This window comes from Sphingomonas sp. NIBR02145 (assembly GCF_027359115.1).
Classification (GTDB): Bacteria; Pseudomonadota; Alphaproteobacteria; order Sphingomonadales; family Sphingomonadaceae; genus Sphingomonas; species Sphingomonas kyeonggiensis_A.
In genome coordinates this window covers 2,759,359-2,813,909 of the sequence record NZ_CP114791.1, presented here as the reverse complement: position 1 = coordinate 2,813,909, position 54,551 = coordinate 2,759,359, and the positions used below count along the sequence as shown (strand labels likewise).

At 66.8% G+C, this 54,551-nt stretch carries 56 protein-coding genes (2 of these 56 only partly in view); 31 read left to right on the top strand and 25 right to left on the bottom strand.

Annotated elements, in window-relative coordinates:
- Window positions 1–1,202, top strand: partial view of a TonB-dependent receptor plug domain-containing protein gene (locus O3305_RS12435; RefSeq protein ID WP_269572847.1) — the end only. 1,855 nt of this gene lie to the left of the window's left edge; the window shows 1,202 of its 3,057 coding nt (coding positions 1,856–3,057); its start codon lies beyond the left edge, outside the window; its stop codon occupies window positions 1,200–1,202.
- Window positions 1,203–1,260: 58 nt separating this feature from the next.
- Here O3305_RS12435 and O3305_RS12430 read toward each other — a convergent pair whose 3' ends face one another.
- From O3305_RS12430 to O3305_RS12415, 4 genes are all read right to left on the bottom strand, one after another.
- Window positions 1,261–1,848 carry an outer membrane protein gene (locus tag O3305_RS12430; protein WP_269572846.1) on the bottom strand — a complete coding sequence of 196 codons (588 nt, stop codon included), beginning with the start codon at window positions 1,846–1,848 and terminating at the stop codon, window positions 1,261–1,263.
- Between the two features lie 172 nt (window positions 1,849–2,020).
- The gene (locus tag O3305_RS12425; RefSeq protein ID WP_269572845.1) at window positions 2,021–5,056 is read right to left on the bottom strand and encodes a TonB-dependent receptor plug domain-containing protein; all 3,036 of its coding nucleotides are present in this window, start codon (window positions 5,054–5,056) and stop codon (window positions 2,021–2,023) included.
- A gap of 290 nt (window positions 5,057–5,346) precedes the next feature.
- Entirely contained in the window at window positions 5,347–8,019 is a 2,673-nt protein-coding gene (gene acnA, locus O3305_RS12420) for an aconitate hydratase AcnA (protein WP_269572844.1), read from the bottom strand.
- Between the two features lie 199 nt (window positions 8,020–8,218).
- Complete coding sequence (locus O3305_RS12415; RefSeq protein WP_269572843.1) at window positions 8,219–9,856, bottom strand: TIGR04141 family sporadically distributed protein; 1,638 nt, start codon at window positions 9,854–9,856, stop codon at window positions 8,219–8,221.
- Between the two features lie 173 nt (window positions 9,857–10,029).
- Here O3305_RS12415 and O3305_RS12410 point away from each other — a divergent pair, with 173 nt between their 5' ends.
- Complete coding sequence (locus O3305_RS12410; RefSeq protein WP_269572842.1) at window positions 10,030–10,950, top strand: hypothetical protein; 921 nt, start codon at window positions 10,030–10,032, stop codon at window positions 10,948–10,950.
- A gap of 173 nt (window positions 10,951–11,123) precedes the next feature.
- On the opposite strand, the gene O3305_RS12405 is transcribed toward O3305_RS12410, so the two are convergent.
- The 3 genes from O3305_RS12405 to O3305_RS12395 all read right to left on the bottom strand — a co-directional run bounded on the left by O3305_RS12405 (window position 11,124) and on the right by O3305_RS12395 (window position 14,433).
- The gene (locus O3305_RS12405; protein ID WP_184169155.1) at window positions 11,124–12,137 is read right to left on the bottom strand and encodes an inorganic phosphate transporter; all 1,014 of its coding nucleotides are present in this window, start codon (window positions 12,135–12,137) and stop codon (window positions 11,124–11,126) included.
- A 15-nt stretch (window positions 12,138–12,152) separates the two neighbouring features.
- Complete coding sequence (locus O3305_RS12400; RefSeq protein ID WP_269576507.1) at window positions 12,153–13,208, bottom strand: DUF47 family protein; 1,056 nt, start codon at window positions 13,206–13,208, stop codon at window positions 12,153–12,155.
- Window positions 13,209–13,554: 346 nt separating this feature from the next.
- The gene (locus tag O3305_RS12395) at window positions 13,555–14,433 is read right to left on the bottom strand and encodes a hypothetical protein (RefSeq protein ID WP_184169154.1); all 879 of its coding nucleotides are present in this window, start codon (window positions 14,431–14,433) and stop codon (window positions 13,555–13,557) included.
- Window positions 14,434–14,717: 284 nt separating this feature from the next.
- On the opposite strand from O3305_RS12395, the gene O3305_RS12390 reads away from it, so the two are divergent.
- The 3 genes from O3305_RS12390 to O3305_RS12380 all read left to right on the top strand — a co-directional run bounded on the left by O3305_RS12390 (window position 14,718) and on the right by O3305_RS12380 (window position 16,847).
- The gene (locus O3305_RS12390) at window positions 14,718–15,779 is read left to right on the top strand and encodes a hypothetical protein (protein ID WP_269572841.1); all 1,062 of its coding nucleotides are present in this window, start codon (window positions 14,718–14,720) and stop codon (window positions 15,777–15,779) included.
- Window positions 15,780–15,870: 91 nt separating this feature from the next.
- Window positions 15,871–16,368 (top strand): superoxide dismutase family protein, encoded by a 498-nt coding sequence (locus O3305_RS12385; RefSeq protein ID WP_260396214.1) that lies wholly within the window; start codon window positions 15,871–15,873, stop codon window positions 16,366–16,368.
- Between the two features lie 17 nt (window positions 16,369–16,385).
- Window positions 16,386–16,847, top strand: coding sequence for a low molecular weight protein-tyrosine-phosphatase (locus O3305_RS12380; RefSeq protein WP_269572840.1), 462 nt, complete (start codon window positions 16,386–16,388; stop codon window positions 16,845–16,847).
- Window positions 16,848–16,850: 3 nt separating this feature from the next.
- On the opposite strand, the gene O3305_RS12375 is transcribed toward O3305_RS12380, so the two are convergent.
- Window positions 16,851–17,582, bottom strand: a complete 732-nt coding sequence (locus O3305_RS12375; RefSeq protein WP_269572839.1) for a DUF6683 family protein — start codon at window positions 17,580–17,582, stop codon at window positions 16,851–16,853.
- Between the two features lie 389 nt (window positions 17,583–17,971).
- Between O3305_RS12375 and O3305_RS12370 the strand changes: the two genes are divergently transcribed.
- Window positions 17,972–19,351, top strand: a complete 1,380-nt coding sequence (locus O3305_RS12370; protein ID WP_269572838.1) for a hypothetical protein — start codon at window positions 17,972–17,974, stop codon at window positions 19,349–19,351.
- On the opposite strand, the gene O3305_RS12365 is transcribed toward O3305_RS12370, so the two are convergent.
- On the bottom strand, window positions 19,348–20,202 hold the full coding sequence (locus tag O3305_RS12365; protein ID WP_269572837.1) for a DUF2306 domain-containing protein: 855 nt from the start codon (window positions 20,200–20,202) through the stop codon (window positions 19,348–19,350). The two genes, O3305_RS12370 and O3305_RS12365, sit on opposite strands and share 4 nt — an antisense overlap.
- Window positions 20,203–20,348: 146 nt before the next feature.
- Here O3305_RS12365 and O3305_RS12360 point away from each other — a divergent pair, with 146 nt between their 5' ends.
- On the top strand, window positions 20,349–22,652 hold the full coding sequence (locus O3305_RS12360; protein WP_269572836.1) for an ATP-binding protein: 2,304 nt from the start codon (window positions 20,349–20,351) through the stop codon (window positions 22,650–22,652).
- A 142-nt stretch (window positions 22,653–22,794) separates the two neighbouring features.
- On the opposite strand, the gene thpR is transcribed toward O3305_RS12360, so the two are convergent.
- Window positions 22,795–23,331, bottom strand: coding sequence for an RNA 2',3'-cyclic phosphodiesterase (gene thpR, locus O3305_RS12355; protein ID WP_269572835.1), 537 nt, complete (start codon window positions 23,329–23,331; stop codon window positions 22,795–22,797).
- A gap of 95 nt (window positions 23,332–23,426) precedes the next feature.
- Here thpR and O3305_RS12350 point away from each other — a divergent pair, with 95 nt between their 5' ends.
- The 7 genes from O3305_RS12350 to O3305_RS12320 all read left to right on the top strand — a co-directional run bounded on the left by O3305_RS12350 (window position 23,427) and on the right by O3305_RS12320 (window position 27,057).
- Complete coding sequence (locus O3305_RS12350; protein ID WP_269572834.1) at window positions 23,427–24,185, top strand: Bax inhibitor-1/YccA family protein; 759 nt, start codon at window positions 23,427–23,429, stop codon at window positions 24,183–24,185.
- Window positions 24,186–24,326: 141 nt separating this feature from the next.
- Window positions 24,327–24,677, top strand: a complete 351-nt coding sequence (locus O3305_RS12345) for a hypothetical protein (RefSeq protein ID WP_269572833.1) — start codon at window positions 24,327–24,329, stop codon at window positions 24,675–24,677.
- Between the two features lie 9 nt (window positions 24,678–24,686).
- A complete protein-coding gene (locus tag O3305_RS12340) occupies window positions 24,687–25,637 on the top strand; it encodes a cation diffusion facilitator family transporter (protein WP_184169144.1) in 951 nt (316 codons plus the stop codon).
- Between the two features lie 172 nt (window positions 25,638–25,809).
- Window positions 25,810–25,983, top strand: coding sequence for a hypothetical protein (locus O3305_RS12335; RefSeq protein WP_184169143.1), 174 nt, complete (start codon window positions 25,810–25,812; stop codon window positions 25,981–25,983).
- Window positions 25,980–26,264: an antitoxin Xre/MbcA/ParS toxin-binding domain-containing protein gene (locus O3305_RS12330; RefSeq protein WP_184169142.1), complete on the top strand. Its 285-nt coding sequence runs from the start codon at window positions 25,980–25,982 to the stop codon at window positions 26,262–26,264. Before O3305_RS12335 ends, O3305_RS12330 begins: the two co-directional genes overlap by 4 nt.
- Complete coding sequence (locus O3305_RS12325; RefSeq protein WP_184169141.1) at window positions 26,258–26,467, top strand: cold-shock protein; 210 nt, start codon at window positions 26,258–26,260, stop codon at window positions 26,465–26,467. Before O3305_RS12330 ends, O3305_RS12325 begins: the two co-directional genes overlap by 7 nt.
- Complete coding sequence (locus O3305_RS12320; RefSeq protein ID WP_184169140.1) at window positions 26,464–27,057, top strand: hypothetical protein; 594 nt, start codon at window positions 26,464–26,466, stop codon at window positions 27,055–27,057. The genes O3305_RS12325 and O3305_RS12320 overlap by 4 nt, the downstream gene beginning before the upstream one ends.
- Here the strand turns inward: O3305_RS12320 and O3305_RS12315 are convergent.
- Window positions 26,972–27,847, bottom strand: coding sequence for a LysR family transcriptional regulator (locus O3305_RS12315; RefSeq protein WP_184169139.1), 876 nt, complete (start codon window positions 27,845–27,847; stop codon window positions 26,972–26,974). The two genes, O3305_RS12320 and O3305_RS12315, sit on opposite strands and share 86 nt — an antisense overlap.
- 66 nt (window positions 27,848–27,913) lie before the next feature.
- Here O3305_RS12315 and O3305_RS12310 point away from each other — a divergent pair, with 66 nt between their 5' ends.
- Genes O3305_RS12310 through dmeF form a run of 4 tightly spaced genes read left to right on the top strand, consistent with a single transcriptional unit; the run spans window position 27,914 to window position 29,902 of the window.
- Window positions 27,914–28,192, top strand: coding sequence for a DUF1294 domain-containing protein (locus O3305_RS12310; RefSeq protein WP_184169138.1), 279 nt, complete (start codon window positions 27,914–27,916; stop codon window positions 28,190–28,192).
- Window positions 28,193–28,247: 55 nt separating this feature from the next.
- Window positions 28,248–28,649: a hemerythrin domain-containing protein gene (locus tag O3305_RS12305; protein ID WP_269572832.1), complete on the top strand. Its 402-nt coding sequence runs from the start codon at window positions 28,248–28,250 to the stop codon at window positions 28,647–28,649.
- A 48-nt stretch (window positions 28,650–28,697) separates the two neighbouring features.
- Window positions 28,698–28,973, top strand: a complete 276-nt coding sequence (locus O3305_RS12300) for a metal/formaldehyde-sensitive transcriptional repressor (RefSeq protein ID WP_269572831.1) — start codon at window positions 28,698–28,700, stop codon at window positions 28,971–28,973.
- A gap of 8 nt (window positions 28,974–28,981) precedes the next feature.
- On the top strand, window positions 28,982–29,902 hold the full coding sequence (dmeF, locus tag O3305_RS12295; RefSeq protein WP_269572830.1) for a CDF family Co(II)/Ni(II) efflux transporter DmeF: 921 nt from the start codon (window positions 28,982–28,984) through the stop codon (window positions 29,900–29,902).
- Between the two features lie 7 nt (window positions 29,903–29,909).
- Here the strand turns inward: dmeF and O3305_RS12290 are convergent, their stop codons facing one another.
- The 3 genes from O3305_RS12290 to O3305_RS12280 all read right to left on the bottom strand — a co-directional run bounded on the left by O3305_RS12290 (window position 29,910) and on the right by O3305_RS12280 (window position 32,297).
- Window positions 29,910–30,173 (bottom strand): DMT family transporter, encoded by a 264-nt coding sequence (locus tag O3305_RS12290; RefSeq protein ID WP_502958202.1) that lies wholly within the window; start codon window positions 30,171–30,173, stop codon window positions 29,910–29,912.
- Between the two features lie 174 nt (window positions 30,174–30,347).
- On the bottom strand, window positions 30,348–30,734 hold the full coding sequence (arr, locus tag O3305_RS12285; RefSeq protein ID WP_269572828.1) for an NAD(+)--rifampin ADP-ribosyltransferase: 387 nt from the start codon (window positions 30,732–30,734) through the stop codon (window positions 30,348–30,350).
- Window positions 30,735–30,989: 255 nt separating this feature from the next.
- Window positions 30,990–32,297 (bottom strand): amidohydrolase, encoded by a 1,308-nt coding sequence (locus O3305_RS12280; RefSeq protein WP_184169132.1) that lies wholly within the window; start codon window positions 32,295–32,297, stop codon window positions 30,990–30,992.
- A gap of 25 nt (window positions 32,298–32,322) precedes the next feature.
- Here O3305_RS12280 and O3305_RS12275 point away from each other — a divergent pair, with 25 nt between their 5' ends.
- Complete coding sequence (locus O3305_RS12275; RefSeq protein ID WP_269572827.1) at window positions 32,323–32,922, top strand: hypothetical protein; 600 nt, start codon at window positions 32,323–32,325, stop codon at window positions 32,920–32,922.
- On the opposite strand, the gene O3305_RS12270 is transcribed toward O3305_RS12275, so the two are convergent.
- From O3305_RS12270 to O3305_RS12260, 3 genes are read right to left on the bottom strand one after another with little or no spacing between them, the layout of a single operon-like run.
- Entirely contained in the window at window positions 32,919–33,548 is a 630-nt protein-coding gene (locus tag O3305_RS12270) for a DUF4893 domain-containing protein (RefSeq protein ID WP_269572826.1), read from the bottom strand. The genes O3305_RS12275 and O3305_RS12270 overlap by 4 nt on opposite strands.
- Before the next feature lie 31 nt (window positions 33,549–33,579).
- Window positions 33,580–34,365: a 3-hydroxybutyrate dehydrogenase gene (locus tag O3305_RS12265; RefSeq protein ID WP_269572825.1), complete on the bottom strand. Its 786-nt coding sequence runs from the start codon at window positions 34,363–34,365 to the stop codon at window positions 33,580–33,582.
- A 9-nt stretch (window positions 34,366–34,374) separates the two neighbouring features.
- Entirely contained in the window at window positions 34,375–35,514 is a 1,140-nt protein-coding gene (locus O3305_RS12260) for a patatin-like phospholipase family protein (RefSeq protein WP_269572824.1), read from the bottom strand.
- Between the two features lie 118 nt (window positions 35,515–35,632).
- Here O3305_RS12260 and ypfJ point away from each other — a divergent pair, with 118 nt between their 5' ends.
- From ypfJ to O3305_RS12220, 8 genes are all read left to right on the top strand, one after another.
- Window positions 35,633–36,529: a KPN_02809 family neutral zinc metallopeptidase gene (ypfJ, locus tag O3305_RS12255; protein WP_269572823.1), complete on the top strand. Its 897-nt coding sequence runs from the start codon at window positions 35,633–35,635 to the stop codon at window positions 36,527–36,529.
- A 61-nt stretch (window positions 36,530–36,590) separates the two neighbouring features.
- On the top strand, window positions 36,591–37,331 hold the full coding sequence (locus O3305_RS12250; RefSeq protein WP_269572822.1) for an alpha/beta hydrolase: 741 nt from the start codon (window positions 36,591–36,593) through the stop codon (window positions 37,329–37,331).
- Window positions 37,316–38,071: a tetratricopeptide repeat protein gene (locus O3305_RS12245; protein ID WP_269572821.1), complete on the top strand. Its 756-nt coding sequence runs from the start codon at window positions 37,316–37,318 to the stop codon at window positions 38,069–38,071. The genes O3305_RS12250 and O3305_RS12245 overlap by 16 nt, the downstream gene beginning before the upstream one ends.
- Before the next feature lie 157 nt (window positions 38,072–38,228).
- Window positions 38,229–38,684 carry a VOC family protein gene (locus O3305_RS12240; RefSeq protein ID WP_184169124.1) on the top strand — a complete coding sequence of 152 codons (456 nt, stop codon included), beginning with the start codon at window positions 38,229–38,231 and terminating at the stop codon, window positions 38,682–38,684.
- The gene (locus tag O3305_RS12235; protein ID WP_269572820.1) at window positions 38,678–39,706 is read left to right on the top strand and encodes an NAD(P)H-dependent flavin oxidoreductase; all 1,029 of its coding nucleotides are present in this window, start codon (window positions 38,678–38,680) and stop codon (window positions 39,704–39,706) included. Before O3305_RS12240 ends, O3305_RS12235 begins: the two co-directional genes overlap by 7 nt.
- 81 nt (window positions 39,707–39,787) lie before the next feature.
- The gene (gene gloB, locus O3305_RS12230) at window positions 39,788–40,513 is read left to right on the top strand and encodes a hydroxyacylglutathione hydrolase (RefSeq protein ID WP_269572819.1); all 726 of its coding nucleotides are present in this window, start codon (window positions 39,788–39,790) and stop codon (window positions 40,511–40,513) included.
- A 51-nt stretch (window positions 40,514–40,564) separates the two neighbouring features.
- Window positions 40,565–40,954 carry a hypothetical protein gene (locus tag O3305_RS12225; RefSeq protein WP_269572818.1) on the top strand — a complete coding sequence of 130 codons (390 nt, stop codon included), beginning with the start codon at window positions 40,565–40,567 and terminating at the stop codon, window positions 40,952–40,954.
- A gap of 11 nt (window positions 40,955–40,965) precedes the next feature.
- Complete coding sequence (locus tag O3305_RS12220) at window positions 40,966–41,367, top strand: DUF6491 family protein (protein WP_269572817.1); 402 nt, start codon at window positions 40,966–40,968, stop codon at window positions 41,365–41,367.
- Between the two features lie 45 nt (window positions 41,368–41,412).
- Here the strand turns inward: O3305_RS12220 and hslU are convergent, their stop codons facing one another.
- The 4 genes from hslU to O3305_RS12200 form a co-directional block, all read right to left on the bottom strand.
- Window positions 41,413–42,705, bottom strand: a complete 1,293-nt coding sequence (gene hslU / locus O3305_RS12215; RefSeq protein WP_269572816.1) for an ATP-dependent protease ATPase subunit HslU — start codon at window positions 42,703–42,705, stop codon at window positions 41,413–41,415.
- A gap of 61 nt (window positions 42,706–42,766) precedes the next feature.
- Window positions 42,767–43,558 (bottom strand): FAD-dependent oxidoreductase, encoded by a 792-nt coding sequence (locus O3305_RS12210; RefSeq protein ID WP_269572815.1) that lies wholly within the window; start codon window positions 43,556–43,558, stop codon window positions 42,767–42,769.
- Between the two features lie 57 nt (window positions 43,559–43,615).
- A complete protein-coding gene (locus O3305_RS12205; protein ID WP_269572814.1) occupies window positions 43,616–43,891 on the bottom strand; it encodes an FAD-dependent oxidoreductase in 276 nt (91 codons plus the stop codon).
- Window positions 43,892–44,161: 270 nt separating this feature from the next.
- Window positions 44,162–44,998: a 23S rRNA (adenine(2030)-N(6))-methyltransferase RlmJ gene (locus O3305_RS12200; RefSeq protein WP_269576506.1), complete on the bottom strand. Its 837-nt coding sequence runs from the start codon at window positions 44,996–44,998 to the stop codon at window positions 44,162–44,164.
- Between the two features lie 116 nt (window positions 44,999–45,114).
- Between O3305_RS12200 and O3305_RS12195 the strand changes: the two genes are divergently transcribed.
- Entirely contained in the window at window positions 45,115–45,435 is a 321-nt protein-coding gene (locus O3305_RS12195; protein WP_269572813.1) for a hypothetical protein, read from the top strand.
- Window positions 45,436–45,551: 116 nt separating this feature from the next.
- Here the strand turns inward: O3305_RS12195 and O3305_RS12190 are convergent, their stop codons facing one another.
- Window positions 45,552–45,920: a hypothetical protein gene (locus O3305_RS12190; RefSeq protein ID WP_269572812.1), complete on the bottom strand. Its 369-nt coding sequence runs from the start codon at window positions 45,918–45,920 to the stop codon at window positions 45,552–45,554.
- 19 nt (window positions 45,921–45,939) lie between these two features.
- On the bottom strand, window positions 45,940–46,491 hold the full coding sequence (hslV, locus tag O3305_RS12185) for an ATP-dependent protease subunit HslV (protein WP_269572811.1): 552 nt from the start codon (window positions 46,489–46,491) through the stop codon (window positions 45,940–45,942).
- Window positions 46,492–46,808: 317 nt separating this feature from the next.
- Between hslV and O3305_RS12180 the strand changes: the two genes are divergently transcribed.
- On the top strand, window positions 46,809–49,691 hold the full coding sequence (locus O3305_RS12180; protein ID WP_502958201.1) for a TonB-dependent receptor: 2,883 nt from the start codon (window positions 46,809–46,811) through the stop codon (window positions 49,689–49,691).
- A gap of 77 nt (window positions 49,692–49,768) precedes the next feature.
- Window positions 49,769–51,571, top strand: a complete 1,803-nt coding sequence (locus O3305_RS12175) for a family 43 glycosylhydrolase (RefSeq protein WP_269572809.1) — start codon at window positions 49,769–49,771, stop codon at window positions 51,569–51,571.
- Between the two features lie 104 nt (window positions 51,572–51,675).
- Here O3305_RS12175 and O3305_RS12170 read toward each other — a convergent pair whose 3' ends face one another.
- Together O3305_RS12170 and O3305_RS12165 are read right to left on the bottom strand one after the other, a co-directional pair.
- On the bottom strand, window positions 51,676–53,112 hold the full coding sequence (locus tag O3305_RS12170) for a glucoamylase family protein (protein WP_269572808.1): 1,437 nt from the start codon (window positions 53,110–53,112) through the stop codon (window positions 51,676–51,678).
- 170 nt (window positions 53,113–53,282) lie between these two features.
- Window positions 53,283–54,299 carry a LacI family DNA-binding transcriptional regulator gene (locus O3305_RS12165; protein ID WP_269572807.1) on the bottom strand — a complete coding sequence of 339 codons (1,017 nt, stop codon included), beginning with the start codon at window positions 54,297–54,299 and terminating at the stop codon, window positions 53,283–53,285.
- A 206-nt stretch (window positions 54,300–54,505) separates the two neighbouring features.
- On the opposite strand from O3305_RS12165, the gene O3305_RS12160 reads away from it, so the two are divergent.
- Window positions 54,506–54,551, top strand: partial view of a glycoside hydrolase family 3 N-terminal domain-containing protein gene (locus O3305_RS12160; protein ID WP_269572806.1) — the 5' portion only. The gene runs 2,240 nt beyond the window's last position; only the first 46 of its 2,286 coding nucleotides appear in the window; its start codon is at window positions 54,506–54,508; its stop codon lies off the right edge, out of view.

The window sequence follows — 54,551 nt, the reverse complement described above, 5'->3', positions numbered from 1 at the left end:
TCAACCTGTCCGGCCGCTATGACCATTATTCGGAAGGCTATGGCCGCTTCTCGCCGAAGGTGGGTATCAAGTTCACGCCGATCCGCGAGTTCGCGGTGCGCGGGACCTACTCGCAGGGCTTCCGCGCCCCGACCTTCGCCGAGGCCGGTCCCCGCAGCCAATATGCCGGCTTCGTGACGATCACGCCGCCGGGCGCGTTCTGCGCGCAGCATGGCGGCAGCAATAATTCCGGCTCGTGCGCCAACGGCGGCAACCCGTACAACTTCCAGTATTCGGTGGGCCGCGGTTTCGCCGGCAATCCGAACCTCGAGCCTGAAAAGTCGCGCAGCTTCACCGCCGGCGCGATCTTCCAGCCGGCGAAGTGGTTCAGCGCCACGGTCGACTATTACAATGTGAAGAAGACCAACCTCGTGGCGAATGGTCCGCTCGCCGGGGCCGCGATCAACGCCTATTACTCGGTTGCCGGCAACAGCTACGCATCGGCGGCCGCGGCGTCGGCTGCAGGCTGTGCCGCAGTGGCCGCGGTCGGGGCAGGCTATTCGTGTAACCTGATCGACGGCGTCGATCCGCTGTTCCCGAATGCGCTGCCGCGCGTGCTGATCGTCAACGCGCCGTTCGTGAACGTGAACTCGGACACGACTGAGGGTCTCGACTTCTCGGCGACCTTCTCGGCTCCGTTCGGCGGTGGGGTGAAGTTCACCAGCCGTGTCGAGGCGACCTATGTGCTGCGCTACGACCGCGACACGGCGGCGGGCATCCAGCGCTTTGCCGGTAGCTTCGGCCCCTACGACCTGTCGTCGGGTAACGGTACGCCGCGCATCCGCGGCAACTGGCAGAACACGCTCGACTTCGGCAACTACACGATCAGCGCGACGGCCTATTATGTCGGCCGGATCAAGGAAGTCTCGACCGACCAGGGCAACCTGTCCACGTCGTGCTCTGCGAACCTGTACAAGGTGCCGGCATCGGCGCCGGGTTATGAGAAGTTCTGCTACGTCAATAGCTTCATCAATATTGACCTGAACCAGACCTTCCGCGTCAACGACGACTTCACTTTCTTCGTGAACGTGAAGAACCTGCTCGACGCCCGTGCACCGATCGCTCCGGCGGCCTATGCGAGCGCGCCGAACTTCCTCACCACCTGGCACTATGCCGGCCTGATCGGCCGCCAGTTCCGGGCGGGCGCGACCTTCAAGTTCTGACAGCGGCTTGAAGTTCGTGAAATGGGGCGGCCTCCTTCGGGAGGCCGCCCTTTTTCGTTCAGAAGCGAATGCCGACGCCGGTAGTGACGTTGTTGCTCACCACGCCGCGGGCATAGTCGGTATAGCGATACTCGCTTTTCCAATAGGCGTTGGGGAGCAGCTTCACCTCGACGCCGGCGCCGAGCAGCACGCCATCGAGATTGTTGCGTGCGCTGCTGGTGACACCCGCGACCGTCTCGTCCTGGCGGAGCTGGAGATTGGCGTAGCCGAGCTTGCCGTAAAGCAGCGTATTGGGCGTGATCGGCGTGCCGATGCGGCCGGCGAGGGTGATCTCGCGGCGCTTGCGCAACTCGCCGCCATCGGTGGTGTCGCCATAGCTGTAGCCGGTGTCGGCAAGGTTGAGGCCGACATCGATGCCAGCGATCAGCTTGGGTGCGACCGCGACGTCATAGCCGATCGCTACCCCATAGCCGAGGTCACCCTGCTTCTCGCGACCGTCGCTGGCAGTGGCGAGGTCGAAGCGGATCTGGTCGAAGCCGATCGTCGCTTCGGCATGGGCCCCGGTGAACTGGTCCGCATCCTGCGCCAGCGCGGGCGTGGCCGCGCACGAGGTGGCGGCGATGAGGGCGATATGCAGCTTGTTCATTGTCTACTCCATGTACTGGCGCCACAGGGCCGGTGGCGCGGAGGCGGTACTGGAGGCACGGAATCGCGCCCGGGTTTCGGGCGATTGCAGCTCGATCGGATTGCGTTGCGAGGACGCAATAAAAGGGGGCGATACCGGAAGGTACCGCCCCAGAAATCACCGACGCCGGCAGTTAGAACTTGAAGTTCGCACCTGCGCGGAACGTCCGGCCGATCAGGCCAGGTGCGTGCCACGAGGTCAGCGTGTTCACCTGGCTCGGATAGGCGGTATTCGCGAACAGCGGCGCGCGCGCGTTCGTGACGTTGCCCACCAGGCCGAAGAAGCTGAACTGGTCGTTGACCTTCACCGACAGGTTCACATCCGTGTAGATGAAGCTGTTGATGTGGCAGAAGTCGGCGTTGCCGGTGGTCGGCTTGTAGATGGCGGACTTGGTGCAGGAAATATCGGCGTTCGTCCCCGAACTCGCCTGGTCGGCCGCGACGGCCTTCATGGAACCGACCAGATAGGTCGTCGTGCTCAGCGAGAACTGGTTATAAGTGAACGTGTTCTGCCAGTTGCCGCGCCAGCGCGGGGTGCCGCCGCCCGACGACAGATCCTCCGGACCCACGGTGCCGGCATAACGCTGCACGGCGCCGCCGCTGCCCGGGTGGAGATCATATTTCAGCGTCTCCTGCACATCGATGCGGCTCTCCCAGCGGAAGTCCTCGCTGAACTTGATACGCGCATCGGCGGTGAACTCGAGCCCGGCGATGATCGAATAGGCCGTGTTCACATAGGGTGCGTTGAGCACGAGCAGGCGCGGCAACGCGTTGGGCGCGAAGGGATCGGCACCGTCGATCACATTGCACGAATAGCCGGCACCGACTGCCGCGACCTTGGCGCAGCCTGCCGCCGAGGCAGCCGCAGCGCTGGCGAAGGTCTGGCCCGCGACCGAGTAGTAGGCGTTGATCGCCTCTGGCGTCTTCGGGCCGGTGACGATCAGGTTCGACTTCTTCACATTGAAATAGTCGGCGGTGAAGCTCAGCCATGAGGTCGGCTCGAAGATCGCGCCGAGCGTGAGGCTGCGCGCGGTTTCCGGCTTGATCGCGGGATTGCCGACATAGCCGCGACCCAGGCTGTAGGCAGCCGTGTAGCTCGGATTGGCGGCATGCGCGGTGAGGAAATCACCGACCGGTGTATAGCCGACAAAGCCCGAATAGGAGCTGCGCGCATCCGATTCCGCGAAGGTCGGCGCGCGGAAGCCTTCCGAATAGGTGCCGCGAAGCGCGATCTGCTTGATCGGCTGGAACTTCACGCCCGCCTTGGGCGAGAAGCGGCCGATGCCGGTCGAATAGTGATCGTAACGGCCGGACAGGTTGATATCGAGGATGTCGAGCACCGGGGCGTCGATTTCGAAGAAACCTGCCCAGACAGTGCGGTCGCCATAGGCCTGCGCGGTGGTGAGACCGGGCACGTCGAGTTTCGGGTTCAGGCTGTTGTTGGTCAGCTTCTCCTTGCGATACTGGCCGCCGACGGCGAACTTCAGGTCGCCGCCCGGCAGCGTGAAGAGGCTGCGGCTGAGCGACGCGTCCACCGTCAGCTCGCTCGAATAGGAGATCGCGGTGATCGCCGGCGCCACCATGTCGCGGACCGCCTGGGAGTTGAGGCTCGGATTGACGAAGTTATAGGCGCCGGTGTTGATCGCCTTCACCAGGCCGTTGAGATTGGCCCAGCCATATTGGGTGAAGTTGAGCCGGGCGTGCGAGTAACCCGCCTCGACGTTCCAGTCCCAGCTGTCGCCGACAGTGCCGTGCAGGCCGCCGGTGAAGCGGAACACTTCGTTGGTGCGCTTGCTGCCCGCGGGGATGTCACCGAACAGGTAATAGATGCGTGCGGCGCCCTGGCTCGGGTTTGCGGCATAGGCTGCCGCATAGGGGTTGTTCGGGTTGAGCTGGCGATCCGCCGCGGTCGCGCAGTTGACGCCCGATGCGCAGATATAGACCGGCAGTACGATGCCCGGATTGGTGGTCGAGGTCGACGGCGAGCCGCCGAATGCCTGGGTTTGGCGGATCGTGCGTGGGGCGTTGATGATATCGACCTGGCTGTTCGCGTAGCTGGCCGCAGCATAGCCCTCGATATTGTCGCCGATGCGGTAGCTCAGCCGGGCGACGGCGTCATAGCGCTGCTGCTTCGGCGTGATCTGGCCATACTCCCTGGTGAGATCGTGCTTGCAGGCGGTGCCGACGCGGGTGCCATTCTCCGAATAGGTGCCATAGGCGCAATTCGCGAGCGGCGTGAGCGAGGTGTAGAGCGCCGGCGACGTGGCGTTCGTCACTGAACCCGCCAGCGGATTGTTCAGATCGCTCTGGGTCGTGCGGGTGACGACAGCATCTGTCGTTGGCGTGCCGAGCGTGTCGTCGGCGCGGTTGTTGTCGTTGCCCCCGACGCCGCGAAGATCGAGCGTGTTGAAGGGGAAGCCGCGCGAGTCAGCCGAAATGCGGCCGCCATATTCATAATCGCCGCCGACATAGACGTTGAAGCCCTGCGTGTCATAGTCGCCGAAGCCGAAGAGGAGCTTCGCGCGGTACTTTGCGCCGTCGCCCTGCTCGGTCGCGCCACCTTCGACGGTCGCTTCGAGACCGGTCATCTGCTTGCGGGTGATGATGTTGACCACGCCGCCGATCGCGTCCGCGCCATACAGCGATGAAGCGCCGTCCTTGAGAACCTGCACCTGCTGAACATTCACCAGCGGGATGCTGTTGAGGTCGACATAGGAGTTGTGGCCGTCGTCGCTGAGCGGGAAGTTGGTCGAGCGAAGACCATCGACCAGGATCAGCGTGGACGACACGCCAAGGTTACGAAGCGAAACGGCGGCACCGCCGGCGGAGAAGCCGCTGGTGAAGCCGTTGCCGATCGAGCCGGCGCCGTCGGCGGAGGCCGAGCGGATGGCGTCCGTCACGTTGGTGATGCCGGCGCGCTCGAGATTCTCCGCGGTGATGACCGTCACCGGCGACGCGGTGTGGGTATCCGACTGGCGGAAGATCGAGCCGGTGACCACGATGGCGCCGTCGTTGGACGGGCTCTCCTGTTGCGGGGTGGCGGTGCCGGCTGTTGTCTCGGTGTTGGCGGAAGCGTCCTGTGCAAATGCGGGCGCAGCAAGGAGCGAGCCCGCCAGCGCAACGGCGGACAAGGCCGCGCTTGCGCGCAGCCGTGCGGTGGTCGTCTTCATGTATTTTTCCTCAATCTCCCCGGCTCTGCTCTCGGCAGACCGGAGACCCCCCGCACTTCCTCGCCGGCGTCCCTGCAGCAACGGCGAAGCGGAGGAGAGGATGAGAGAGTGTTTTACTCGTGTAAAGCATCTCCGCGCCGGAAAGGATTGTTGCCGGGCCGTTTCCGGACGTGTGTTTCCGAAATGCCACACCTGTGCGGCGTGGAGAGATGCCCGCCTGCCGGTGGGGTGCAGGCACAAAAAAAAGGGAGGGCGTTGCCGCCCTCCCCCGATTTTCTTCGCCTTGGCTATCAGGCGGCGAGCTTGCGCAGCACGTAGTGCAGGATGCCGCCGTTGAGGAAATATTCCAGCTCGTTGACGGTATCGATCCGGCAACGGGTGAGGAAGGTTTCCTTGGTGCCGTCCTCGCGAGTGAGCTCGACTTCCACGTCCTGGCGCGGGCGGAGGCCGGCCACGTTCTTGATCGTGAAGGTGTCGCTGCCCTTGAGCTTCAGCGTCTCGCGGGTCACGCCCTCGGCGAACTGCAGAGGCAGGATGCCCATGCCGACTAGGTTCGAGCGGTGGATGCGCTCGAAGCTCTCGGTGATGACGGCGCGGACGCCGAGCAGGTTGGTGCCCTTCGCCGCCCAGTCACGCGACGAGCCGGTGCCATATTCCTTGCCCGCGACGATCACGAGCGAAGTGCCGTCGGCCTTGTGACGCATTGCGGCGTCGTAAATCGGCATTACCTGACCACCATAGCGGGTCATGCCGCCCTCGATGCCGGGCACCATTTCATTCTTGATGCGGATATTCGCGAAAGTGCCGCGGACCATGACTTCATCGTTGCCGCGGCGCGCGCCGTAGCTGTTGAAGTCCTTCTTCGCCACCTGATGCTCCTGCAGGAAGGTGCCTGCGGGGCTGTCGGCCTTGATCGAGCCGGCCGGCGAGATGTGGTCGGTGGTGATCGAGTCGCCGAGGATGGCGAGGGGCTTGGCTTCGATGATGTCGGTGACCGGAGCCGGGGTCATCGACATGCCCTCGAAATAGGGCGGGTTGTGGATGTAGGTCGAGCTGGTCGGCCACGAATAGGTGTCCGAGCCCGTCACGTCGATCTTCTGCCAGTGCGCATCGCCGGCGTACACGTTCGCGTAGCGCGAGCGGAACATCTGGTCGTCGATGTTGGCACTGATCAGCCCGGCGACTTCCTCGTTCGTCGGCCAGATGTCCTTGAGGAACACGTCCGCGCCGTCCGAACCCTGGCCGATCGGCGTCTCGTACATGTCCTCGGTCACCGTGCCCTTGAGCGCATAGGCGACCACCAGCGGCGGCGAGGCCAGGAAGTTCGCGCGCACGTCCGGCGAGACGCGGCCCTCGAAGTTGCGGTTGCCCGACAGCACCGAGGCAGCGACGATGTCGTTGCCGTTGATCGCCGCCGAGATCGGCTCGGCGAGCGGACCCGAATTGCCGATGCAGGTCGTGCAGCCATAGCCGACCAGGTTGAACCCGATCGCGTCCAGATCCGCGGACAGACCCGTCTTGTTGAGATAGTCGGTCACCACCTGCGAGCCCGGCGCGAGCGAGGTCTTCACCCACGGCTTGCGGGTCAGGCCCTTCTCGCGTGCCTTGCGGGCGACAAGGCCGGCCGCGATCAGCACCGAGGGGTTCGAGGTGTTGGTGCACGAGGTGATCGCCGCGATCACCACGTCGCCGTCACCGATGTCGTGGTCCTTGCCCTCGACGGGCACGCGCACGGCATGGTCCTTCTTGTAGACCTTGGTCAGGTCGCCGTTGAACACTTCGTCGACGCTGTCGAGGCTGACGCGGTCCTGCGGGCGCTTCGGGCCGGCGAGCGACGGACGCACCGTCGACATGTCGAGCTCGAGCGTGTCGGTGAAGATCGGCTCCGGACCATCGACCGAGTGCCAGAAGCCCTGCGCCTTGGCATAAGCTTCCACGAGCGCAACAGTCTCGTCCGGACGGCCGGTGAGGCGCATGTAATCGAGCGTCTTGTCGTCGATCGGGAAGAAGCCGCAGGTCGCGCCGTACTCGGGCGCCATATTGGCGATCGTCGCACGGTCCGCCAGCGTCATCGCGTGCAGGCCCGGGCCGTAGAACTCGACGAAGCGGCCGACCACGCCCTTGGCGCGCAGCATCTGGGTGACGGTCAGCACCAGATCGGTCGCGGTGATGCCCTCACCAAGCTTGCCGGTCAGCTTGAAGCCGACGACTTCCGGGATGAGCATCGACACCGGCTGGCCGAGCATCGCGGCTTCGGCCTCGATGCCGCCCACGCCCCAGCCGAGCACGCCCAGGCCGTTGACCATCGTGGTGTGGCTGTCGGTGCCGACCAGCGTATCCGGATAGGCGATCACGGCGCCGTCGGTGGTCTTGGACGACCAGATCGACTGCGAGATATATTCGAGGTTCACCTGGTGGCAGATGCCGGTGCCCGGCGGAACCACCGAGAAATTGTCGAGCGCCTTCGAGCCCCATTTGAGGAACTCGTAGCGCTCCGCATTGCGCTCATATTCCAGCGCGACGTTATCCTCGAACGCCTTGGGCGTGCCGAACTCGTCGACCATCACCGAGTGATCGATGACGAGGTGGACGGGGACCTGCGGATTGATCTTCTGCGCGTCGCCGCCGAGCTTGGTGATCGCATCGCGCATCGCGGCGAGATCGACCACGCAGGGAACGCCGGTGAAGTCCTGCATCAGCACGCGGGCCGGGCGATACTGGATCTCGCGGTTCGAGCGCGCATCCTTCTGCCAGTCGACGATCGCCTGGGCATCGTCCTTGGTGACGGTGACGCCGTCCTCGAAGCGCAGCATGTTCTCGAGCAGCACCTTCATCGAGAAGGGCAGGCGGCTGATGTCGCCGAGCTTCTTCGCGGCCTTGGGCAGCGAGAAGAAGTCGTAGCTGGCGGTGCCGACAGTGAGCGTGTCGCGGGTGCCGAGGGTATCGTTGCCGATCGCGGTCATGAGGCGCGGGGTCCTTTCTTTTGTCCGGCCGGGCGCTCGGGGGACGTGGCATCTTTATAGAGCCGCGCGGGCGCACCGGAGTGCTGCGAATGCGAAGATTCGCGGGTGCCGCTAGCACGGGGAGGGGGCGGGGGGAAGGGGAGGAGGTAACCCATCGCTGCCCGGATGTAGTCCGCTGTGGCTATTCGGCTGCCGAAGTCTAATCCGGTTGTAGGTTGATGAAGCGAAGCGCCGTTTCGTACCGCATGGCCCGCAAGGTACGGACTTCGTCGCGAAGAGAGACTTTGCTGAAAAATGGAATGTTGAAATCGCCGTTCTCTCTCGGCGTGTCGGCAATGAAAAACTCAACTTTCCAAGGATGTTCTTCATTCTGGCGCGCGTTATCGAGCGCCTCGCCTGCTGCCTCACCCGCTCTCTCTACAACCAATTCACGGAGTCGGACCCAAGCAGCTTCGAACATACTGAAGTGCCTAGCGGAGTTTGCGCCCTGCTTAAAGAAATGGCTTAGGACGCTCGATCTGCGCGAGCTCTTTTTGATATGGATGAAGCGTTTTCCAGCGATGTCTAGAATATCGCACGATTCAAAGGCGGATCTGTCAACGCCTGGAATGGATATAAGGGCTCGATCGAGTAGCAGGTACCTTGGATTTTGCGCGAGTCTCGCATTATAATCCGCCTCGGATTCGTAGTGACCATCACCATCTTCGTTATAAATCTTCCTAAGTGGCTCTGGCTGCTCGTCCCAATCCTCAATCAGATCAGAGAAGCCCTCTTCGATGGCATCCTTAAAACCCTGTTCAATGCGGTACCATTCGCCTTCATTAATGGCGTAGCGTTCGTTTTCGTGAACTAACGACCCAACAAGGGCGGTGCGGACGGGCCATTTTGCGTCAGGTCGGGCATCATCATCGAATTTCGCGATGATCCTGTGATCACGCAGCGTTTGCGCTGTGAGATCGGCGAGCCGCCCCCCCATAGACGCCACGTAATGGCGCAGCAGTAGGTCGGGGTGGGCGCCTCGCATGCCTGGGCCAGCAAATTTGTAAGAAACCGCGACGTCGTCAAAGCCTATGGGAAGGCCAAATTCGAAACGAGTTTCACCGGCTCTGATGCTGTCGGCTGCGAGGTCATCTAAATCTTCCGAGAGTTGCTTGTCCGCGACCGGCATAACGGAATCTAGAATCGCAAATTGTGTCTGCTGATATGCGTCGGATTCATAATAATCGAGTGCGTCAGATGCCAAGTCTGGCAAATCGTCTAGGCCAAATTCTCCAGTTACCCGAAGCGATCTCGAACCGGTCATCGATTCTGCGGAAGCATCGTCACGAGTACGTCCGCTGATTTTCCGGATGAGATCGAGTGCGTCATCGAGGCCAAACGAGGTCAAGCCTCTTTGAAATGGAGAAAGAGCGACGCCTCGGAGCGCGTCACCCAAATTGGCCCGTTCAAGGCGCTTTAGCTTGGTGTCGTCCAGTGCGTTGATTGCGGCCCGCAGTCCGAAATCGCCCTCAAACCGATGTTCGTCAAGATACATCCAGCCATGTGCGAAGGTTGATGCGAACAGACGCCCGGATGACCAGAAAAGTAGTACGCCAGCCGCAGCGCTTGTTGAGATATTACCGGGCACCATGAAGTGCCCTCTCACTTCTCTCAACCACGTTGGGACGTGTTCGTCTCCGACGAAAACATACAAACGAGCGCCGTCTCCAAAATTCTCGTCGGTTACGATTTGAGTTGTTGGACGGCCGATTTTTAGAAGAGATTCCTCGGTAAATACCTCTTCATAGGAGTTTATGTCCTCCTTCCCGAGATACAAGGTCAGGGTCTTCTTGGTCATCATCTCTCCCCCGCTATGAAGCGATGATCATTCAAATCTAGGTTTATAAAAAGAGGTTCTTCCGGGAAAGCGAGTGTCGCATTGGGGTGATTTCAGAATGTTCTTAATTTGTTCTTTCAATGTAGGAAAATCCCCCATAACTGAGTCGGCTCCTGGGAAGAGGAGCGAGTCGCATGGCGGGCGAATTCGGGCGGTTACGTTGGTCGGGGGCGGTGCGGGAGGCTTTCCTGCGCGGGCTGGCGGCGCATGGTTCGGTGCGGCGGGCGTGCCGCGAGACGGGGATGAGTACGGCCGGCGCTTATCATGCGCGCAGGCTCGATCCTGATTTTGCCCGGCTCTGGGCCAGGGCGGTGGCGCGGGCCGGCGAGGCTCGGGCGGCGCGGCTGAGTGAGGCGGCGGCGAAGCATGCGCGGCGCGACGGGATGTTCGGTGCCTATCGCAGGCGGCGGGACGGCTGGACAGAGGTGCGGGTGCGCATCTTCCTTCGCGCGCTCTCAGAGACCGGCTGCGTGCGCGATGCCTGCCAGCGGGCGCGGATCTCCAGCACCTCCGCCTATCGGATGCGCCAGCGCGACGCGAAGTTCGCCGAGGCCTGGGCGAAGGCGCTCGACCGGGCGCTGCCGACGCTCGAGCAGGCGGCCTGGGAACGCGCGGTGATGGGCTGGGACGAAGTGGTGTGGAAGGACGGGGTGGAAGTGTCGCGCAAGCGGCGCTTCTCTGATGCGCTGCTCCGCTTCCTGATCAACCATGCCGGCGCCGGCCAGCCGCACCGTAAGCTCAGCGAGAAGGAACTGATCGCGCAGGCGCGGGCGGCCGCCTATGCCGCGGGCGGCTATTTCGAGCTGCGCGCGACCTCCGAGGAAACCGATGCCGCGATCATGCGCAAGCTCGACGCGATCGACCGGGCGCGGGCGCGCGAGGCGGCGGATGCGGCCGAGAAGGCTGCGGCCGAGGCCGCGGCGCTGGGCGAAGGGTTCGGGGAGGAGGACGACGACGAGGATTGGGACGAGGACGACGACGGCGAGGACGAGGAGGATGCGCCGGCGGAGTGGGTGCCGAAGACGTTCGGGCAGCCGCGGATTACGGGGATGTAGTTCGGCTTGCTCCCCTACCTGCAAGGGAGGGGTTGGGGGCGGGTTGTGCCCCCTGCGAAGGCCGGGGGAGCCCAGCCAGTCGGTCGGTGAATAAAGAAAAAGCCGGGCATCGAGCCCGGCTTCTTCTAACCCACCCCTAGCCCCTACCTTCCAGGGAGGGGAATTGGATCAGGTTAGAACAACAGGGTCAGCGCGTAGAACAGGGCGCCGACCGCCGCCGAGGCGGGGATGGTGATGATCCAGGCGGTGATGACGTTGCCGGCCACGCCCCAGCGGACCGCCGAGGCTCGCCTTGCGGTGCCGGCGCCGATCACCGCGCCGGTGATCGTGTGGGTGGTCGACACCGGGATGCCGAGCACCGAGGCGCCGAACAGCACGATCGAGCCGGCCAGCGAGGCGCTGAAGCCCTGGTGCTGGGAGAGCTTGGTGATGCGGCTGCCCATCGTCTCGATGATCTTCCAGCCGCCGCTCAGCGTGCCGAGCGCGATCGCGATATAGCAGGAGATCGCCACCCAGTGCGGCACGTGGAACTCGCCGTGGAGATAGCCGGTCGAGTAGAGCAGCACGGTGATGATGCCCATCGTCTTCTGCGCGTCGTTGAGGCCGTGGCTCAGCGAATAGGCGCCCGAGGAGACGAGGTGCAGCATGCGGAAGCTGCGCTCGGCGGTGCGCGAGGTGGCGCGCATGAACAGCCAGGAGGTGATGAGCATCACCAGCATCGCCAGGATCATGCCGATCGTCGGCGAGAGGACGATGGCGATGAGGGTCTTGTTGAGGCCGGTCCATTTGACGCCGGTGAGGCCGGCATGGGCGACGCCCGAGCCGATCATCCCGCCGACGAGGGCGTGGGAGGAGGAGGACGGGATGCCCTTGAGCCAGGTGACGACGTTCCAGAACATCGCGCCGACCAGCGCGCCGAAGACGACCGCGGGGGTGATGAAGTTCTTGTCGATCAGGCCCTGGCCGATCGTGTCCGCGACCTTGTGGAGCGCGGGGAAGGCGATGGTCAGGAAATAGGCCGCGAAGTTGAACACCGCGGCGAAGGCGACGGCGTGGACCGGCTTGAGGAGGCGCGTCGCCACGACGGTGGCGATCGAGTTGGCGGCGTCATGCAGGCCGTTGAGGAAATCGAACGCGAGCGCGACGATTATCAGGCCGATGAGCAGCGGTAGGGCGAGTTCGTGCATCGCTCTGGGCCTCTATCAGGCGTGGTCGATGACGATGCCGTCGATCTCGTTCGCGACATCCTCGAACGCGTCGACGATGCGCTCGAGATGCTTGTAGACCTCGCGCTGGACCGAGAAGTTGAGCGCGTCGATCGGGCCTAGCTCCTTGAAGGCGCGCTTGAGGCCGTCGCGGTGGATCTCGTCGGCATGGCTCTCCATGCGGACCAGGCGCTCGGTGAGTTCGTGCAGGCGCGCGCCGTTGCGGCCGACGTCGCGGAGCAGCGGCATCGCCTCGACGACGAGGCGCGAGGCATCGACGATGATCGCGACCATGTCCTGCATCTCGCGCTCGAACTTGCTCACTTCATAGAGGTCGATCGCCTGGACGGCGGCCTGCATCTCGTCGATCGCATCGTCCATCGAGCCGATCAGCGAGGTGATTGCGCCGCGGTCGAACGGGGTGAGGAAGGTCTCGCGGACGGTGCGCAGCATCTCGCGGATGATCTCGTCGGCGTCATGCTCGCGCTCGATGACTTCGCGGACATGGTCGCGGTTGCCGTCCTGGACCAGCCGGGCGAGCGCCTCGGCGCCGGCCGCGACGGTGACGGCATGCGCTTCGAACAGCTCGAAGAAATTGCCCGTCTTGGGGAGCAGGCGCTGGAACCAGGCGAACATGGACTTCACTTTCGATTTTTCGGCGACAGCGGCGAGGATGCCGATGCGCTGGGTGGCTGCCTTGAACTCGGAGGGGCCGAAGGAGCGGATGAGGTCGCGCAGATCCTCCTCGTCGACCGCCTCGGCGGCTTCGGCGAGGCTGAACCAGCGGCGCTCGCGCTGCGACTGCTCCTTCCAGGACGAGAGTTCGGCGGTGACGGCGAGGGGGAAGACCTCGACGTCGAACATCAGCGAGGCGCCGTTGGGGCGCTTCTTGCGGTAGCGATAGGTGCCGAGCGTGGTCGGGCAGACGAGGCCGAGCACGCCCGCCTCCTCCTTCGCCTCGAGCGCGGCGGCGCTGTGGAGGGCGACGCCGGCGGGCGGGTTGCCCTTGGGAATCACCCAGCGGCCGGTCTCGCGCGAGGTCACCAGCATCACCCGCACGGGTGCGTCGATCGCGGTCCCCTCGGTGCGATAGGGCAGGGCGGCAATCTGGCGAATGGTGGCGGCTCCGGGAAAAGGCTGGCGTGGGCGTTACAAGTTCATGACTGGTACGCGCAAGTAAACATCGGCGGGGGCTGGACCATTAGGGCGCGGGCGGGAGAGCCCGCGCCCACCGATGGGTACCGCCGGAGGGAGCCGGCGGACCTGCCTGACCCCCGCATTGGGACGAGGGCCATGCGACATGGGGCGAGGGTGAGTCGCCCGAGTCCATTGATTTCGGGGCGCTATTGGCGTGCGGGACACCGTCCTCAAGCGGGACGTTGCCCATTTTGGCGGAAGTCTAGTCGAATGCGACCGGTGCCGGCCGGCCCGCGATATAGGCCCGCGCCGGATCCTCCAGCGGGAAACCGTTTACACCCAGGCGCGCAAGCAGGAGGCGGACGGTGGAGAAGCTCTGGATGCTGGTCGCCACCGACTCGGGACGGTTGAGCCAGGCCTCGGATACGAGCAGCTTCTTGCCGTGCCGCTCGACCCGGCCATCCGCGAGCAGGCGGGCGAGGCGGCGGCGCACCGTCGCCTCGGGCAGGCCGAGCGCGCGGGCGACGGCGCTGGTCCGCACTGGCACGCGCAGCGACAAAGGCGGCTCCTTGCGGCCATCGGCATAATGCCAGGCCAGCTCGCGATCGGCGTTGAGCAGCCGCGAATTGGCGGCATAGATCGTCGAGAACAGCACCAGCTCGAGCCAGTCGGCATGGGTGCGCCGGTTGGTATCGACCACCGCGAGCATCAGGTCGATCGCCGCCTGGACCCCGGCGGCGTGATGATAGGACCGGGCCATGCCGACCGCGGGCATCTGCACCCCGGCCCGCGCCATGTCGGCGACGAAGCGCACGGCGGCATCGTGGATCAGGACGAGCAGCGCCGCGATCTCGGGCGAGCGGAGCTCGGCATGGCTGGCGCGCACGCCATCGGGGCCACGCTCGCACCAGCCGGCATCGACCAGCGCGTGGACGTGGCGACGCACCGTCTCGTACGGCCGCGACAGCGACATGGCGAGCGAATGGGCCGAGACGCTCTGCGCCAGCCCCTCTCCGGCATCGAAGGAATAGGTGTCGCGCGTGATGACCGAGAAGATCGTGACCCGATCGAGATCGCCGTCGAACAGCCGGATCGCGCGGGCCAGCACTGTCGTCTGCAGCTCGGCAAGCAAGCGAGTCATGAGCCGGATCGGCGGGGGATCATGAGGCAGGCGGATCGACATGCTCTGCGCGCGATCTTCGCCGCTAGCGGCGCGGACAGCTACCCCGGGGATTCCCTATTTCGCCATTTTGAGTAGAAGGAAATGTCGGTTTCCGTTGGGGAAATCGTCTCCAATCGCCGGAACGGGTAACCATGTTTTCCTGGCTCGCCCTTAGGCTGGCGGCATAGGGACGGAAGCGATCCGTAGCGGACATGGCCGCGCAATCGGCTAGGCTGGAGACCGGTCCGGGTAGGGGGAAGGCGATGCGGGTTCTGGCGAGTCTGGCGGCAGCGATGGCAATGCTGGCCGCCTTGCCCGTGGCGGCACAGCAACAGGCTGGCCCGCCCGTGGCGCCGATCGCCCCGGCCCCACCCGCTCCACCGCGTGCGCCCTGCCGGCCGGTGGGGGACGTGCCGGTGCTCGTCATCGATCCGGGAAGCGCTGCCCGGCTGGGCGCGATCGGGCTCGATCGTGCGGCGATCTTCGCGCAGATGCACGAGACCTCGATCCCCGAGACCTCCGGCTGCTGGGCCGAGCCGGCGGGCAATTTCGACAGCCAGCTCGTCTCGGTCGGCATGTCGCAGTGGAATTTCGGCACAGGCAGCCTGCAGCCGCTGCTGAAGAGCTGGAAGAAGGGCCAGCGCGGCCAGTTCCGCCGCCAGCGCAAGGCGCTGCTACCGGTCTATGGCAAGACGATCTTCTCGCGCGACTGCCTGGCGGTGCCGGTGAAGGCGAAATGCCGGGAGAAGATACTGGCGGCGCACGGCGCCGACGGGAAGCTCAACCCCGTCATCCGGGGCGAGTTCAACGCGCTGTTCGAGAGCGACGCGATGCTGCAGGTGCAGCTCGACGCCTATCTGGTGCTGCTGGAAGCGGTGCGACAGGACCTGCTGCGCGTGTTCCCGGGTCAGACGATCACGCTGCGCAAGGTGCGATGGGCCGTCGATACCAAGGTGCAGCAGGGCGGTTTCCCGCTCGACGAGGACCTGGCCCGGCTGCGGCGCAAGCTGGCGGCGATGCCCGAGGCCGACCGGCGCGACCGGCTGGCGGCGATCTTCGCCTGGTATGGCGCGCTGGCCCGCAGCATCGACCAGGACGGGGTGCAGCGCGACTGGGCGTGGAATCTCGATCGTTGGGGCTGCATGCTCGACACCGGCCGGATCGACCCGGAGCAATATGAGATGCTGCACCTGACCTTCCTGCGCAGCCGCACTGCGATCGGCAATTCCGGGCGCTGGCAGGCGCTTACTTTCGAACGGCGGGCCAAGATCATCCTTGGGGTGGGCAGCGTCTCCGGCAGGACGGATGGAGAATGTTTGCGCTGACCCCTTGGAACTGCCGGCCCCGACAGCCATTACGTGACGGGAACATTTATCCGGAGTGCGGGCAATGCGCGGTTTGCTGGTTGTTGCGAGTATGTTGGCGGTGGCGGGTTGCGCGAAGCCCGAGAAGAATGCGCGCTACATGGCCGGCCATTTCCGCGCCCAGGCCGACCTGAAGATGGCCGACGGCACCGATGTCGGCAAGGCGATCGCCGAGGAAGTGGACGGCACGATCCGCGTGATGGTGGAAGTGCACGGCATGACCAAGGGCGTGCACGGCACCCATGTCCACACCGTCGGCAAGTGCGAGGGGCCGGACTTCGCCAGCGCCGGCGGCCATTGGAACCCGACCGCGCACCAGCACGGCAAGGACAATCCGGCCGGCCCGCATGCCGGCGATATGCCCAATCTTTCGGTGGGCGAGGATGGCCGCGACCGCACGATCTTCGTGCTGCCGGGCGGCACCTATGAAGGGCTGATGGACCAGGATGGCGCGGCGTTGGTCGTCCATGCCAATGCCGATGACTACAAGAGCGATCCTTCGGGCAATTCGGGCGGCCGCATCGCCTGCGGCGTTTTCCACGCGATGTGACGCGTGCAGAGGGCAAAGTGACGTCGGTTCTGTTTGTATGCCTGGGCAATATCTGTCGCTCGCCGCTCGCCGAAGGCGCGCTGCGGGCGGCGGCGGCGCGTGCCGGGCTGGAAGTGACGGTGGATTCGGCCGGCACCGGTGGCTGGCACGCCGGCGAGCCGCCGGATCGCCGCGCCCAGGCGGCGGCGACCCGGCACGGCACCGATATCTCCGGGCAGCGTGCCCGGCAGGTGCGGCCCGAGGATTTTCGGCGTTTCGACCATGTCTTCGCGCTCGACCGGCAGAATCTGCGCGACCTGCAGGCGATCCTGCCGGCGGATGCGACTGCCGAGCTGGGGCTGCTGATGGACCTGGTGCGGGGGCGCGAGGGCAGTTCGGTGGCCGACCCCTATTATGGCGAGGACAGCGATTTCGACGTGACCTGGGACGATGTAAGCGCCGCGGCGGATGTGCTGGTGACCCGGCTGGGCGGGCGCTAGGCTTCAGTCCGCGAAGCCCGTCGGCGTCAGGCGCAGGCGGCGCAGGTCGAGCTTGACGTCGGTCTGGAAGCGGGCCGCTGCGGCGTCGGACAGGCGCGCGGCGTGCGCCGCGTCCTTGCGGCCCATCGCGTCGGAAAAGGCGCTGCCCTGCGCGATGAAATTGAGCATATAGGTCTCGGCCAGCTCCTGTCGGGCGGCATCGTCCATTCGCACGAAACCGGGACTGGTGCCGAGCGCGCCGGCGATCTGGCTGCGCACCGCCTGCACCTGCGCGCGGCTGGTGAAGGGGACCTTGTTGGCGATCTGCCAATTCTGGACCCAATAGGCAGTCATCGCATCGGCCACGTCGCCGCGGCGCAGGCCATCCGTCGCGACATGCCGTTCCCACAGGCCGAGCAGATCGTTCTGCTGGATCACTTGGCGCAGGCGCGCGGCATTGGCCGGATCGGCCCTGGCAACGAAATCGGCGAACCGGGCGCGCACGCGCACCGAGATCGCGGGGGACGGCTGGTAGCGCGTGCCGGAGGCAGCTTTTGGGGCTGGCGGCCTGACCGTAGCGCGGCGTTCGCCGCCGCGGCTCCGTACCGTCGCGCCCAGCACATTGTTCATCTGTCCGACCGAGGCCATGGACGCGCCGAAGTCGATATATTGACCGCCGATGGCAGGGAAATCCTGCGCTGCCGCCGGCGCTGCAGCGAGAAGCAGGGCAGCGAGAATGGTGAGGCGCTGTTGCATTGCGAATGCTCCTGTCTTTGCAGCAAGTCTGGCGGGCGACCGTGACATTGGGAAGCCACGCGACAGGGGGCGACTGGGCGGGCGCGTGCCACGTTCTGCCGCGTGCCGCGCAGATACCCTTCGCGACCTTGGGGATAAGCACCTGCCTCGGATGGGGGAAGTAAAGGGCGATGTCGCTGCGGTGCTGAGATCAGGGGGCTGTGATCTCGCCGGCGGTCCGGCCAACGATCAACACGATGCGGCTGCCGGTTCTGGTCGTTGCGCCGACCCGGTTCGGGGTAGGCAGGTTTTCTTCAATAAACGAAGAAGATATGCGCCGTCCTGGTCACGATCGCGCTTGATCCGCGCGATCGGGGGAAGGTAGTGTTCCGCCCAAGGGGGAACATCACATGCATTTCGGGACCGGGTTGCGTACGGGCGCCTTGCTGGCGGCTGCTTGTCTGGCTGGGTGCAGCGGCGGCGGATCCGGCGGCGGCGGCAGTGTCGGCGCGCCGACTGCGGCAACCCCCACGCCGACCCCCAGCCCGACGGCGACCCCGACGCCCGCCGCCACGATGTTCAGCGCGGTCGGCATCGGCACGCTTTACGCAACCGTGACCTTCGACACCAATGGGAGCGGCAATCCGTTCGACGCGGGCGATTCCTCGACCGCAACGACTGCCGGAGGCGAGTTCGGCCGGGATTCGGGAGTCGATCCCCGCTGGACATCCGGAACGGTGCCCGCGACCGCGAGCATGGCCATGCAGGCCTGGGGTCGCGACAGCGTTACCGGGCTTCCGCTCACCATCATGAATGCTCCCGCGGGCGCCACGGTGATCTCGCCCTATAGCGCGCTGGTGTTTGCGCATGGCAATGAGGCTGCGGTCCGCAGCGCGCTCGGGCTCGCCAGCGGGACCGACGCGATCCGCGCGACGCTGAATCCGCTGACGTTCAACCCGGCGCAGAACCTGGCGAACAGTGATGCGGCGGTGGCGCGGGACGCGGCGCGGATGACGTCGGTCAACCTGCAGCTGTTCGTGATGGGCATATTGGGCAAGGCGACCAATGGCGACCGCCCCGATACCGCGGGGCCCATCGACCTCTCGTCGCGCTATCTGGCCGAGCTGGTTCGCGAGGGCGTGGGGCTGCGGCTTACCGACCGGGCGGTGATCCTCGCGGCGCTGCGCAAGACTGCCTATAAGGTCTCGGGCGATGAGCGGCTCGGCCGGATGGCGGATTATATCTCGGCCTATTTCCGGGCGATCCCCGCCTTGCTCGGCAATCCCGCCGAAGCGCGGGCGTGGATGCACGCCTTCCAGTTCGGGGTGCTGGCGGACATCCAGGCGCCGGGCTTCTCGGCTCCGGGGCTGGTCGTGCCCGACGAAGCCGCGATCCAGGCCACGGCCGCCACCTTCATGGACGCGCCGGCACCCGTCGGCACGGCATTCTTCACGACGACGGACTATCGCGAGCTCAGCAACCACCCGATCGCGGCGATGGACTATCGCGCGGTCCTCACGGGGTGCAACAGCCACCTGGCGCTTCCGACCTGCAATGATTCCGAAGGGTATCTCGGAATGAACATCGTCGATGGGCAGCCGGTCGCCCGGGTGACGGCGGTTGCCCCGAAAGACCCGGCGGTGCTCTCCGTCACCGTCAATGCGGACGGCAGCATGACAATTGCGCGGGTGGGCGGTTTCACCGGGCTGACCTGGTTCAGCTATACCGCGCAAATGCCGAGCGGCGCGACCGCGACCGGGCGGGCCTATGTGCGGATGCGGCCCTTCTAGGCTCCGCCGAACGCTTCGAGGCCCGTCGCCATGCCGGGCAGCCACATCTTCGTGGCGAACTGCCAGGTGGCGAGCAGGATGAAGGCGCTGGCCGCCAGCAGCGCGGCGACGGCGCCGATGCGCAGTGCCGGGGCGGCATCGGCACGGCGGGCGCGGATGAAGGCTTCGGCGACGGCGAGGTTGGGCAGGTAGAAGGCGAAGTCCATCACCATGTCGAAGCCGCCGCGGAAATCGGCGGTGTGGCCGAGCTTGCCGAAGCACAGGAACCAGAAGCCATATTCCATCCGGTACAGCCAGGAGCCGATCGCCAGCGCGAACAGGCGGATGGCCCAGGCGCGGTGCGTCTCGAAGCGGCGGGCGCGGGCGTTGGTGAAGGCGAGCGCCGCGCACAGCACCATCAGCGCGCCGTAGAGGCCGAAGCCGATGTCCATGGCCGGGCCGCCGACCGTGCCCTTGGCCAGGATGAAGCCGAGCCCGCCCAGCCCGGCGATCGCGGCGGCGGTGACGTAGAGCCGGCCGAGCCAGCGGTGGAGCGCCGGGATGCGGGCGCGGATCGCGGCGATCAGCTGGACCGGGCCGAGCAGCAGCAGGATGCCGCCGGTGACGAAATGCGCGCCGATCGCGATCGTGGCGAACGGCGTGGCGGCCTCGTGCAGCCGGGGCAGGCTTTCATTCCAGCGATCGGGCGCGCCGCCCGCCAGGGTGCCGCCATAGAAGGCGAGGATATAGGCGCCGAACAGGGCAGCGCTCAGCCAGCTTGCCGCGACCAGCAGGATCGATGCGCCGCGCAGGGCCTGGGTGCCGGTGCCCGGCGGATCCTGCGTCGATATGCCTTGCGCCAGTGTCGCCATGTCCGGGCCTCGCTTGTTGCGCGCGGAGTAGAGCGCGATTGCGGCGCGGGCGCCAGCTGTCGCTTGTGATGATTTCGCGCCCGTCTTTTCCCCGGGAAACAAGCCTGTATAACCCTGCCCAGGGCGGGGGCCCATGGGGAGCATGGATGGCCGAAGCCGACACCGCCTGGCCAAGCCACGGCGGGGAAACAGGGGAAAGACTGCGTGCGCCCGACTTCGCGGTGCCCGAGCTCGGGCCGGTCGCGGAGTGGCCGGGCGAGCTCAAGGTCGCGCTCGACCTGATGCTGGCATCTCCCCAGCGCGCCTTCGTCACCTGGGGGGCGGACTATCTGTTCTTCTACAACGACCGGATCCTCGAGGCCTATCGCGACGAGAATGCCCGGATCTTCGGGCGCTCCTACAACAAGAGCTGGCCGCAGGTCTGGGACAAGGTGGGGCAGCATTTCGAGCGGGCGCTGGGCGGCGAGGCGGTGGTCCGTCCCGGGCTGCACGTGCAGGCGGTGCGCGGCAATGGCGAGAAGGTCGATATCCGGGTCGATCTGGCGATGACGCCGATCCGCGGGGCGGATGGCGCGGTGCTCGGCATCTTCGGGACCAGCGCCGACCGCACCGAGCATTACGAGACGGCGGAGCGCGAGCATGAGGCGCGCGGGGCGCTGGAGGAGAAGACGCGGACGCTTGAGGTGGTCAACCAGGCGGGCGTGGCGATCACCGGCGAGCGCGACAGCGCACGCGTGGCGCAGACCGCGGTGGATGCGGGGGTGGCGCTGATCGGGGCGAAGTTCGGCGCCTTCTTCTACAACCATGTCGATGACGACCAGGCCGAGGCGTACATGCTCTACGCGCTGGCCGGGGCACCGCGATCCGCCTTCGAGAAATTCCCGATGCCGCGGATCACGCGGCTGTTCGAGCCGACCTTTGCCGGCACCGGGATCATCCGGGTGGACGATGTCACGCTCGACCCGCGCTATGGCGACAACGCGCCGTTCCGCGGCATGCCGGAGGGGCATCTGCCGGTGCGCTCCTATCTGGCGGTGCCGGTGCGCACGCCCTCGGGCGATGTGATCGGCGGGCTGCTCTATGGCCATCCCGAGCCCGGGCGGTTCAGCGAGGCGGCCGAGGCGAGCCTGGTCAGCCTGGCGGGCCAGGCAGCGCTGGCGATGGACAATGCCCGGCTGTTCGAAGCGGTCGAGCGCGAGCTGCATCGCCGCGCCCAGGCCGAGGAAGAGCTGCGCGTGCTCAACGAGGGGCTGGAGATCCGCGTCGCGGAAGCCGTGCTCGAGCGCGAGGCGGTGTTCGCGGCGCTCCAGCAGGCGCAGAAGATGGAGACGATCGGCAAGCTGACCGGCGGCGTGGCGCACGACTTCAACAACCTTCTCCAGGTGATCTCGGGCAACCTCCAGCTGCTCGCGCGCGACGTGCAGGGGAACGAGAAAGCCGAGCGCCGGGTGGCGAACGCGCTGGCCGGCGTGCAGCGCGGATCGAAGCTCGCCAGCCAGCTGCTCGCCTTTGGCCGGCGCCAGCCGCTCGAGCCGCGGGTACTCAACGTCGGCAAGTTCCTGGGTGGGATGGAGGACATGCTCCGCCGTGCGCTGGGCGAGGCGATCGCGATCGAGGTCATTACCTCGGGCGGGCTTTGGAACTGCCAGGCCGACCCGACCCAGCTCGAGAATGCGATCCTCAACCTCGCGATCAACGCGCGCGACGCGATGCAGGGCACGGGCAAGCTGACGATCGAGGCGGCCAATGCCTCGCTGGACGATGACTATACGCGGCGGCTCGAGGACGTGCCCGCCGGGCAATATGTGATGCTGGCGGTGACCGACACCGGCAGCGGCATCCCGCCCGAAGTGATCGAGCAGGTGTTCGAGCCGTTCTTCTCGACCAAGCCGGAGGGGCAGGGATCGGGCTTGGGGCTGTCGATGGTCTATGGCTTCGTCAAGCAGTCCGGCGGGCATGTGAAGCTCTATTCGGAAGTCGGCCACGGCACGACGGTGAAGCTGTACCTCCCGCGCGTGCGCAAGCGCGAGGAAGTGCTTGTCGCCTCGCACGAGACGGTGGCGATGCGCGGTGGCAGCGAGACGATCCTGGTCGCCGAGGACGATCCCGATGTGCAGGCGACGGTGGTCGAGCTGCTGACCGAGCTGGGCTATACCGTGCTGCGCGCCAATGACGCGCAGAGTGCCCTGAGCGTGATCGAGAGCGGAGTGGCGATCGACCTGCTGTTCACCGATGTGGTGATGCCCGGCGCGCTGAAGAGCCCCGAGCTGGCACGGCTGGCGCGGGCGCGGCTGCCCGAACTCGCGGTGCTGTTCACCTCGGGCTATACCGAGAATGCGATCGTTCATGACGGCCGGCTCGATGCGGGCGTGGAGCTGCTGTCCAAGCCGTACACGCGCGAGCAGCTGGCGCGGAAGGTGCGCGCGGTGATCGAGGGGAAGCGGGGGTAGCGGCTGGTCGCTGCCCTGACCTCCCTTTTTTGTCATCCCGGGCTTGAGCCGGGATCCCGCTGTCTTGCCCCGCCGAAGAAGAAGCGGGACCCCGGCTCAAGGCCGGGATGACGGGGTCGTTTGGGGTGACGGGTCAGGGGCTTCAGCCGTTCAGCGGATAGCGCGCCACCGCGTCGTAGCGCGCGCCTTCGTGGCCGAGACTGCTTTCGAACAGGAAGAAATGGTCGAGCGTGAAGGGGGTGCTGGCGAGGCCGGCATGCGCTTCGACGAAGCGTTCGACGACCTCGGTGGGGCTGTTCATCCGCGCCAGGGTGATATGCGGCAGATAGGCGCGGCCTTCCGGCGGCTGGCCGGCGCGGACCAGCGCCTGATCGACCTTGCGGTGGAGCGCGGCGAGCTGCTCCTTTGGGCGCACGCCGGCCCAGACCGCGTTCACCCGGCCGCGCTTGTCGAACGCGCCGACGCCTTCCAGGGACAGTTCGATCGGCGGCCAATAGACGCCTGACAGAGCAGTCGCCGCATCCTCGGCGGCGCGCTCGTCGACATCGCCGATGAAGCGCAGCGTGATGTGGAGCTGGTCGTCATCCTGCCAGCGGGCACCGGGGATGCCGCCCATCAGGCCGAGCAGCTTGGCGCGGATCGGGGCGGGAGGACGCAGGCCGACGAACAGGCGGATCATACTCAGGGCTGATAGCCCCGGTTTTGCTTGAAAACACCCCGTATGAGCGCGATATTACACCATGACCGGCAGGTGCCGGACAAAGGAGTTTTGCAATGGCTGATTGGTCGGATCCCCGGACGGGTACCTATGGGACCGCCGGCGCGGGCGTGGAAGCGCGCGACGCGGGGCTCAGGTCGTATATGCTGTCCGTCTACAACTACATGGCGTCGGGCGTGCTGCTGACGGGCATCGTCGCGCTGCTGTTCGCCAAGAGCGGCGCGATCGACGTGCTGTTCGCGCTGCAGCAGACCTCGCGCGGGGTCGGCTATGCGCCGACGCTGCTCGGCTGGGTGGTGATGCTGGCGCCGCTGGGCATCGTGCTGCTGATGAGCTTCGGCCAGATGCGCCTGTCCACCCCGGCGATGCAGGCCCTGTACTGGGTCTATGCCACGGTGATGGGCCTGTCGCTGTCGACGATCTTCCTCGTCTATACCGACACCTCGATCGCCCAGGTGTTCTTCGCCACGGCGGCCGGCTTCGCGGGCCTGAGCCTGTGGGGCTACACCACCAAGAAGGACCTGTCGGGCTTCGGCACGTTCCTGATCATGGGCGTGGTCGGCCTGATCGTCGCTTCGCTGATCAACCTGTTCCTGCAGTCGGGCCCGCTGGCCTTTGCGATCAACGCGATCGGCGTGCTGCTGTTCGCCGGCCTGACCGCCTATGACACGCAGAAGATCAAGAGCATGTACAGCTATGTGGCCGGCACGGACATGATGGGCAAGGCCGTGGTGATGGGCGCGCTGACGCTCTACCTCGACTTCATCAACATGTTCCTGTTCCTGCTCCGCCTGTTCGGCAGCCAGCGGAACTAAGTTCCCTGCAGGTAAAAGAAATTGCGGCCCGGCGGGGAAACTCGCCGGGCCGTTTTCTTTTGCGCCCGCATGGTTTCCGGCACGGGAACGCGAATCGAATTGCGTTCGTTACAACATGGCAACGCTCAGGAGAGTGAAGTCATGGAAGCAAACCCGATCGACCCGGCGCTGGACCGCATGTCGGTGGCACCGGGCCCAGACGAAGAAACCGTGCGTACGACGGCCCAGTCCGCGGACGCAGGCACCGACGAATCGATTGCCGAGCGGCTCTACCGCAACCCGGAGAGCAAGGAAGCGCGGCTCGACCGCGGGCTCGACGAGTCGATGGATGCGTCGGACCCGCCGGCATCCACCCAGCCAGTGCACAGTCACAGCCATAGCGATCTGCCCGAAAGCTCGGGCTATGATCCGAAGGCCGAGGCCAAGCTGGCCAAGGCCGGCGAAGACAAGGGCGTGATCGGCAATATCCTGTCGAAGATCGGCCTCGGCTAAGCCCAGGCAATGGCGGCCTCGCCCGCGTCGGGATGGCGCGCCAACATCGTCATCTACGCGGCGCTGGCCGCCAATCTCGGAATCGCGGTCGCCAAGTTCGTGGCGGCCGCGATTACCGGTTCCTCCTCGATGCTTACCGAGGGGGTGCACAGCCTAGTCGACACGGGCAATCAGGGCCTGCTGCTCTACGGGCAATATCGGGCAAAGCGCCCGCCTGATCGCGATCATCCCTTCGGCTATGGCCGCGAACTCTATTTCTGGGCGTTCGTCGTCGCGATCCTGATCTTCGGGCTGGGCGCCGGCGTCTCCATCTATGAGGGCTGGCTGCACATCCGGTCGCCCGAACCCCTGCGCGACCCGCTGCCCAACTACGTCGTACTCGTCATCGCCTTCGCGCTCGAAGGCACCAGCTGGTGGATCGCGATGCGCGAATTCGCCGCCAGCAAGGGCGATTGCGGCTGGTGGAAGGCGATCAAGGAATCGAAGGATCCCTCGGGCTTCATCGTGCTGTTCGAGGATACGGCGGCGCTCGCCGGGCTGATCGTCGCCGGCATCGGCATATGGGCGAGCCATCACTGGGGCGATCCGCGGATCGACGGCTGGGCGTCGATCGTGATCGGCGTGATCCTGGCGGCGGTTGCGGGCCTGCTCGCACGCGAATCCAAGGGGCTGCTGATCGGCGAGCGCGCGAACCTGGACATGGTCGCGCGGATCCGGGCGCTGCTCGAGGCCGAGCCGTGCATCACCCATGTGAACCATGTGCGCACGATCCACACCGCGCCCGACCGCATCTTCGTGGCGATCAGCGCCGACTTTGCCGACACGCTGCCGATGGGCGAGGCGGAGACGTTGATCGAGCGGATCGAGCACCGGCTGAAGGCGCAGGAGCCGAAATTGAGTTCGATCTATATCCGGCCCGAGAAGCGCGAGGATGCGGTGGACGCCGTGGCGATGGGGTGAGCTTGCCCCGGGGAGAGGATCGGGCCCGGGCAATCTCGCACGGCCGGTGCCATCGCGCTATCGCCGGTCTCGTCGCCGTGCTAAAGCTCGGGCATCGCGAGCAGTTCCGACATGTAGGCGCCCGCGGCTGAGAGACTTGTGCGCTCCCGCTTACGAAATGCGGAGGCACATCATGGATCTCAATTATCTCTTATATCGCCATCAGGTTTCGCTGGTACGCGCCCGCGACGCCGCGTCATCGGAAGCACGCTGCGCGCATCAGGGACTGGTGCGGGGCTATGCGCGTCGGATCGCCGAACTGCGTGACGCGCTGGATGCGCCGCTGCCCATGGTGGCGAGCCTATGAGCGAGGCGAGCGTACCGGCGTCGACGCCCGAAGAACGGCCGCAGACCCGGCCGTTCCGCAGGCAGTTCACTGCGGCGCGGCTTGATCCGCAGTCTGCCGAGCGCCAGGGCCGCGCGGCGCGCATCGCGTTCGAGGCGCTGGGCCGCGAGGAGGCGACGCTGTTCCTCAACGGCCATGACGCGGCGCTGGGCGGGCGGCCGCTCGACCTGGCTGTCGCCAGCGCCGAGGGGCTCGCCGCGGTGGAGCAGGCGATCGCGGCGCGAAAGGCGGCTCCATGCTGAGTGGCACGGTGTTCTTCTACCACACCGCCGGTGGCTTCGGCGTGATCCAGCCGGACAGGGGCGGAGACGACGCCTTTGTCCATGCCAGCGCACTCGCCGCTTCAGGGCTGGACCGGCTCGAATCGCGCCAGCGCGTTACCTATGCGCTGCGCACCGACAGCCGGGGCCAGACCTGCGCCCATGACCTGAAGCTCTGCGATTGACCGGACGTGACCGCGCCGAGCTGGCGCGGGCCCATGCCACCCTGCAGCGCGGCGCCGATTTCCTGGCGCAGGGGCTGGCGCGTGAGGGGCCGCCGCGTGCGATCGAGGGACGGTATCGTGCCCGGGTGCTCGGCAACGGGCTGCGCGAGCTCGATCGTTTCCTGAGTCTGCTGATCGATGCGCTGGCCGGCGCCCGCGGAATCGCAATGCCCGCGGGCGAGCGCGCCACCGCCAGCAAGCTCGCCTCGTTGCGCGCGATGACCGGTGCTCCGCATGGCGACCACGCCCGATTGATCGCGTTGGCGCGCAGCCGCGACTGCCTGTTCCACTGCGAGGGGCTGGTGCGCCGGGGGGATCGGCGGGGCGACATCAGCATGACGGTCGGCTGGCCGATGCGGGACGGCGTGGCGCTGCCCCGCGTCGCGATCGGCGAGCGGCTGAGCATGTCGGGCGCCGAGCTCGACGAGATATGCGGCTATTACCGGGCGATCGCCGCGCAGCTGTTCAGCGAGACGGGGCTGCCTGTGCCGCTATCCACTCCCGGAACGCCGCCATTGCCGGGCTTGGCGTGCGCGACTGGAGCCAGGTGAGCCAGTAGCGGCCGGTGCTGACTTCGAGGTCGAAGGGGCGAACGACGCGGCCTTCCTCGAGGTGGCGGGCGAGCATCGCCGGTGGGGCGAGCGCGACGCCAATGCCCTGTACCGCCGCCTCGGCCATCGCCAGCGAGCTGTCGAACACCGGGCCGCGCAAAGGGACCGGCGCGATGCCGGCCTCGGCCAGCCAGCGCGGCCATTCATCGGCGCGATAGGAGCGGAGCAGCGGCAGCGCGAGCAGGTCGGCGGGGGTTGAGAGCTTCTCTGCCAGGGCCGGCGTGCACAGCGGGGTGAGCGGGGTCTCGATCAGCGGCACCGCTTCCGTGCCGTGCCAGGCGCCGGCGCCGAAGCGGATCGCATAGTCGAGCCCTTCGCCGGCGAGATCGACGCGGTTGTTGTTGGTGAACAGGCGCAGGTCGATCCGCGGGTGCGCGGCGTGGAAGGCCGGCAGGCGCGGCAGCAGCCAGCCGGTGGCGAAGGTGCCGACCGCGGCGACCGAGAGGAGCTGGGCCGCCGTGCCGCTGGTGATGCCTTCGACCAGCTCGGCGATGCGATCGAAGCTGTCGCCGAGCGCGGGGAGCAGGGCGAGGCCTTCGTCGGTGAGCGCCAGGCCGCGCGGCAGGCGGCGGAAGAGCTGGGCGCCGAGCCGCTCCTCCAGCCCCTTCACCTGGTGGCTGATCGCCGCCTGGGTGACGCAGAGCTCGATCGCGGCGCGGGTGAAGCTGAGGTGGCGGGCCGAGGCTTCGAAGGCGCGCAGGGCATTGAGGGGGAGGTGGGGGCGGACCATGCAGGCCGGAGAATAAGTTTATCTCATGCATGGCGCCAGATGGGGACGAGCGGATAAGGCGGGGCGATGCTTGCCGCTGCGCTTCTCTGGCTCGTCGCCATCAATCTCTGGACCCTGTTGCGCTTCTGGCAGGACAAAAGGCGCGCGATCGCCGGCGGACGGCGTATTCCCGAACGTGACCTGCTCGGCCTGGCGCTGCTCGGCGGATCGCCGGGCGCTTTCGCCGCGCGTCGGCTGTTCCGCCACAAGACGCGCAAGCAGCCTTTCTCGCTCTACCTGGTGCTGATCGTCCTGGTCCAGATGAGTGCCGCGATCGGCCTGCTCATGCTCGCTGTGCGCGCCTGAGCGGATCGCAGCTGACCGCAATGCGTTGATCGAGCAGGTCAATTGAGGGGATGGCATGCTGGCGGAGCTTCTCGCGGCACATGAGGCATTGCTCGCCGGAATCCAGGAACTGGAGGACGCGACGCATGCGGCCGCGCCCGATGCGAGCGCGCTGGCCGCGATCCGCTGGCGGCTGAGCCGGGCGAGCAGCCGGCGCCGGCGGCTCGTCGATGAGGCCAGCGCGCGGCTGCGCGAGGGCAACGCGCCGGAGGTGGTGGCGGAGATCGAACGGCTGCGCGAGAACAGCGCCGAGATGCTCTCCAGCAGCAGCCGGCATGTCGGCGGGTGGACGATCGACCGCGTCGTCGCCGACTGGGATGGCTATCGGGCGGCATCGACGGCCATGCGCGCTTCGATGCGCAGACGCATCGAGCGCGAGAAGGCGATCCTCTATCCGCTGCTGGAAGCGATGCGCTGAACGCGGCGGGCTTTACCTGCCGCTAATATACCTATAGGGGGTATAGGTATGGCGCATCTTTCCCATGACAACAGCGCGTTGCTCGCGCGCGTGCGGCGCATCGGCGGGCAGGTCGGCGCCGTCGAGCGGGCGCTGCAGGGCGAAGCCGGCTGCGCCGAGGTGTTGCAGCTCGTGGCGGCGGTGCGCGGCGCGGTGAACGGGCTGCTCGACGAGATCATCGCCGACCATCTCGAGGCGCATGTCGCCGCACCCGGGCTCAGCGATGCCGAGCGCGCACAGGGCGCGGAAGAGCTGCTGGCGGTGATCCGCCGCTATTCGAAATAGGATTTTCCATGGCTACGCTTCCCGAGATCGACGCGCTGGCGCACGAGCATGTGTTCCTGGGCGCCGCGCATGACGAGAATGCCCGGCGCACGTTGTGGGTGGTGGCGCTGACCGCGGTGATGATGGTTGGCGAGATCGTCGCCGGCTACTGGACCGGATCGATGGCGCTGCTCGCCGACGGTTTCCACATGGCGACGCATGCCGGGGCGCTGGCGGTGGCCGCAATTGCTTACAGCTATGCGAAGAAACATGCGCGCAGCGCCGCCTACAGCTTCGGCACGGGCAAGGTCGGTGACCTGGCCGGCTTCGCCTCGGCGATGGTGCTGGGGCTGATCGCACTGGGGATCGGCGTGGAATCGGTGCTGCGGCTGTTCGAGCCGATCACCGTGGCCTTCGGCGAAGCGACGATCGTCGCGGTGCTGGGGCTGGCGGTGAACCTGGTCAGCGCGCTGCTGCTCTCGGGCGGGCATCACCATCACCACGGGCATGATCATCACCACCACGATCATGGGCATCATCACCATCACGGCCACGACAACAACCTCCGCTCGGCGTACGTCCATGTACTGGCCGATGCGCTGACGTCGGTGCTGGCGATCGCGGCGCTGCTCGCCGGGCGCTATCTGGGCTGGGCGTGGATGGATCCGGCGATGGGGATCGTCGGCGCGGTGGTCATCGCGCGCTGGTCCTGGACCTTGATGCGCGATACCGCCGCCGTGCTGCTCGATCGGACCGACGACCATGTCGCCGGGGAAGTGCGCGAGCTGCTTGCCGCGGGCGGGGTGCGGATCACCGACCTGCACGTGTGGCGGGTCGGGCCCGAGGCGCGGGCGGCGATCGTCAGCGTGGTGGGGGCGGATGCTGATACCGTCCGCGCGCGGCTGGCGCCGGTGCACGAACTGGCGCACCTGACCGTGGAGTGCCGCTGAGCCCGGCTCAGGACGTGGTGGACAGCTTCATCAATACGAGGCCGGAGACGATCAGCGCGGCGGCGCCGAGCCGCATCAGGCTGACCTGCTCGCCGAGCACCACGATCCCCACCGCGAAGGCGCCGACCGCGCCGATGCCGGTCCACACCGTATAGGCGGTCCCGAGGGGCAGGGTCCGCATCGACAACGAGAGCAGGCCGAAGCTGGCGCCCATGGTGACGAGGGTGACGATCGAGGGGATGAGCTTCGTGAAGCCTTCGGACTGCTTCATGAAGAAGGCCCAGACGACTTCGAGCAGACCGGCAATAACGAGAATGAACCAAACCACAGCAGCCTCCTGAAAAGGACTGCCGGGCCGTCCCGGTCTTGAACCTCCGCATGGGAGACGGGAACGTGGTCGCCGCGCCGGTCATCTAGGGCGGCGCGGCGACCGGATCAAGGCGGGTCAGTCGATGGCTTCGATGCCCTGCGCCTTCAGCCGCGCGAGCGCGTCCTTCATGTGCTGCAATTGCTCCGGCGAATGGCCCTGCCATTGCTCGATCTCGCCGGTGACGCGCAGCGGTTCGTGCGAACGGTAGGAAAGCGTGGGATTGCCCGGAAATTTCTTGTCGGTGAGGTTGGGATCGTCGACGAACGCGCCGGTCGGCTCGACCATGTAGATGCGCTCGCGCCCCTCGCCCTGCGCCAGCTCGGCGCCCCAGATCGCGGCTTCGAGCGTGCCGGCGAAATAAACCCAGGGATTGGCTTTGCGCGCGCCATAGTTCGAGGCGTATCCGGCGGCGATCAGGTCGCCGGGGTGAAGGTCCGCGCGGGTGCCGTGATAGTAGATCATGTGCCGTTGCTCCTCGTCTGCGAATCGAGGGCAGCTACATGCAACAGGTACCCCGGCTTGCCGCAATCCCGGTTCCGGGTTAGACAATGATAGTGGGAAGAGGCCGCGAAGACTCGCCGGCGCCCCGCGTCCGGAACCGCTGTTCCGAAGCCCGTTCCCCGGCCAAGGCCGGGGCACAGGATTTCTCTGCCGCGTCGCTTGTCTTCCTGGCCCCCGGCTTTCGCCGGGGAGCAGGTTGTTCTCGCGAGCCGTCGCCTACTTCTTCAGGATATCCAGCGCCGCCGACGTCATCGCCTCGGTCGCGGTGCCGACCACGGCTTCGGCATCGGGCGCCCAGAAGGGGCTGTGGAGCGAGGGCAGGGGCTTCTTGCCATTGTCCGATGCGGCCCATTTGTCCGCCGGCACGCCGCCGACCCAGAAGATCAGGCTCTGGATCGAATTGTCGGCCAGCCAGTAGCGGCTGAAATCCTCGCCGCCCATCACCGCCTTGGTCTCGACTACCCGGTCTTTGCCGAAGCGCGCGGTCCACAGCGCCTGCATCCGGCTGGTGATCGGCTGGGTGTTGAAAGTGGCGGGCGTGAAATTGTCGCGGACCTTCACCTCGGGCAGGCGGTCGTCGGGCACGCCCGCCGCGATCGCCTCGCCCTTCGCGATGCGGGCGATGCCGTCGAGCAGCAGCTTGCGCACCTCCGGCTTGAAGCTGCGCACGGTGAGCAGCATCGTCACTTCGCTGCTGATGATGTTGTGGGTGGAGCCGCCCTTGATCATGCCGACGGTGACCACCGCGGCTTCCTGCGGATCGACTTCGCGGCTGACCAGGGTCTGCAGCGACGTGACGATGCGCGCGGCGAGGACGATCGGGTCCTTGGTCGTCTGCGGATAGGCACCGTGCCCGCCGACGCCCTTCACGATGACGTCGACCGAGTCCACGTTCGCCAGCGCATAGCCGGCGGTGATGCCGATCTGGCCGGCGGGCTGGCCGGCGCTGTCGTGGAAGGCGAGGGCATATTGCGGCTTGGGGAAGCGGGTGAACAGCCCGTCGTCGAGCATCGCCTTGGCACCCATGCCGCGCTCCTCGGCCGGCTGGGCGATCATGATGACGGTGCCGTGCCATTTGGACTTCATCGCGGCGAGGTTGCGCAGCGTGCCGATCCAGCTCGCCATATGCGTGTCATGCCCGCACGCGTGCATCACCCCGGTCTCGATGCCTTCATCGCTGGTGGTGCGCACCTTGGAAGCGAAGGCGAGGCCGGTCTGCTCGGTGACCGGCAGGCCGTCCATGTCGGCGCGGATCAGCACGACCGGGCCGGGGCCGTTCTCGAGCACCGCGACCACGCCGGTGCCGCCGACCTTCTCGGTGACCTTGAACCCGGCCTTGCGCGCTTCTTCCGCCAGCTTGGCGGCGGTCTTCACTTCGTGGAGGCTGAGTTCGGGATTGGAATGGAAGTCGCGATAGAATTCCATGAGCTGGGGGAGCGCGGCTTGGGTCGCGTCGTGCACCGGATCGGCAAGAGCGGGCGTGGTGAAAGTCATCGCAGTTGCGAGAAGAAGCGACCGGAGCATATGGTTCCCCCTGATGGAGGCGCGAATGTCGCTTGGGTGCCGGAACCTGTCAAACCTCTCGCGCAGGAAGCTGATCGGTGGCGCGCTGCTGCTGGGGCTGGCGCGGCCTGCCTGGGCCGCCCAGGACTTCGCGATCGACTGGCAGGGCGGCGCGCAGACGCCCGAGGTCGCGGCTTCGCTTGCCGCGCAGATCGCGCTGGTGAAGGCGCTGCGAGTATCGGACGAAGCGCGCGATTTCTTCGCGGCGCAGGTTATCACGGTGGACCGCGAGGCGGGGACCAAGACGCGCGCCGGGCCGCGCGGGGTGTTCTTCGCCCGGGTGGTGCAGCCGGTGGAGAATCCGGTGCTGCTCCACGAGCTGATCCACCGCTGGCAGCTGCTCAAGATGCCGGGCGGCCAGCAGAATCCGGACGTGCAGCGCTTCTACCGCGAGGCGGTGGCGAGCGGGCGCTGGCCGGCACGGGCCTATATGCTGACCAACGCGTTCGAATTCTTCGCGATGACCGCCAGCGTGGTGCTGCACGGTGATGCCGCGCGGCCGCCCTTCCGGCGCGAGAATGTGCGGGCCAAGGCGCCCGAACTCTATGCGTTCATCGTGCGGGAGTTCGGGTTGCGGGCTACCTAGCCCGCCGGGACCAGCTCGATCACATCCAGCTTTGACTCGAAGCCCGGATAGGGAAGCACCAGCCGCCAGCGCTTCTCGCCGATGCGCTCGACATAGCCGATCATGTCGCGCTTGCGATCGACGCCGTAGCGCAGCGGCGCAGTCTCGTCGCCCAGCACCATCACGCCGATGAACATCGAGCGGGCATCGGTGTTGGGGTAGAGCAGCCCGTCCGGGCGCTGCTGGCCGTCGAGGCGGACGAAATGGATTTCCGGGCCCTGCACCGTGATCCGGCACTGGCCGGCGGGATAGGCGGCGTAATAGGGGGTGAGCGGCTGCTGCGAGCCGAGCTTGACGGTGCGGCAGCGATAGTCGCCGGCCGGGGGCATCGCGGTGCCGAGCGCCACGTCGGGATCGAAGAGCTGGGGATCCGCCGCGATCGCCGCGGGGTTCGCTGCCTTGGCCGGGGCGAGCGCATCGTCCCAGGCGCGGCGCCACTGGCGGATGCGATCGGCGTCCGCCGTGGTCATCACCTTGCGCCAGCTCCAGCCGGCGGGCGGGCGCGTGGCGGTGGCGTCGCGATAGACGCTGCACCCGGTGGTGAAGCCGATCGCGAGCAATGCCGCGGCGGCGGGGATCCCCTTCATGCCTCTTCCCTTCTTCAGGCGCCAAACCGCCTTAGGCAGCGGTCCAGCCGCCGTCGATCGAGTAATTGGCACCGGTAATCTGTGCCGCCTCGTCCCGGCAAAGGAAAAGCACCAGCGCCGCCACCTGTTCCGAAGTGACGAACTGCTTGGTCGGCTGCGCATCGAGCAGCACGTCGTTGATCACCTGCTCCCGGGTGAGGCCGCGCGCCTTCATCGTGTCGGGGATCTGGTTCTCGACCAGCGGGGTCCAGACATAGCCCGGCGACACGCAGTTGACGGTGACGCCATGCGTGGCGACTTCGAGCGCGATCGTCTTGGTGAGGCCGGCGATCGCATGCTTGGCCATCACGTACGCCGACTTGTTGGGGCTGGCGACGAGGCTGTGGGCCGAGGCGGTGGAGATGATCCGGCCCCATTTCTGCGCCTTCATGAACGGCACCGCGGCGCGCATCATGTGCCAGGCCGAGGACTGGTTGATCGCGATGATCGCGTCATATTTCTCGACCGGGAATTCGTCGATCGGGGCGACATGCTGGATGCCGGCATTGTTGATGATGATGTGCGGGCCGCCGAGCTCGTCATGGCAGCGCTGGATCATCGCCGCGATCTGATCGGGCTTGGTCATGTCGGCAGCGTCGTAGAGCGCCTTCGCGCCTCTGGTCGCCTCGAGCGCGGCGCGCTCCGTCTCGATCGCGGCGGCATCGCCGAAGCCGTTGATCACCACGCTCGCGCCCTCGGCGGCGAGTGCCTTGGCATAGGCCAGGCCGATGCCCGAGGTCGAACCGGTGATGATGGCGGACTTGCCCTTGAGGAACATGGAATACTCCTAACGCTGGGTGAGGTCGAAGGCGGCGGTGTGGCCGTCGAGGATGTTGCGGGCGACGATCTGGGCATTGGCCATGGTCTCGGCCACATCGGTGCGGCCGGCCTGCCAATGCTCGTGCATCGAACGCGCCGAGAATTCGAAGTCGCGCGCGCCGCCTTCCCAGGCATTGGCGCGGTAGATCAGCTGGACGAGGCTGACCGGAAATTCAGAGACTCGGGCGCGGACCGCCTGGACGTCGGGATCGTCCTGCAGCTCGGGCGGGAGCTTGTCGAGCAGGCGGCAGACCATCTGGCGCTCCTGCCGCAGGCGCATTCGCTCGTCCGAGACGGCGCGGGTGCGGCTGGAGAAGCGGATCTCCTTCTCGCGCGCGATCACGTCGGTCATCGTGCGGGGCAGCTCGTCGATCGACGGGAAGAGATCGACCTGGAAGATCAGCGTCTCGGCATATTGCCGGTCGAGGACATGGGTGAGCGGGGTGTTGGAGACGAGGCCGCCGTCCCAATACCAGCAGCCGTCGATCTCGATCGGGGGCAGGCCCGGTGGCAGCGCCCCCGATGCCATGATGTGGCGCGCATCGAGCTTCTCGTCATGCGTGTCGAAATAGCGGAAATTGCCGCTCTGGATATCGACCGCGCCGACCGAGAGGCGGACGGGACCGTTGTTGAGCAGCTCCCAGTCGATGAGCCGGTCGAGCGTCTCGCGCAGGGGCGAGGTATCGTAGAAGCTCAGCGCCTCGGGCGTGCCGGGGACGGCGAAGGCGGGCGGCAGCAGGCGCGGGCGGAAGAAGCCGGGCACGCCGCCGAGCATGACCATGCCGGCGGCCCATTCATGGCTCAACTCGCGTGCGGCATCGTGCATCGGCAGCGAGAAATCGGGCAGCGCGGCGGTGGCATCTTCCCAGAAGGTGCGGATCGCGGCGAGGCGCTTCCCGGGCAGGTTGCCGGCGAAAAGGGCCGCGTTGACCGCGCCGATCGAGATGCCGGCGACCCAGTCGACTTCGATCCCGGCGGTATGGAGTTCGTCGATGACGCCGGCCTGATAGGCGCCAAGGGCACCGCCGCCCTGCAATACCAGCGCGACCGTATCCGGCAGCGGAAGGCCGGTGGCTTGGCGGCGGGGACGTGACTCGGCGTCTGCCATGGCGGTTGCTGTGGCCGAAAGCCGGGGCCGAGGGAAGTGCATCTTTTGGTATGGCTTGGCACGTGCAACGCAATGCCAGTTCGGGCATTGTTGCGATGGCTAAATAAAGAGGATCGCCATGCGGCTCGACGATATCGACCCAACCGACCACGCCCAGGACCTGGGGAGCGGTGGTGGCGGAGGTGGCGGTGGTTTCGGACTGCTCGGGCTGCTGCCCCTGTTGCTCGGCCGCGGCATGGGCTGTGGCAGCATCGCGATCATCGGCCTGATCGCCATCGCCTATTTCGCGATGAGCGGCGGCGGAGGCGGGATGCTGGGCAGCACCGGCGGCGGCTCGACCGGCCAGTCGCCGACCGCGGGACAGAGCGGGCGGCAGGTGTGCCAGGGCGACCTGCGGCTCGAATCGTGCCGGGTGATGAAGCTGGCCGACGATACCTGGGCGACGATCTTCAAGGAATCGAACGCGCAATATCGCCCGGCGACGATCAAGTTCTACCAAGGCAATGTCCAGTCGGGCTGCGGCGCGGCGAGCTCGGCGGTCGGGCCGTTCTACTGCCCGGCGGATGACGGCGTGTATCTCGACACCAGCTTCTTCCAGGAACTGGAGCAGCGCTTCGGCGCCAAGGGCGACTTCGCCCGCGACTATGTGATCGCGCACGAGATGGGCCACCATATCCAGAACCTGCTCGGCACCTCGGACAAGGTCTCGCGGCTGCAGGCGCGGGCGAGCCAGGCCGAGGGCAATGCCCTGTCGGTGCGGCTGGAGCTGCAGGCGGATTGCTTCGCCGGCGTCTGGGCGGCGCGCAACAAGGACCGGATCGAACCGGGCGACATCGAGGAAGGCATGACCGCGGCGAACGCGATCGGCGACGATACGCTCCAGCGCCAGATGCAGGGCACGGTGGTGCCGGAGAGCTTCACCCACGGCACCTCGGCGCAGCGCATGGCCTGGCTCAAGAAGGGGCTGGAGACCGGCGATCCGGGCCAGTGCGATACGTTTTCGGCCGGGATCTAATAGCCGTCCTCCCTGCGAGGGCGGGGATGACGGGTTTTGGGGGAGGCGCTAAGCCTCCGTCATGACCGAAGAAACTACGCCCCCACCTCCCAACCTCGCCTACCATCACACCCCCGGCGCCGGGCCGACGGTGATGTTCCTGTGTGGCTATGCGTCCGACATGAACGGCACCAAGGCGCTGCACCTCGAGGAATGGGCCAGGGCCAACGGCCGGGCGTTCCTGCGCTTCGACAATTCGGGCTGCGGGGCGAGCGAAGGCAATTTCGAGGACGGGACGCTGGCGGCGTGGCGCGATGACGCGCTGCGGATGATCGACGAGGTGGTGAAGGGCCCGGTGGTGCTGGTCGGCTCGTCGATGGGCGGCTGGATCATGGCGATGATCGCCAAGGCGCGGCCGGAAGTGGTCGCAGGCCTGGTCGGCATCGCTGCGGCGCCGGACTTCACCGACTGGGGCTTCACCATGGAGCAGAAGATGATCCTGCTCCAGCAGGGCCGGCTCGAGACGCCGAACGACTATGGCGACCAGCCGACCGTGACGACGCGGGGCTTCTGGGCTTCGGGCGAGGCCAATCGCGTGCTCGTCCAGCCGATCGCCTGGGGTGGCCCGGTGCGGCTGCTCCAGGGGCAGAAGGACAGGGAAGTGCCCTGGGAATATGCCCCGCGGCTGGCGGCGATGATCCGTTCAGACATGGTGCAGACTCTGCTGGTCAAGGACGCGGAACATCGTTTTTCGCGCGAGCAGGACCTGGCCCTGATCGTGCGTGCGCTCGAGGAAGTGCTCACCCTATGCTCCCCATCCTGATCCTCGCCCTCCAGACCGTTCCGGTGCAGGAGGCGACGGCGGCGCCCAAGGAACCGCCGCGCTTCACCCAGTGCATGGACCTGGCGACGACCGACCCCGCCAAGGGCGTCGTCGATGCCGGCCAGTGGCGCACCGAGGGGGGCGGCGTGCTGGCGCGTCAGTGCCTGGGCGTGGCCTATGCCAATGGCGGCAAATGGGCGGCGGCGGCCGGCGCGTTCGAGGATGCGGCGCGCGAGGCGGAGACCGCGAAGGACCCGCGCGCGCCGCAATATTGGGCCTCGGCCGGCAACGCCTGGATCGCGGCGCAGCAGCCCGCCAAGGCACGTGCGGCGATCGACGCGGCACTGGCGACCGGCGCGCTGGCCGGGCTCGATCTGGGCGAGGCGCATCTCGACCGGGCACGGGCGATGGTCGCCCTGGGCGACATGGAAGCGGCGCGCAGCGACATCGACCGGGCGCTGACCTATGCCGACAAGGATCCGCTCGCTTGGCTGCTCTCGGCGACGCTGGCGCGGCGCGCAGGCGACCTGCCGCGCGCGGCACACGACATCACCGAAGCGCTGCGGCGCTCGGGCGACGATCCCTCGGTCCAGCTCGAGGCAGGCAATATCGCGGCGGCAAGCGGCAACGAAGCGGATGCACGCACCGCCTGGGCGCGCGTGATCGAGCTGGCGCCGGGCACCGGCCTGGCCAGCGCGGCGCGCAAGGCGCTGGAGCAGTTCTCGGCGACGGAGAAGTGACCTCTTAAATCCTCCCCTACAGGGGAGAGGTTTGGGGTGGGGCCTGTCCGCGAGCGTCGGTATCGGTGGGACTCTTCCCTACCCCCAACCCCTCCCTTCCAGGGAGGGGCTTCGGCAGGACTGGCGCTTCCCTCCGCCCGCCCCTATCTCCCGCCGCATGCGCTATCTCCACACGATGATCCGCGTGACGGATCCCGACGCCACGATCGCCTTTTTCGAGCTGCTGGGCCTCAAGCAGGTCCGGCGGATGGACAGCGAGGCGGGGCGGTTCTCGCTGATCTTCCTGGCCGCCGACGAGGACAGCAAGGGTGAGGGCAAGCGCGCCGATGCCGAGGTCGAACTGACCTATAACTGGCCGGCCGAGGACGGCAGCCCGGCCGAGGTGTACACCGGCGGCCGCAATTTCGGGCACCTGGCCTACCGCGTCGATAATATCTACGAGACCTGCCAGCGGCTGCTCGACGGCGGCGTGACGATCAACCGCCCGCCGCGCGACGGCAACATGGCGTTCGTCCGCACCCCCGACAACATCTCGATCGAGCTGCTCCAGGCGGGCGATCCGCTGCCGCCGGCCGAGCCCTGGGCGTCGATGCCGAACACGGGGCAGTGGTAGGCTTTCTCGAGACGATCGGGGCCCGCGCCCCGATCATCCAGGCGCCGATGGCCGGTGCCGGCGGGCCCGGGCTCGCGATCGCGGCGATGCGGGGCGGAGCGGTTGGATCGCTGCCCTGCGCGCTGCTGACCCCAGAACAGCTCGCCGCGCAGGTCGCCGAGGTTCGTGCCGGCGCGGCGGGACCGCTCAACCTCAATTTCTTCTGCCATCATCTGCCCGATCCGGCGCCGGACGAAAGCGCCTGGCGGGCGTTGCTCGCGCCCTATTATGCCGGGGAAGGCGTGGCGCCGGGTACGGCGCCGCCACTGCGCCGGCCGTTCGATGCGGCGCTGTGCGCGGCGGTCGAGGCGGCGCGGCCGGAGGTCGTCAGCTTCCATTTCGGGCTGCCGGACGAAGCGCTGCTCGCGCGGGTGCGCTCAGCCGGGGCGCTGGTTTTCGGCAATGCGACGACGCGCGCGGAGATGCGCTGGCTCGCCGAGCGCGGTGTGGATGCCGTGATCGGGCAGGGGACGGAAGCGGGCGGGCATGCCGGCTGGTTCCTGGGTGATGCGCATGCGCCGGTGCCGCTTGCCGAGCTGCTGGCCGAGAAGATCGCCGTGCCGTTGATCGCCGCGGGCGGGATCACCGACGGCGCGGACATCGCCCGGACGCTGGCGGCGGGGGCGAGCGCGGTGCAGCTCGGCACCGCCTTCCTGGCGGCGGAAGAGAGCAGTATCTCGGCACCGTTCCGCGCGCTGCTCGGCACCGAGGTCACGACGCAGTTCACCAATCTGTTCTCGGGCCGGGAGGCGCAAGGTATCCGCAACCGGCTGATGCGCGAGCTGGGGCCGATCCGCACGGAGGTGCCGGCCTTCCCTTATGGCTCCAATGCGCTCGCGCCGTTGCGCGCGCATGCGGAGGCCGATGGCCGGGGCGATTATTCGCCGCTCTGGGCGGGGACGAACGTGGCGCGGGTGCGGGCAATGGGGGCGGAGGCGCTGGTGCGCCGGCTGGTCGAGGAGCTCCGCGCCGCGCGGCGTTGAAGCTGCACGATCGCGCAGCAAAATTGCGCGGAATTGGTGCAAAGTCTGGTTAAAGGCCTAAAAGGAAAGCGGAAGGGTATCATGGCACTCGAGATCGTCCGCATTCCAGCGCTCAGCGACAACTATATCTGGCTGATCCACGACAAGCGCGCGGACAAGACCGCCGTGGTCGATCCGGGCGATGCCGCGCCGGTGCTCGAGGAGCTCAAGCTACGCGGGTGGAAGCTCAACGCGATCCTCAACACCCATTGGCATCCCGATCATACCGGCGGCAATGCGCAGCTGAAGGCGGAGACCGGCGCGGTGATCATCGCGCCTTCGGGTGAGGGCACGCGCATCCCGGGCGCCGACTGGCTGGCGGGGTCGAACAACAAGATCAAGGTCGGCCAGCATGTCGCGCAGGTGGTCGACGTGCCGGGGCATACCGCCGGGCACATCGCCTTCCATTTCGCGTCCGAGGGCATCATCTTCGTCGGCGACACGCTGTTCGCGATGGGCTGCGGCCGGCTGTTCGAGGGGACGGCGGAGCAGATGTTCCGCAACATGCGGTACTTTGCGACGCTGCCGCCCGAGACAAAGGTCTATTGCGCTCACGAATATACCCAGGCGAACGGCCGTTTCGCGCTCAGCGTGGAGCCGGACAATGCGGCGTTGCAGGCGCGCATGACCGAGGTCGATGCACTGCGCGAAGCCGGCGAGCCGACCGTGCCGACGACGATTGGCGCCGAGCTGGCGACCAACCCGTTCCTGCGCGCGGAAAGCGTCGAGCAGCTCGCCGAGCGGCGTGCTGCAAAGGATGTTTTTTGATCGACGCGGGCGTATAGTCCGGACAGTGTCGGGGGCGACGGGAGACAGATGATGATCCGCTTCGCCACACCGCTTCTGATCCTCGCTGCCTGCGCGGCCAATACCGCGCTGCCCCAGAAGGGCGCGAACAGCGACGACGCCAGGATTGCCAAGCGCCTTGCCGGGCTTACCCCCGGTGCGCCGGTGGATTGCCTGCCGCCGCAGCGGACGAGCGAGATGCAGGGCTATGCCAATACGATCCTCTATATCGGCGGACGCAACAAGGTCTGGCGCAGCGACCTGATTGGCTCCTGTCCGGGGCTGTCGCGCGGCGACCTGCCGGTGATCACCAGCGTCAGCGGTCGGGTCTGTAGGGGCGATACGGTGCAGACGCGGGCGCGGATCGGCGGCATGTGGACCGGATCCTGCGCGCTGGGGCCGTTCGTGCCCTACAGCAAGTGAGGAGAGCGGCGATGCGTGCTGTGATGCTGATCGCCGCGATCGGGCTGGCGGGTTGTACCGCGAGCAGCGAGATGATGGCCTCGCAACAGGCCGAGGCGCAGAAGGACCTGGCTTCGGCGCTGGGCGACCGGGTGGCGGGGGCGCCGCGGGACTGCATCTCGGTGACCGACAGCGACGGACCGCAGATCATCGATGACCACACGATCCTCTACAAGCCGCTGGGCCGGACCTTGTGGCGCAACGACCTGGGCAGTTCCTGTCCTGGGCTGAGACCCTACACCACGCTGATCGTCGAGGTGCATGGATCGCAGATCTGCCGGAACGACCGGTTCCGGGTGCTGGATCCGGGATCGAGCATCCCGAGCGCCTATTGCATGTTCGGCAAGTTCACGCCGTACGAGAAGGCCAAATAATTCCAAAAAAACCTCCCCCGGCGCCGCGGGGGAGGGATTCGAACTTCACAGCACGTAGCGGCTCAGATCGGTGTTCCGCGCCACCGCGGCGAGCTGCTTGTCGACATAGGCGCCGTCGATCACCAGCGTCTCGCCCTTGCGGTCCTCGGCGCCGAAGCTGATGTCCTCGAGCAGCTTCTCCATCACCGTCTGCAGGCGGCGGGCGCCGATATTCTCGACCTCGCCATTCACCTCGGCGGCGATGCGCGCGACCGCGCGGATGCCGTCCTGGGTGAAGTCGATGCTGACGCCCTCGGTGCCGAGCAGCGCGGCGTACTGCTGCACCAGGCTCGCCTTGGTGTCCGACAGGATCGCGACGAAATCCTCCTCGGTCAGGCCCTTCAGCTCGACGCGGATCGGCAGGCGGCCCTGCAGCTCGGGGAGCAGGTCGCTCGGCTTGGCGACGTGGAAGGCGCCCGAGGCGATGAAGAGGATGTGATCGGTCTTCATCGGCCCGTATTTGGTCGCAACCGTCGTACCCTCGATCAGCGGCAGCAGGTCGCGCTGCACGCCTTCGCGCGAGACGGAGCCGCCGCGCACATCGCTCACCGCGATCTTGTCGATCTCGTCGAGGAAGACGATGCCGTTCGCCTCGGCATCGGCCAAGGCAACCCGGCTAACCTCGTCCTGGTCGAGCCGCTTGTCGGCCTCTTCCTCGACCAGCTTGGTCCAGGCGGCGCGGACGCTCATCTTGCGGCGCTTGAGCGGGGTGCCGGCAAGGCCCTTCATCATCTCGCCCAGGTTGATCATCTGGGGCGCGCCGCCCGGGATGTCGAAGGGCATGGCCGGGGCCTGCTCGACTTCGATCTCGATCTCGGCATTGTCGAGCGTGCCCTCGGCGAAGCGCTGCTTGAAGGCTTCGCGGGTGGCGGTGGAGCTGTCCTTGCCGGTCAGCGCGTCGAGCAACCGGCCCATCGCCGCTTCCTCGGCCTTGTCCTTCACCGCGGCGCGGCGGCGCTCCTTCTCGAGCCGGATCGCTTCCTCGACCAGGTCGCGGGCGATCTGCTCGACGTCGCGGCCGACATAGCCGACTTCGGTGAACTTGGTCGCCTCGACCTTCACGAACGGGGCGTCGGCGAGCTTGGCGAGGCGGCGGCTGATCTCGGTCTTGCCGCAGCCGGTCGGCCCGATCATCAGGATGTTCTTCGGCGTGACCTCGTCGCGGAGATCGGCCGAGAGCTGCTGGCGGCGCCAGCGGTTGCGCAGCGCCACCGACACGGCGCGCTTGGCATCCTTCTGGCCGATGATGTGCGCATCGAGAGCGGCGACGATCGCCTTGGGCGTGAGATTCTCGTTCATTGGGGGATTGGATACTCTGGCTTCGTTTCGGACCCCGATGTTGGGGGCCGCCCCGTCCGCTTCAAGCCGTGCAGTGAAAGCCCGAGAAGAAGTCCCGCTGGCGCTCGAGGATCTTCGCGATCCGATCGGGCTGGGGCGTGGCATCCCATTCGCCATGCTCGAAGGTGCCGCCGCAGATGATCCCATCGGCGCGGGGGAACATATAGCCCATGCGGCCGGCAAAGGCATATTGGATCTCGCTCTGTGGGAGCAGCACCGCGAGCTGGCCGCGCACCGGCTCGATGCCGGGGTCGCCGAACAATTTGCCGGCACCGAGGCCGGTGCAGTTGAAGACCAAAGTTTCCGGCAGGGCGAGGATGTCGGCCGGGGTGGCGAAGTCGCGGGTCACGAACCTGCCGCCGGCGATCTGGATGTCGCGCATCAACTGGCGGAGGAGATGACCGCTCTCGGCATACATGGTGCTGAAGCGGCGGACGCGCCGGACAGGGAAGGGATGCTCGCCGGGGCCGAGGATCACCCGGTCGGCCTCATAGGCGCTGGAGAGATCGGGCTCGGCGGAATCCTCGGCCGGATCGTCGCGCATCTGGAGATAGGTCGGCACCCAGCGGATGCCATATTCCTCGCCGACCATGATCTGGAAGCGCCGCCAGCTATAGTCCATCGCCAGCTTGAACTGGGCGATCCATTCGGGGGTGACCTGGCCGGGATCGTAGAGGCTGGCCGGATGCCACTGGCCGCCGGCGATGTTCGAGGTGGTGTGGGGCGGCAGCTGGGCGGCATAGAGCGTGACCTGGCGGCCGGCTTCCTGGAGCAGCCGCGCGGTGGTGAGCCCGACAATGCCGCAGCCGAGCACCGCGACCGGGCCGCTATGGCCGGGCAGGCCGAGATCGACCGCGAGGCGCGAAGTGCCTCAGCTCAGCGTGATGCCGGCGCCGCCATGGCCGTAATTATGGACGAGGCGCTTGTCGCCCAGCGCCTCGGCGCGGACGACGAAGCCTTGCGACCGGTAGGGGCGCAGGCCCGCGACGGTGCGGATGACGCGGCTTGGCGCGACATTGACGATCGGCAGGCATTTCGGGCCGCGGGTGGTGCTGGCGCTCGCCAGCCGGGGGCGCGGCGCGGTCGTCGTGCAGGCGGGGAGGGCGAGCGCGGCGGAGGCGATCAGCGGGCGGCGGGCGATCTGCATGGCCGCAGGGTAGGGCGCGCGGGGCCGCGCTCAACCTGGTTTTGGTTGGGAGAGCCATGAGCTGGGCTCATGGGTGGAGGGGCTTAGGTCGTATCGACATTCGGCCACTTCCTGGTTCCCCGGCGAAGGCCGGGGCCCAGTCTCAACGCAGTTGGTTAGGCGCGTGAACCTCTCGAACGACATGGCAACTGGGCCCCGGCCTTCGCCGGGGATCAGCATAGGCTCGGGGCGCCGCTTGAATGTCGATACAGCCTGGATCCGGGACCAGGCTCAGTTTCTATCGTCCAGCCAATCGGCGATGATCTCGCCCCTATGCCCTTCCGGTGCCAGCGCGGCGCGGAGGGCTTCCAGCAGCGGCGGCAGCGCCTGGGTGAAGGCATAGGGCGGGTTGACGATGAAAAGGCCCGCGCCGTTATAGATGCCGGGCTGATCGGCGTCATAGATCCAATGCTCCACGACCAGGAATTTCGGGATGCCGAGCCTGCGCAGATCGCCCTTCCACCGCTGATGCGTCGCGCGGTCTTTCAGCGGATACCAGATCACCGTCACGCCATGTGCCCATTTGCGGTGCGCCGCGGCGAGGGTGGCGGTGATGCGGGCGCGTTCGTCCGTCTGCTCGTACGGCGGATCGACCACCACCACGCCGCGCGGCGTTCGGGTCGGCAGCATCGCCAGCCAAAGCTCATAGGCATCGCGCTCGTGCACGGCAGCGGGTGTGCCGCGCATCGCGCCGCGCAGGGCATTGGCATCCTCGGGATGCTTTTCATTGAGGATCAGCAAATCCTGCGGGCGCAGGAGCTGCGCCAGGAACTGCGGCGAGCCGGGGTAGAGCTGTGGCTCCGGCCCGACATTCACTGCCCGTACGGCGGCGCGATAGTCGTCGAGCAAGGGGTTCGCGTCGGCAAAGGCCCGCAGCACCCCTTGTGCGGCTTCGCCGGTGCGTTGGGCCTGCTCGCCGCCAAGGTCGTAGAGCCCGCAGCCGGCATGGGTGTCGATCAGGGTCAGCGCGCCCTGTTTTTGCTGCAGGGCCCGGACCAGGGCGATCAGCAGGCTATGCTTCACGACATCGGCGCTGTTGCCCGCATGGAAGGAATGGCGATAATTCATTGGAATCCAAAACCCTGCCGGTTTGCCTTTGCATGCGCCAAGTGCAGGCGTCGCCTGTACCCTGGACATGAACCCGCCCCGTGCTTCGCCACGGCTGGTATGCTAGTGCCGGCCATATGTCGAACTCCCGAGGCAATGCCGGCACCGTAAATGTCGATGGCGTATCCTATGATTGGCACCTTCAGCGCGAACCGCATCTGTCGGATGACGAAGGCTGGAAGGGAATGACGATTTCCATTCTCCAGCAGGATGCCAAGCGCGAAGCATTGGTGGAATTTCCGCCGCCCAAGCGGCTGTTGAAGGGGTTGCCACGCGGTCGTCTCCAGCTCGATGACGCCACGATCTCGCGGTGCGTGCGCGCCGCCCTGTCGGCCGGTTGGGAGCCGATGTCGCGCGGTAGGCCGATGGTGTTCATGGTCGATGCCGACGGCAACTGAGGCGTTCGCCGCGAATGCCGGGGCCCGGTTGCCATGTCGTTCGAGAGGTTCACGCGCCTGACCGGCTGCGTTGAGACTGGGCCCCGGCCTTCGCCGGGGAATTAAGGGGCTGAATTTCAGCGCGCCTCGGCCAGCCACGCCTCGGCTTCTTCCACCGTCATGAAGATCCGCATCCGGGGATGGGTCTGGGTGCGTTCGGCCTGGAGCTTGTTGAGGTGGCTGCCGACCACCGAGGCGGCGCGGCCCGAGGTTAGGGTGAGCCCGGCCTCGGCGATGCTGGGCAGCAGGTCGGCGACGTCGTTGGCCTGGACCGTGAAGTCGCGCGAGTCGATCAGCACGTCATAGTCGTTGCGGATCGCCAGCACTTCCTGGGCCTGCGCGCCCGCCGCCGCCGCGAATTCGCGGACGGTGTCGATCGTCCAGAAATCGCGGATCTCGACCAGGATGCGGTTGCGGGCGGCGTCATAATCCATGCGGAACTTCATGCCGCCGCCGATGCGTTGGTTAATTGGCGCTGTCCAGCGTTTCCACCGTGAGGCGATCGTTGGTGTAGACGCAGAGCTCGCCGGCGATCTTCATCGCCTGACGGGCGATCTTCTCGGGATCGCTCTCGTAATCGACCAGCGCGCGCGCCGCGGCGAGGGCGAAATTGCCGCCCGAGCCGATCGCGGCGACGCCGCCCTCGGGCTCAAGCACGTCGCCATTGCCGGTGACGACCAGCGTCACTTCGGCGTCGGCGACGATCAGCATCGCCTCGAGGTTGCGGAGATACTTGTCGGTCCGCCAGTCCTTGGCGAGCTCGACCGCGGCGCGGAGCAGCTGGCCGTTATGGCGCTCCAGCTTGGCCTCGAGCCGCTCGAACAGGGTGAAGGCATCGGCCGTGGCGCCGGCAAAGCCCGCGATCACCTTGCCATCGCCCAGCGGCCGCACCTTGCGGGCATTGGGCTTCATCACGGTGTTGCCGGCGGAGACCTGCCCATCGCCTGCTATCACCACTTTGCCGGATTTGCGCACGGAAAGGATCGTCGTGCCGTGCCACGCGTTTGTTTCGCTCATGGCGCAGATATGGGGAACACCCCGGCTGCGCCGCAAGAGGGACTCCCGATGACCGGTCGATCGCGCCAGCCAGGGACGAGTGTTGCACGCGGGACACATCGCACCGCAGCAAAATGCGCTCCCGACAACGCTGACGCAATCATGGGATTGACAGTTTCATGTAACCGGTTCCAGGGGGCGTTTCTGTCCGCGCACAAAAATAAGAACAATGCGGACCCGAGTTTGTAACCGATTACAGCCTTGGGCTGGGGAGGATTAGAGTGGCGATTTCCAATTCGAAGCGTCGTGTCCTGACGCGCGGCATCTCGGCGACGGCAATGGCCGCCGCGACCCTGCTTGCGGGCGGCGCAGTCATGCTGCCGACCCTGGCTTCGGCGCAGGTCAGCACCGCCAGCCTGAGCGGCCAGGTGACCGGCGCGGACGGCAATGCGGCGGCGGGCGCCCAGGTGACCGCGCGCAGCATCGCGACCAACCAGACCTTCCGCGCGGTGAGCGACGCCAATGGCGGCTATGCGCTGAACGGCCTGCGCCCCGGCGAATATGAAGTGACCGCGACCGCCGGCACCGAGACGGTGAGCCAGAACATCGTCGTCGGCGTCGGCGAGGCGGCCAGCCTCGACCTGGCGGTGGGCGGCGCCGCGGCGACCGCGCCGACCGAAGGCAGCCAGATCGTGGTGACCGGCACCCGCCTGCGCGAGACGCGCACCAGCGAAGTCGCCACCAACGTCAGCACCACCCAGATCGAGCGCCTGCCGCAGACCGATCGCAACTTCCTCGCCTTCGCCGCGCTCGCCCCGGGCGTGCGCTACAATGACAGCGAGACCGACAAGGGCATCACCTCGGGCGCGTCGACCGCCAGCCAGGTCAATGTGTTCATCGACGGCGTCAGCCTGAAGAACCAGCTGCGCGAGGGCGGCATCGCCGGCCAGCAGAACAGCCGCGGCAACCCGTTCGGCCAGCTCGCCGTGCAGGAATTCCGCGTCCTGACGCAGAACTACAAGGCCGAGTACGAGCAGGCCGGCGCCGCGATCGTCACCGCGATCACCAAGTCGGGCACCAACGAGTTCCATGGCGAGATCTTCGGCCAGTACACCGACAAGAGCCTCAGCGAGAAGTCGTACCTCGACAAGCGCAACAACCGCGCCGAGCCGGCCTTCGAGCGCAAGCAGTACGGCGCGGCGCTGGGCGGCCCGATCATCAAGGACAAGCTGTTCTTCTTCGGCGCCTATGAAGGCAATGACCAGGACCGCGCGTTCAACGTGGTCGCCGGCGGCACGCCCGCGCTGCGCGCCGCGGCCTCGGCGTCGCTCGGCCGCGACATCAGCACGCTCGAGGGCGCGTTCGTCAGCCCGTTCCGCAGCGACTTCTACTTCGGCAAGCTGACCCTGACCCCGGACGATCGCCAGACCTTCGACCTGTCGTTCAGCCGCCGCGACGAGTCCGACATCCAGGGCTTCGGCAACCAGACCTCCTATGAGGCCGCGGAGAACAAGAAGAACCGGGTCGACACCTACCAGTTCAAATGGGCGTATAACGGCAGCAACTTCGTCAACGAGTTCAACGCCAGCTACCTGAACTACACGTTCAACCCGACCTCGCTGCACCCCGAGCTGCCGCAATATGAATATGCCGGCGTGATCATCGCGGGCGGCAAGGACTCGACCCGCCGCGAAACGCAGAACAGCTACACCTTCCGCAACGACTTCACCTATTCGGGCATTGCGGGCCATGTGTTCAAGGCGGGCGTGCGCGTCCAGGTGACCGACATCACCTTCGACAACCAGGCCTATGTCCAGCCGCACTACACCTTCGTCAGCGATCCCGGGAACAATCTGAGCTTCGCCTTCCCGAGCGAGGCGCGCCTGGGCCTGGGCAATTCGCTGATCCAGGCGTCGAACACCCAGGTCGGCGTCTATGTGCAGGACGACTGGAACCTCACCCCGCGCCTGCAGCTCAACCTGGGCGTGCGCTGGGATTACGAGACCAACGGCTTCAACAACGAATATGTGACGCCGGCCAGCGCCGCCGCCGCGCTGCGCTCGCTGCCCAAGACCTATTATTTCGATCCCGAGAACTACATCACCGACGGGCATGACCGTAAGCCGTTCACCGGCGCCTTCGCGCCGCGCGTCGGCTTCTCGTACGACCTCAACGGCGATCGCTCGACGGTGATCTTCGGCGGCTGGGGCCGCTATTACGACCGCAACAACTTCAACAACACGGTCGACGAGCTGTCGCGCGTGCTCAACCCGATCGGCGTGTTCCGTTTCTCGACCGACGGCTCGCCGCGCTCGGGCCTGCCGACCGTGGCGTGGAACCCGTCCTACCTGACCCGCGAGGGCCTGATCGCGCTGCGCGCCAGCGCCGCGGGGGCGGGCCTGCCCGAGCTGTTCGCGGTGAAGAACGATGCCAAGCCGCCGGTCAACGACCAGTTCAGCCTCGGCGTGCGCCAGCGTATCGGCGTGTTCCAGGCCTCGATCACCGGCTCGTACCAGCGCGGCCGCAACGGCTACACCAACCTGTTCGCGACGCGTCAGAACAACGGCCTGGGCAATTGCTGCAACACCTCGACGGTGGTGCCGTACGGCTATGCCAACGTCCTGATCGGCTATGACGGCCTCGACACGCGCTACAAGGCGCTCTTCGTCACGCTCGACAAGAACTACACCAAGTCGTCGGGCTGGGGCCTCAACATCGCCTATACGCTGTCCAAGGCGGAGCAGAACGGCAACGACCTGTTCAGCCTCGATGGCATCACCCCGGACGCCTATGGCTGGCGTGCCCGTCCGGGCGACGAGCGTCACCGGGTGGTGATCTCGGGCATGGTCGACCTGCCGCTCGGCTTCTCGTTCTCGACGGTCACCCAGCTGGGTAGCGGCCAGGCCTATCAGGTCACCGACGCCACCCAGGGCTTCGACACCGGCAAGCTGCGCATCACCTCGGCCTATCCGGAGAAGAACTGCATCGAGGGGCTCTTCGCCTTCTGCGAAGTCAACCTGACGCTGGCGAACCGCTTCAAGATCAACGGCATCGGCCAGGTCGAGGCCGCGGTCGACATCCTGAATGCGTTCAACAACAAGAACTTCAAGGACTTCGACGGCTTCTTCAGCGCGACCGATCCGCTCGATCCGGGCCGCATCGGCAACAACACGATCACGCTGCCGCGGCGCATCCAGTTCCGCCTGGGCTACAAGTTCTAAGCCCGGCTTCGCGCTGACAATTTCGGGGGGAGGCGAGCCACGGGCTTTCCTCCCCCTTTTCTTTTCGGGGAAGTGACATGCGTATCCTGTTTCCGCTCGGGCTGGTCGTGGCCACCGCCGCGCACGCGCAGGAAGTGCGCCAGACCTACACCAATCCGATCGACATCGATTACCGCTACAATTTCGAGCAGGTGAACCAGGGCGTCTCGTACCGCACCGGCGCCGACCCGGCGATCGTCACCCACAAGGGCAAATACTATCTCTTCCAGACGCTGGCGGACGGCTACTGGTCGTCGAGCGACCTGGTCCACTGGACCTTCATCAAGCCGAGCCGCTGGCCCTTCAACTCGATCGTCGCGCCGGCGGTGTGGAGCGACGGCGAGCGCATCCTGATCCAGCCGTCGATGACGCGGGCGGAATCGATCCTATCGACCACCGACCCCGACAGCGGCACGCTCGACTTCTTCGTGCGCCGGATGCCCGAGCTGGTCGGGTCGGTGGGCGAGGGGCACGTCCCCGCGCCGGGCGAGGACAAGGTGCCGCCCGGCCCCTGGGACCCGGCGCTGTTCAAGGACGAGGACGGCAAATGGTACCTGTACTGGGGCTCGTCCAACGTCTTCCCGCTCTACGGGATCGAGATCGCGTTCGAGGACGGCAAGCTGATCTACAAGGGCAAGCCGAAGCCGATGCTGTCGCTGCATCCGGACCAGCATGGCTGGGAGCGGTTCGGCCAGGATCATTCGGGCACCCTGCCCAACGGGACGCCGATCCAGCCCTTCATGGAAGGCGCCTGGATGACCAAGGTGAACGGTCGCTACTTCCTCCAGTACGGCGCGCCGGGCACCGAATATAACGCCTATTCCAACGGCACCTATGTCTCCGACAAGCCGCTCGGGCCGTTCGAATATGCGCCGTGGAACCCGGTAGCCTACAAGCCCGGCGGCTTCGTGCAGGGCGCGGGGCACGGCTCGACCTTCGAGGACGTCAACGGCAACTGGTGGAACACCGGCACGCCGTGGATCGGATACAACTGGACCTTCGAGCGCCGCATCGGGATGTGGCCGGCCAGGTTCTGGGCGGACGGGCAGATGGCGGTCTCGACCCGCTTCGGCGACTTCCCGCACTATGCCCCGACCGGCAAGGTCGAAGACCCCGAGAGCCTGTTCACCGGCTGGATGCTGCTTTCGTACAAGAAGCCGGCAATGGCTTCGTCGACCATGGGCGAGTTCGCGGCGGGCCGTGCGACCGACGAGGACCCGCGCAGCTTCTGGGTGGCGGGCGCGAACAAGCCCGGCGAGACGCTGACGGTGGACCTGGGCGCGGCGAAGACGCTGCGCGCGGTGCAGGTCAACTTCGCTGACTACAAGGCCGGGCGGTTCGGCGATGCGCCGGACATCTATACCGAGTTCGAGCTGCAATCCTCGCTCGACGGCAAGAACTGGTCGCCGCTGGCGAAGACCGAGGCGCCGCGGCGCGACCGGCCCAACGCCTATTTCCAGCTGCCGGCACCGGTACGGGCGCGGTATGTGCGCTATGTGCACGGCCATGTCGGCGGCAGGAACCTGGCGATCGCCGACCTGCGCGTGTTCGGTTCGGCCGGCGGCAAGGCGCCCGCGGCGCCGGGCGGCGTGACGGCGAGGCGCGACAGCGATGCCCGCAATGCGCATGTGATGTGGAAGCCGGTGTCCGGCGCGGTCGGCTACAACGTGCTGTGGGGCGTGCGGCCGGACCGGCTGACGCTGACCTATCAGCGCTGGGCCGACCAGGGCGCGGCACTGGACATCCGCGCGCTCAATGTCGGCGTGGATTATTGGGTCGCGGTCGAGGCGTTCGACGAGAATGGGGTTTCGCGGCGGACCAAGGCGGTGCGGATCAAATAGCCGTCATCCCGGCGAAAGCCGGGATCTCGTGCGGCTCCTTTCCCGCGCCTTCGCCTGAGATCCCGGCTTTCGCCGGGATGACGGTATTGGGCGAGAGAGGGCTATTATGCGCCCAGCCAGCCCCCGGTGAATCCCGCCGCCTTCAGGCCCTTCCGGATCGGCGCGCATCCTTGCATGCGCTTCCAGACGAAGTCGTTCCGGTAATTCGCCGCCTGGAGCAGGATCGGGCCCTGGTCGATGCCGATATAGTCGGTGTCGTACCAGCCCTTCACCGGATCGACGCGGCCGTTCGACAGCTTCTTGTCGGTCCAGCGGAAGCTCGGGTTGAACGAATCGAAGAAGCCGTACTTGCCGTAGAGCAGGTCGCCATGTTCGCGGCGCATCGCCTCTGCGGCCGGGATCACGATCTCGGGCGCGAAGGGCAGCGAGCCGAGCGCCGCGGTGGGTGCCAGGGTGCCATCGTCGCGGCCGTCGGGCTGGCCGAGCGGGCCGCGTGCCGAATAGCCGAAGAAGTCGGTGGGCTTGCCCTTGAAGTCGAGCTTGAAGCCGCCGGGGCCGTCACAGGCGGTGAGGCCCCAGATATCCTTCGACCAGCCGTCCCAGCCTTGCGGATTGGCGATGCAATAGGCGCGGCTGGCATAGGTGGCTCGGCGGCTGTTCTCGAAATAGTCGAACCCGGCCTCGCGCATCACCTTGTCGCGGATGCCGCGGAAATCGATCCAGCACTCGCTATACTGGTGGCCGAACAGCGGCGCGAAGGCGATGTGGCGGGTCGGCCCTTCGCCGCGCCAGCTGCGCGGATAGGTTGCGGTCCACACGTCCCAGCTGTCGGCCGGGAGCGGATGCTCCGGCGCGCCCAGGCCGAGGATGTAGACGAACATGCCCTCGTTATAGCCGGTCCAGCTGCTCGGGATCAGGCCGCGCTCCGGATGCCAGCCCATCGACACGGGCTTGCGGCCGTCCGAGCGGAAGAAGTTCCAGTCGGCCCGGGCATAGAGCTTGTGGGCGAGATCGCGGATCTCGCGCTCCTTCGCATCGGCGCGGTCATAATATTGGCCGGCGAACAACACGCCCATCAGCAGCAGCGTGGTATCGACGCTGGACAGTTCGGTGCGGCCGAAGCGCGCGCCGCTGATCATGTCGATGAAGTGATAATAGAAGCCCTTGTAGCCGATATTGCCGCTCGGCTCCGGGCCCTGCGGCGCTTCCCAGAAGAAGCGCAGCGTGGTGAGGGTGAGGTCGCGTGCCTCGGCGCGGGTGATCCAGCCGCGCTCGACGCCGACCGGGTAGGCGGTGAGCGCGAAGCCGACCGAAGCGATCGAGCAGAAGCTGGGCGAGGGGTAGCGATCGGGCACCAGGCCGTTGTCGCGCCGCGCGGTTTCCCAGAACCAGCGGAAGGTGCGGTACTCGATGTCCTCGTAGAAGGCGGGCAGCGTGCGGACGCCCGCGCCCTTGCGCGACTGGGCCGCGGCGGCGCCGGGCACTGCCGTGGCGGCGAGCAGCGCCGAAGACTGCGAGAGGAGCGCGCGCCGGTCGATCATGTCCAAAGCCTCATACACGATAAGAGAGAGTAACGGTTCCACCCCGGGCCGGAGTTCCGGCCGGAAAAATTGGGGGCAGCGCATGAGGCGCCGCCCCCGAGGGGGGTGTATCCCGGAAATTGGCGCTGGAACCGGTTACATCCCAGGCCGAAAAAGGAACGGAGCCGCGGTCACGCATGCGCGGCTCCGTTGGGGTGAGCGGTGCGCGGCGCCGTGGTGGCGCGCGTAACCAGCTCGGGGGGGAGGGTCTCGCTGGCACGGGTCAGGTCCTTGCCTTCGAGCAGGTCGATCAGCCGGGCGACGGCGCGGGCGCCCATCTCGGCGATGTTCACCCGGATCGTGCTGAGCGAGAGATACCGGGCGAGCGGCACGTCGTCGAAGCCGGCGACGGCGATCTGCTCGGGCACCTGGGTGCCGGCGGAACGCAGGGCGTGGAGGCAGCCGATCGCCATCATGTCGTTGGCGGCGAACACCGCGTCGGTGGGCGTGCTGCTCGCCAGGATCGCGCGCGCGGCGGCTTCGCCGGCTTCCTCGTTGAAGTCGCCGGGCAGGATGCGCGCGGGCAGGGCGTGGCGCGCGCAGGCGGCGAGATAGCCCTCGGCGCGCTGGGCGGCGTCGAGATTGCCCTCGGGCCCGGCGATATGGACGATGTGGCGATAGCCATTGGCGACGAGATGATCGACCATCGCCTCGGCGCCGGCGCGGTTGTCGAAGCGCAGCGCCGGGCGGCCGGGCAGGTCGGCATGGCTGTTGAGCATCACCGAGGGGAGCGCGGGCGGGATCGCATGCTCGAGCGTCTCGGGCGCGATGTGCGGCGCCATGACCAGCAGCCCGTCGACCCGGCCGCGCATCGCGCGCAATGCCACCGCCGCCTGGTCGCTGTCGTCATGCATGTTGGAGAGGAGCAGCAGATAGCCGCGCCGGCTGGCTTCCTTGTCCATGCCGCGCACGCATTCGGAGAAGAACTCGCCGTGCAGGTCGGGCAGGACGACGCCGATCGCATGGGCGCGGGCCAGGCTGAGGCTGCGCGCGCCGGCATGCGGGACATAGCCGAGCTCGTTCGCGGCCTTGATGACCTTTTCGCGGGTCTCGGCACGGACATTGTCCAGGCCGTTCAGGGCGCGCGACACCGACGCGACCGATACCTCGGCGCGGCGCGCGACATCCCGGATGGTGGCCTCGGCCATTTCAGTCCCTTCCTCCCTCGGCCCCCCAAAAGCTTGGGCGCATGTTTCCTGCGTTTCAGACCGCTTCGGCGATTGCAATGCAAGCCGTGTGCGAGTTATGTAACCGGTTACGGACGGTTGCGACAAGCAAAAAAGTTTCGCGACCGGATATGGTTGAGACAATGTCCGTTGGTGGTTGGCCAGGGGCGCACAGGAGAGGAAACACGATGTTCGACACCAGGATTTCGCGGCGCGCGGCTCTGATGGGCGCAG

What these genes read in the sequence shown, in the direction of transcription:
- O3305_RS12205 (WP_269572814.1), bottom strand. Translation starts at nt 43,891, where the DNA reads ATGCAGATCGCCCGCCGCCCGCTGATCGCCTCCGCCGCGCTCGCCCTC.
- ypfJ (WP_269572823.1), top strand. Translation starts at nt 35,633, where the DNA reads ATGCGGCTCGACGATATCGACCCAACCGACCACGCCCAGGACCTGGGG.
- O3305_RS12290 (WP_502958202.1), bottom strand. Translation starts at nt 30,173, where the DNA reads ATGAAGCAGTCCGAAGGCTTCACGAAGCTCATCCCCTCGATCGTCACC.
- dmeF (WP_269572830.1), top strand. Translation starts at nt 28,982, where the DNA reads ATGGCTACGCTTCCCGAGATCGACGCGCTGGCGCACGAGCATGTGTTC.
- O3305_RS12190 (WP_269572812.1), bottom strand. Translation starts at nt 45,920, where the DNA reads ATGAAGTTCCGCATGGATTATGACGCCGCCCGCAACCGCATCCTGGTC.
- O3305_RS12180 (WP_502958201.1), top strand. Translation starts at nt 46,809, where the DNA reads ATGGCCGCCGCGACCCTGCTTGCGGGCGGCGCAGTCATGCTGCCGACC.
- O3305_RS12315 (WP_184169139.1), bottom strand. Translation starts at nt 27,847, where the DNA reads ATGGTCCGCCCCCACCTCCCCCTCAATGCCCTGCGCGCCTTCGAAGCC.
- O3305_RS12220 (WP_269572817.1), top strand. Translation starts at nt 40,966, where the DNA reads ATGCGTGCTGTGATGCTGATCGCCGCGATCGGGCTGGCGGGTTGTACC.
- O3305_RS12310 (WP_184169138.1), top strand. Translation starts at nt 27,914, where the DNA reads ATGCTTGCCGCTGCGCTTCTCTGGCTCGTCGCCATCAATCTCTGGACC.
- O3305_RS12195 (WP_269572813.1), top strand. Translation starts at nt 45,115, where the DNA reads ATGTCGAACTCCCGAGGCAATGCCGGCACCGTAAATGTCGATGGCGTA.
- acnA (WP_269572844.1), bottom strand. Translation starts at nt 8,019, where the DNA reads ATGACCGCGATCGGCAACGATACCCTCGGCACCCGCGACACGCTCACT.
- O3305_RS12170 (WP_269572808.1), bottom strand. Translation starts at nt 53,112, where the DNA reads ATGATCGACCGGCGCGCGCTCCTCTCGCAGTCTTCGGCGCTGCTCGCC.
- O3305_RS12430 (WP_269572846.1), bottom strand. Translation starts at nt 1,848, where the DNA reads ATGAACAAGCTGCATATCGCCCTCATCGCCGCCACCTCGTGCGCGGCC.
- O3305_RS12240 (WP_184169124.1), top strand. Translation starts at nt 38,229, where the DNA reads ATGCGCTATCTCCACACGATGATCCGCGTGACGGATCCCGACGCCACG.
- O3305_RS12245 (WP_269572821.1), top strand. Translation starts at nt 37,316, where the DNA reads ATGCTCCCCATCCTGATCCTCGCCCTCCAGACCGTTCCGGTGCAGGAG.
- O3305_RS12350 (WP_269572834.1), top strand. Translation starts at nt 23,427, where the DNA reads ATGGCTGATTGGTCGGATCCCCGGACGGGTACCTATGGGACCGCCGGC.
- gloB (WP_269572819.1), top strand. Translation starts at nt 39,788, where the DNA reads ATGGCACTCGAGATCGTCCGCATTCCAGCGCTCAGCGACAACTATATC.
- hslU (WP_269572816.1), bottom strand. Translation starts at nt 42,705, where the DNA reads ATGAACGAGAATCTCACGCCCAAGGCGATCGTCGCCGCTCTCGATGCG.
- O3305_RS12335 (WP_184169143.1), top strand. Translation starts at nt 25,810, where the DNA reads ATGGATCTCAATTATCTCTTATATCGCCATCAGGTTTCGCTGGTACGC.
- O3305_RS12345 (WP_269572833.1), top strand. Translation starts at nt 24,327, where the DNA reads ATGGAAGCAAACCCGATCGACCCGGCGCTGGACCGCATGTCGGTGGCA.
- O3305_RS12175 (WP_269572809.1), top strand. Translation starts at nt 49,769, where the DNA reads ATGCGTATCCTGTTTCCGCTCGGGCTGGTCGTGGCCACCGCCGCGCAC.
- hslV (WP_269572811.1), bottom strand. Translation starts at nt 46,491, where the DNA reads ATGAGCGAAACAAACGCGTGGCACGGCACGACGATCCTTTCCGTGCGC.
- O3305_RS12225 (WP_269572818.1), top strand. Translation starts at nt 40,565, where the DNA reads ATGATCCGCTTCGCCACACCGCTTCTGATCCTCGCTGCCTGCGCGGCC.
- O3305_RS12410 (WP_269572842.1), top strand. Translation starts at nt 10,030, where the DNA reads ATGGCGGGCGAATTCGGGCGGTTACGTTGGTCGGGGGCGGTGCGGGAG.
- O3305_RS12275 (WP_269572827.1), top strand. Translation starts at nt 32,323, where the DNA reads ATGTCGCTTGGGTGCCGGAACCTGTCAAACCTCTCGCGCAGGAAGCTG.
- O3305_RS12405 (WP_184169155.1), bottom strand. Translation starts at nt 12,137, where the DNA reads ATGCACGAACTCGCCCTACCGCTGCTCATCGGCCTGATAATCGTCGCG.
- O3305_RS12325 (WP_184169141.1), top strand. Translation starts at nt 26,258, where the DNA reads ATGCTGAGTGGCACGGTGTTCTTCTACCACACCGCCGGTGGCTTCGGC.
- O3305_RS12300 (WP_269572831.1), top strand. Translation starts at nt 28,698, where the DNA reads ATGGCGCATCTTTCCCATGACAACAGCGCGTTGCTCGCGCGCGTGCGG.
- O3305_RS12165 (WP_269572807.1), bottom strand. Translation starts at nt 54,299, where the DNA reads ATGGCCGAGGCCACCATCCGGGATGTCGCGCGCCGCGCCGAGGTATCG.
- O3305_RS12305 (WP_269572832.1), top strand. Translation starts at nt 28,248, where the DNA reads ATGCTGGCGGAGCTTCTCGCGGCACATGAGGCATTGCTCGCCGGAATC.
- O3305_RS12270 (WP_269572826.1), bottom strand. Translation starts at nt 33,548, where the DNA reads ATGAAGGGGATCCCCGCCGCCGCGGCATTGCTCGCGATCGGCTTCACC.
- thpR (WP_269572835.1), bottom strand. Translation starts at nt 23,331, where the DNA reads ATGATCCGCCTGTTCGTCGGCCTGCGTCCTCCCGCCCCGATCCGCGCC.
- O3305_RS12390 (WP_269572841.1), top strand. Translation starts at nt 14,718, where the DNA reads ATGCGGGTTCTGGCGAGTCTGGCGGCAGCGATGGCAATGCTGGCCGCC.
- O3305_RS12375 (WP_269572839.1), bottom strand. Translation starts at nt 17,582, where the DNA reads ATGCAACAGCGCCTCACCATTCTCGCTGCCCTGCTTCTCGCTGCAGCG.
- O3305_RS12365 (WP_269572837.1), bottom strand. Translation starts at nt 20,202, where the DNA reads ATGGCGACACTGGCGCAAGGCATATCGACGCAGGATCCGCCGGGCACC.
- O3305_RS12385 (WP_260396214.1), top strand. Translation starts at nt 15,871, where the DNA reads ATGTTGGCGGTGGCGGGTTGCGCGAAGCCCGAGAAGAATGCGCGCTAC.
- O3305_RS12425 (WP_269572845.1), bottom strand. Translation starts at nt 5,056, where the DNA reads ATGAAGACGACCACCGCACGGCTGCGCGCAAGCGCGGCCTTGTCCGCC.
- O3305_RS12265 (WP_269572825.1), bottom strand. Translation starts at nt 34,365, where the DNA reads ATGTTCCTCAAGGGCAAGTCCGCCATCATCACCGGTTCGACCTCGGGC.
- O3305_RS12260 (WP_269572824.1), bottom strand. Translation starts at nt 35,514, where the DNA reads ATGGCAGACGCCGAGTCACGTCCCCGCCGCCAAGCCACCGGCCTTCCG.
- O3305_RS12330 (WP_184169142.1), top strand. Translation starts at nt 25,980, where the DNA reads ATGAGCGAGGCGAGCGTACCGGCGTCGACGCCCGAAGAACGGCCGCAG.
- O3305_RS12280 (WP_184169132.1), bottom strand. Translation starts at nt 32,297, where the DNA reads ATGCTCCGGTCGCTTCTTCTCGCAACTGCGATGACTTTCACCACGCCC.
- O3305_RS12395 (WP_184169154.1), bottom strand. Translation starts at nt 14,433, where the DNA reads ATGACTCGCTTGCTTGCCGAGCTGCAGACGACAGTGCTGGCCCGCGCG.
- O3305_RS12340 (WP_184169144.1), top strand. Translation starts at nt 24,687, where the DNA reads ATGGCGGCCTCGCCCGCGTCGGGATGGCGCGCCAACATCGTCATCTAC.
- arr (WP_269572828.1), bottom strand. Translation starts at nt 30,734, where the DNA reads ATGATCTACTATCACGGCACCCGCGCGGACCTTCACCCCGGCGACCTG.
- O3305_RS12370 (WP_269572838.1), top strand. Translation starts at nt 17,972, where the DNA reads ATGCATTTCGGGACCGGGTTGCGTACGGGCGCCTTGCTGGCGGCTGCT.
- O3305_RS12415 (WP_269572843.1), bottom strand. Translation starts at nt 9,856, where the DNA reads ATGACCAAGAAGACCCTGACCTTGTATCTCGGGAAGGAGGACATAAAC.
- O3305_RS12250 (WP_269572822.1), top strand. Translation starts at nt 36,591, where the DNA reads ATGACCGAAGAAACTACGCCCCCACCTCCCAACCTCGCCTACCATCAC.
- O3305_RS12360 (WP_269572836.1), top strand. Translation starts at nt 20,349, where the DNA reads ATGGCCGAAGCCGACACCGCCTGGCCAAGCCACGGCGGGGAAACAGGG.
- O3305_RS12200 (WP_269576506.1), bottom strand. Translation starts at nt 44,998, where the DNA reads ATGAATTATCGCCATTCCTTCCATGCGGGCAACAGCGCCGATGTCGTG.